This is a genomic window from Janthinobacterium sp. BHSEK (assembly GCF_056174685.1).
In genome coordinates this window covers 57,058-114,728 of sequence record NZ_JBWBYV010000034.1, presented here as the reverse complement: position 1 = coordinate 114,728, position 57,671 = coordinate 57,058, and the positions used below count along the sequence as shown (strand labels likewise).

Here is a 57,671-nt window from a genome sequence, read left to right as displayed (position 1 = left end):
CCCAGCTTGCCATCGGCCTGCATGCCCGCAGCGATCAGGCTGCTTGCGCTGCTGTCAAGGCTGTTTGCCGTGATGCTGTTGTTGCCTTGCGCCGCGATGACGCCCGTGTTCACAATGGCGCCGCTGGCGTTCAAGGTCTGATTGCCAGCAGCGTACAGGCTGCCCGTATTGTTCAGGCTAGCCAGAGTCGCATGCAGGTTGCCGCCGGCAAACACGCTGCCTGCGGTGTTGTTCAGGTCAGCCACGTTCAAGGTGGCGTTGCCGGACACGGCTTGCAATTGCCCCTTGCTATTGTCGATGTCGCCACCGTTCAATGCCAAGTTGCGGCCTGCCGCGATCATGCCCTCGGTATTGTCCAGGCTGCCTATCTGCAGTTCGGCATCCTGCGCCGCCACGATGCGGCCGGTTTTGTTCAGCAACGTGCCCGCTTTCACCAGCGCATCGCCATTGCCCTCGATCTTGCCGCCCGTGTTGTCCAGCTGGCCGGTAGCGCTCACCGTCATCAGGCCGGCGCCCGTCTGCGCCAGGCTGCCGGCGCGGTTGTCCAGCGTGCCGGCGTTGACGGTCAGCTGATTTGCCACCGTCGTCGCATTGCGATGATCGAGGGTGGCTGCCGTGATGTCGAGCTTGCCATTGCCCGTGATCTTACCGAACTGGTTGTTGAACTGGCCCGCGTGGATGGCCAGGATGCCCGCACCTGCATGCTCCAGCCTGCCATTGAGGTTCGTCAAGACGGTCGCGTTCAAGGCCAGGTTCGCGCTGTTGACGGCGATGCGCCCCGCCGTGTTGTCGAGTTTTCCCGTGGTGATGACGGTGTCGCCCGTGCCCGTCTGCACGACATCGCCGCTGGCGTTGTTCAGGTTGGCCACGTTCAGCTGCAACTGCCCCGCCACCAGTTGGCCCTGGCTGTTCACCAACGACTGGGTGTTGTTTGCATTCGCCGTGATAGCCAGCAGATTGCTGGCGGAAATCACTGCTTTGTTGGTGATGACATCGCCGCTGTGCGCGGCGATGGCGATATTCGTTGCACCTGTCTGGCTACCCGACAGATCCACGCTGGAACCCGTCAGCGTCGCATTGCCTGCCGCCAGGTTCTGTCCGCTCGCCTGCAAGACGCCATCAGCGTTGATGGTCAGATCGCCCGCCGTGCCCAGGCTGCCATCCGCTTTCACGCCGGCGCCCAGCAAGCCGCTGCTGGTGACTTTGCCCGCCGCAATATGAGTATTGTTGACGGAAGCAATCGACCCCGTGTTGTTCAGCAAGCCACCCACCGCCAGTTGCTGGTTGCGGCCCGCATACAGCAGACCGGCGTTGTTCAGGTCACCGCTCACTTTCGCCGTCAGGTCCGTGCCCGCGCTGACCGTACCTTGCTGGTTCAGCAAGGTTGCCGCATCCAGACGCAAAGTATCCGCCTGCAATACGCCGCGCGTGTTGTCGATATTTACGCCGCCCACATGCAAATCGGCAGTCGCGGCAATCACGCCATCAGTATTGTTCAGCGCGCCCTTGCTGACGATATCCGCCGAGGTAGCCGACGTAATCCGGCCCTTGCTGTTGTCCAGCACGCCCGCCTGCATCGCCAGGATGCCCGTGCCCGCATGCTCGATCTTGCCATCCTGGTTCGTGACGCCGATGGCGTCGATGTTCAGGTTCTTGCTGTTGACGGCAATACGGCCCGCCGTATTGTCCAGATTGCCGGTGACGATGGTCGTGTCACCCGTGCCCGTCTGCAAGATGGTACCTTTTGCGTTGTCCACATTGCCTGCATGCAGGTCGAGCTGACCCGCCTGCACCGTGCCTTCCGTGTTGTGCAGGGAGGCGCTCGTCGTCACATTCAGCGTGCCTGGCGTCGTAACCACCGCCTTGTTCGTGCTGACGTCACCCTGGGTTGCCGTCAGGCCGATGTTGGCGGCGCTGGTCTGGCTGCCGCCGATATCGAGCGTGCCGCCAGTCAGTTTGGCATTGCCTGCCGCCAGGTTCTGGCCATGCGCAGCCAGCGTTTGTGTTGTGCTGATCGTCAGGTCGCCAGCCGTGCCCAGCTTGCCATCAGCCTGCATGCCAGCACCGATCAAGCTGCTTGCGCTGCTGTCGAGGGTATTTGCCGTGAGGCTGTTGTTGCCCTGCGCCGCGATGACACCCGTGTTCACAATGGCGCCGCTGGCGTTCAAGGTCTGGTTGCCGGCCGCATACAGGCTGCCCGTGTTGCTCAAGGTATCGAGTGCGGTGTTCAGGTTACCGCCAGCAAACACGCTGCCGGTGGCATTGTTTAATTTACCGACTGTCAAAGCAGCATTGCCGGCCACGGCTTGCAACTGGCCCTTGGTATTGTCGATGTCGCCACCATTCAATGCCAGGTTGCGGCCGGCGGCCACCGTGCCTTCCGTGTTGTCCAGGCTGCCGACTTTCAGTTCGGCATCCTGCGCCGCCACGATGCGGCCCGTGTTGTTCAGCAACCTGTCCGCTTTCACCAGCGCGTCGCCATTACCCTCGACCTTGCCGCCCGTGTTGTCCAACTGGCCCGTGGCGTTCACCGTCATGAGGCCTGTTCCCGTCTGCGCCAGGCTGCCGCTGCGGTTATCCAACGTACCGGTGTTGATGGTCAGCTGGTTCGCCACCGTCGTCGCATTGCGGTGGTCCAGGCTGGCTGTCGTGATGTCGAGCTTGCCATTGCCCGTGATCTTGCCGTAGTGGCTGTTGAATTGCCCTGCGTTAATCGCCAGGATGCCGGCGCCTGCATGCTCCAGCTTGCCATTGACGTTCGTCAACACCGTCGCGTTCAAGGCAAGATTGTTACTGTTGACGGCGATGCGGCCCGCCGTGTTGTCCAGCTTGCCCGTGGTGATGACGATATCGCCCGTGCCCGTCTGCACGATGTCGCCGCTGGCGTTGTTCAGATTCGCCACGTTCAGCTGCAGCTGACCGCCCACCAGCTGGCCCTGGCTGTTCACCAGCGACTGGGCATTGTTTGCATTGGCCGTGATGGCCAGCACATTGCCGGCCGAGATGACGGCTTTATTCGTCACGACATCGCCAGTATTCGCCGTGATGGCGATATTCGCTGCGCCTGTCTGGCTGCCCGACAGGTCCACGCTGGAACCTGTCAGCGTCGCATTGCCCGCCGCCAGATTCTGCCCGCTCGCTTGCAACACGCCTTCAGCGTTGATGCTCAGGTCGCCCGCCGTGCCCAGGCTGCCGTCCGCCTTGACGCCGGCGCCCAGCAAGCCGCTGCTGGTCACCTTGCCAGCAGATATAGTGGTATTACCAACGGAGGCGATGGACCCGCTGTTGTTCAGCACGCCGCCCACCGTCAGCAGCTGGTTGCGCCCCGCGTACAGCAGGCCGGCGCTGTTCAGGTCACCGCTCACTTTCGCCGTCAGGTCCGTGCCGGCGCTGACCGTCCCCTGCTGGTTTTGCAAGGCCGCCGCGTCCAGACGTAAATTGTCTGCCTGCAATACGCCTCGGGTGTTGTCGATATTTACGCCGCCGACATGCAAGTCGCTTGTCGCAGCGATGACGCCGTCAACATTCTTCAGCGTGCCCTTGCTGACGATATCCGCCGAGGCAGCCGACGTAATGCGGCCCTTGCTGTTGTCCAGCACGCCCGCCTGCACTTGCAGGCTGCCATTGCCGGCGATGTTGCCACGCGTATTGTTCAGGGTCTGCGCCACATCCACGCGCATCTGTCCTGCCCCCGTCTGCTGCAGGGTGCCGTCGCTGTTGTCCAGCTGGCTGGCCTGCACGGCTACCTGCTGCCCCGACGTGACGGCATGACGGTGATCGAGCGTGTCCGCCTGGATATCAACTACACCATTGCCCGTCAGCTTGCCCCGCTCGTCATCGAAGCGCGTTGCTTCAATGTGCAAGCTGCCCGTGCCCGCGTGTTCGATGCTGCCGTCGCGGTTAGTCAGCTGTTCCGCCGTCAATGACAGGTTGGCGCTGTTGACGGCGATGCGTCCACCCGTATTGTCCAGGGTGCTGCCTTGCAAGGTGGTGTCGCCCGTACCCGTCTGTATCAACGTGCCGCCGCGGTTGTCGAGCGATCCCGTTTGGAGATCCAACTGGCCGGCGCTCAGGGTGCCGCGCACGTTCGACAAGGCCTGGCCGCTGCCGGCCGCCGTCACGGACAGCAAGCCGGTGGTGGTCACCAGCGCGTTGTCGGTGACGACGTTGCCGACGCCGGCGTCCAGGGAAATGGCCGCGCCGCCCGTCTGGCTGCCGCTCAGGTCGATGGCGGCAGCGTGCATGCTGGTTTTGCCTGTCGCCAAATTCTGGCCGTGGGCACCGATCGCTTGCGTGGCCGTCAACGCCAACTGGCCGTTGCCGGCCAGACTGCCGTCGGCGCGGACGCCCGCGCCCAGCAAGCTGCCGGCCGCGCTGTCGATGCGGCTGGCATCGATGCGGTTGTCGCCTTGCGCGGCGATCACGCCGCTGTTGCTGACGGCGCCGCTCACTTGCAGCGCCTGGCTGCCGGCCGCGTACACATTGCCGCTATTGATCACTTCGTTGGCCCGGGTGGCAAGATTGCCACCGGCAAACACGCTGCCGGCCGTATTGTTCAGCTTTGCCACGGACAGGCTGGCATCGCCCGCCAGCGCCTGGATCTGGCCACGCGTATTGTCGACGTCGCCACTGTCCAGGCGCAGCTTGCCACCGGCGGCCAGGGTCGCCTCAGTGTTATCCAGCGCGCCGGTCGACAGCGCCAGATCCTTGCTTGAGACGATGCGGCCCTTCTGGTTTTGCACGCCGGCCGCCTGCACGGTCAGCGCACCATTGCTTTCCAGCGTGCCGCCGCGATTGTCCAGCCCTCCGCGCACCTGCACGCCGGTAGTCCCCTGGCCGCTCTGCGCCAAGCTGCCGCCCCGGTTATCCAGGCTGCCGGCATCGATATTCAGTTGTCCTGCCACCGTACGGGCATCGCGGTGGTCGACCTGCTCTCCCGTCAGCGCCATGGCGCCGTTGCTGATGATGCTGCCGCGCTGCAAGTTGACCTGCCCCGCACTGATGGCCAGCGCGCCCGTGCCCGCATGCTGGATCTGTCCATCCTGGTTGCTCAAGCTGGCGGCCTGCAGGCGCAAGGCCTGGCTGTTCGTGGCGATGACGCCGTGCGTGTTGTCCAGGCTCCCCGGCAGTTGAATCGCCAGGTCGCCCGCGCCCAGTTGCGTGAGCTGACCGCCCACGTTCGACAGGTCGTGCGCGTTCACGCCCAGTTGCTGTCCCGTCAGCTGCGCCGCATCGCTGCGCACGGTCCGCGCCGCGTCCAGCTGCAAACGTTCGCGGGCCGTCACCTGCGCACGGCTGGCATCGAGGTCGCCGCTGCTGGCGCCCAGGTTGACGTTCCCGCCCGACACTTGCGCCCCAGTAATGTCCAGCTGGCGCGCCGCCAAGCTGCTGTCGCCGCCGGCCACAGCCGTGCCGTGCACGGCAATGGTGTCGCCAGCTGAAACGCGCAGCTTGCCGCTCGCGGCCAAGGTATTGTCCAGATTCATGCCTGCCGCCAATACCGAGCCAGCTGAGGCGTCGATGCGCGAGGCGGCGCCCGTGGCTTGCACGCTGACATTGTTCTGGGCGCCGATCACGCCGCTGTTGGCAATATTGCCCTGCGCCTGCAGCTGGCTGTCGCCGCCCGCATACACGGTGCCGCTGTTGGCCACGTCGCCCGTGACGGCGATGCTGGTCTGGCTGCCCGCGCCGGCGGACTGGATGTTGCCGCTGTTGCTCAGCCAGCCATTCGATTGCAGCACCAGGTTGCCGGCCGTGGCCGCCATCACGCCCGCGTTGCGCACGCCCAGGCCCGCTTCCGTGCCGATCAGGGTGATTTTTCCGGCGTACATGCCGCCCAGTTGCGCCACGTCCAGCGCGAACGCTGGCGCCGGGCCCGCGCCAAGTGCCACGCCAGCCACGCCATGCGCCGCATCGATCTGGTTGCTGCCCGTGACCACTTTCAGTTCCTGCGCCCAGATGCCGCCATTGATCTGCGCGGCGCGTGCCAGGATGGCCGTGTAGTCGCTCAGCGACGTATCGAGGCCACGGCCGTTGATGGTCACCACGCCGCGCTGCACCATGTAGCCTTCCAGGCTGCCATCGTTGAGCATCGGCGTGCCCGTCGTCAGCACCACCCGGCTGGCGTTAATAAAACCGCCGCCATCGATAGCCACGCCGGCCGGATTGGCGATGACGACCTCGGCCCGCTGGCCCGCCACTTCCACATAGCCGCGCAGTTGGCTCGGGTTGGCCGAGTTGACTTCGTTGAGGATCACGCGCGCGCTGCCGCCCGCCAGCCACGGATTGCCCTGCACCCAGCCGCCCGTCTGCGTCTGCACGTTGCCGCGGCTGTTGTTGAGGATGGCGCCATTCGCCGTCACGTCGAACTGGCTGTAGGTATTGCGCGACACCCCCGCCGCGCTCGGCGTCTGGATGTTTACTTGCGTCACGCCATTCGCGCTCTGCACCACGGTCGGACGCTGACGGCCCGGCGCGTTCGGATCGGCCACGATCTGCCCCATCGCCGGCCCGGCGACAAAACTCACCATGCCCAGCGCGCCAAATATGGCCAAGGCCAGCGGCCGCAACTTGCCATTCACACTGAAACTTAGCCCGCCACCGCCATCGCCTTCAAACACGCCATCCGTCAAGCTGCCCTCGCCCTTGGCCGCCTTGCCTTGCGAGGAAGCATTTTCGGCGACGACCATCAGCTGGCCACGGCGTTTATTAAAAATGATGCGGTACAGGTTCTTGTTCATGACATGTCCTAATGACAATCAATTAAAAGGGGGAGGAGAACGGCTGGCGGGTGGCGGCGTCTCACATCGTTAATTTTTAATAGCTGGCGTTCAGGCTGAAGCCGGCCGTATGGCTGGCCGTACGGAACAGCTCGGGCTTGTGCACGGGCCAGCCGACAAAGGCGTCGTACTGCACCCCCAGCCACTGGCCGCGCAAGCCGACGAAGCCGCCCGTCAGCCGGCGCGCGATCAGCCATTCGGCGGACGGTCCCGATACTTCGCCGTGGTCCAGGCCGGCATACGCTTCCTGGCCGCTGCTGCCCAGCGGCACGCCGACTTCGTTGCGCAGCAGCCAGCCGCGCTCGGCCGACAGGCTGCTTTCTCCGTCATAACCGCGCACCGTGTAGCGCCCGCCGATGGCGAAGCGGTCCTGCGGCACCAGCGGCGTGCGGTTGTGCTGCATGCGCCAGCTGCCCGCGTAGCGCAGCGGCTGGCCGGCCAGCGTGAACGGCGCCGACAGGGCCGCGTCGGCCAGGATGAGCTTGAAGCGCGACGTGCCTTCGCCGAACGCTTCCTCGGGCGCTGTCAGCGCATGCATCGCGCCCGTGCCGCGCCGGTATTGCAGGTTCAGGTCCAGGGTGGCCTGTCCCATGAATTCGCGGTGGCCGATGCCCAGTTCCCAGCCGGCCATGCGGCGGCGCTGCACTTCTACTTCCGTGTCGTCGATGAAATTTTGCGCGGCACGCTGCCAGCCGCGCAGGGACAGCGTCGTCTTGCGCGAGGCGTCGCGGTACACCAGGCGCGACAACTTGACTTCCTTGTTCTGACTGGCGCCGCTGTAGTTGTAGTCCTGGCTGATGCCGGCCACGGACTGGTGATAGCGGCTGTCGCTGGCCGTGAAGGCCAGCAGCCAGTAGGCGTAGGGAATCGAATAGTGGGCCACCATGCCGCCCGTGCCGCGCGGGCCATTGCGGTCGCCGTCGACGTTCTGGTTCAAGCTCAGGTAAAACAGGTCGTTCAGGGTCAGCCAGTGGTCATACGACAGGGTCACGCTGCCCTGCAGCTTGCCCGTCGAGCGCGAGCCGCCGTCGTCGAGGCCCAGCGCCAGGCGGAACGGCAAGCCCTGTTTCCACTGGATCTGCAGGTCGCTCTCGCCCGGCTTCGCATTGCCACCCTCGGCCGGCATGATCTGGATATCGGCTTCGGCCGTCGGCACGCGCTTGAAGTTTTCCAGCGCCTGTTCCGTATCGCGCACATTGAGCAAGTCGCCCGGCCGCGCCGGCACGGCGTTCCACCAGGTGGCGCGGGGATTGGTGCCGGGTGCAAAGCCGATCTGGCGGATGCGCCCCGGTATCAGGCTCAAGGCCAGGGTGCCACGGCTCAAATCCTGCGGCTCGGCCAGCACGCGCGTGGTGACGTAGCCGCGCGCGATGATGGCGTTCTGCAGCCGCCCCATCAGCACATTGATGGCCTGCGTGCCCAGGCAGCGCCCCAGCGCAGAATCCGGCGCGCCCAGGTCGTCGCGGCTGGCGGCATCCAATGCCCACTGGAACCGGGCGGCATCCTCACCCCGCAATTGCAGGTGGTTGATCGTAAAACACGGCGACTCGCCTGCCGGCAAGCGGTTGGCGGAGGCGGCCGCGGGCGCATCGAGCAGGCGCACGTCGGGCTGGCGCTCCTGCTGCTGGCGCAGGAGGCGCTCGCGTTCTTGCTGGCGTATCAGTTCTTGGCTGGCATCGTCGCGCTGGCCGAGGCCAGGCGGAGTGGGAAGGGGCGGCGCGATTTCGGGACGGGTCTGCGCGGACACGGCGGCACACAAGGTGCCGCTGAACAAAAATACACCGCACCATGGCGTCAAGCGCAGGTGCATATGTTGCCTTACGTAATTATTTTCTTAAGTAGATTATAAAATAATTATTTCCGTGTGGCAATTTTATTTATTTCTTGAGAACTTTAGCTGTTTAGTAACTGCATTTCAACTATCACATTACCACTAGTAAACAGGTGCGCAGCTTGCGGCAGGAGAACCGGCAACGACAGGCGGCATGGACCGATGAACTGCTGCCCCTCCAAATATTCTCACCGGATGTATCCATCGTGGTAAAACTTGCCTGGCTTCACTCTGGCTTCAAGCAAGGTAATCATGCAAGATGATCAGCACCCGACGTCAGCCATCCCTGAGCATCCAAGCAGGGCCACCTACGATGAAGCGACCACCTGTGTCTATCAGGCGTATCCGGATGTGATCGCGGATGGCGCATTGACGAACGTTGTATATTGAAAGGCAATACATATGTCCGACAACACCCATGTTTCTGAGCGGCTCAAAAGCTGCCGCGAGGATCTTCGTCTCTCACAAGTACTGCTTGCCGAACTGGCAGGCATCAATCCCACGCAGCTGTATCGCTATGAATCAGGCAAAGCCAGTCTTCGGATGGACGCGGCAGAGAAGATTGCCGCAGCCCTCGGCGTCAGCACCGCCTGGCTTGTGCACGGGACCTTGCCCATCGCCAGAGGGACGCACATCGCCCCGCCAGTGCCAGCGGGAGGGGGACTGATCCTGAACTCTCTGGAACTGCCCCCCGCGCTTGCCGGCGCCGTGAAGCGCCTGGCCATGCAAAATGGCAGCAGTGTCGAAATAGCGCTGCTGGACCTCGCGCATCAGGGCCTCGACGCCATGCACAAAAAAGCCTTGGCTTGCGCCGAGTCCGCAGGCCAGAGCGAAAAATAAGCGCTGATAGAGACTTTCGCGGCAACTGGGTGGTGCAGTTCACGGGGAAAATATGCGCAACGCGATCCATGCGCCAGCCTGCGAAGCCAAAAACGGCTGATCGCTGGATGGTGTCATTCACCTGGGCTCGCGCTGCAGGGGGCAACGCAGGCATTTCCCTGGCGCGACGGCTTAAGCGCACGCACATCAAAAAAATGGCCGTTGATCATTCTGTTGGAATGATCAACGGCCATATATTTCACTTTAAAATCAATTAGTTAAAGCGAACTTATCACTCCTACTCGATGCTCAACGATAGCGATATATCCTTGGATTGACGAGGAATATACGGATACCAGCACGACCATACCACCAGAAATACCATCATCGTCTCATGCTCGACGGCCAGGATCACAAGGCGCCGGCGAAGGCCCGCCGCAAACCGACGGCTGCCTCCCAGCGTGCACCCACGGCTTGGGCCAGCGCATCGCGTGCCTGCAAGTGAGTCCGGCGCGCGTCGAGCACCGCGCCCATGTCCGCCATGCCAGCTTCATACAGCTGAGCAGCATTGCCCGCCGCCGCGCTGCCTGCCGCGTCCACCCGCCGCCACTCCTCCAGGGCACTGCCGGAGGACGTCCATTGGCTCAGCCTCGACTCCACATCGACCAGCGCGCCCAGCATGGCTTTCTCGTACTTGGCCATCGCCTCCTTCGCACGCGCGTCCAGCACCGCGATATTGGCGCGAATGTGGCCACCGTCCAGGATCGGCATGCTGAGCGACACGCCATAGCCAACCGCCAGTTGCGGCACCGCCGATGCCCCATGCTCAGCCAGGCGCTCGCACGAGCCGGACCAGGCAAGCTGCAAACTCGGATATCAAATCCGGTCAGCATGCAGCTACTGCAGATTAGGACGATGTACCAAAGACCAATTGACTTGACCTTGTTGTCGAACAATGATTATCCCCTGCATGGCAGGATATTTTCATCGAAGCGAGTTATCCTTCGTCAAATATCGACATAACGAGGCAGCAAGTCCTGATCGACCAGACGAATTTCAATGGCATTGGCGATCTTGACGTGCTCAGGATTCTCATCATTGAAAGGCTCGTCGGTGACACTCACGATGATGGTGCCGATCTGCTTGTCTTTACCTTGCTCGCCCGTCGCCATGACGGGCACTAAAGCGCGTGCCTCTGGCACCTGTTGGACCGTGAGTATGCGCGGCAGGTACAACATCCAGCCAACACCGGGACGATCCTTGAAGACCTGTTTTTTAAAATACTGATTACGTGCAACCGTGATAAAGACCGGCCGCAGGGACCTCGCGATAATGGACAGCAGCTCTTTCACGCCATCAATGCCGAGTCGTCTCGTGCCTTGACCGTGATCGCTGATCCTAAAAGTCCGTGCGGGCCAGTCACTGTCGCTGAACCCAAGCGCCATGGTCGCGCCTTCACCGTCACCGAGTTCGCCATTCCAGGCACTGAGAAATCGGGATGTCTCACCCTTGAACTCGGCTTCAAGTACGGCTTCAGCGGCTGTGGTGAGTTCCCCCGAGGCATCGAAGACCGGATACAGAAACGACTTCGCTTCCGTATCCTGCGATAGAAACCAGTTTTTCCCAAATGCCGCAGTTTTATTCAAAAACTGGATAGTGATCGCGATTTCTTGGACGTTAGGTCGGAAAGCGAGAGAGGTACGCGTTGCATCGCGCTTATAAGAAACATTGATTATTGTCATATTTTTATGGAAGGTAGTAGGCGGTAATTCCCAAGGCAGCTAATTTGGGCTCCATATATTCGTAAGCGAGTGGCGTTTGAAAGTACCATTTCAGCGAGGCCGGCGGATTACCCATGACAATCTTTGACTGGTCTGTGGCCTGCTTTAATTCCATCCTCATGAAAATATTTTCTTGGAAATCGTACCTGAATTCGCCGTTTGCCTTGAAAAATTGATCATAATCCGCTTTTGCTTCCTGCAACAAGCACAGGCGGGATTGGAAGCCGTCAAAGTCCTTTCCTTCGAACAACCATTCCATACCAATCAGAAAACCGGTGATACGGGCTTGATAATCGCGCGCGGCTGGCGACATGCTGTGTGGAACAGCCATAAGCGTACCCTTGTCTGGCGGGCACCGACATCTTTCTTTGGTATCGCTTCGCGTCTCGGCACGCGCGAGGGGGGTGACGCGGGCGTCTTTTGCCTCTTCTGCCTCTTTTTTGCGTTTGCGCAATGCCTCGTCCGTGATCACGGCACCTGCGGCGGCGACACCCAAGGCTAACAAAATTTTCTCCACGACTGCTGGTATCACCAATATCGGTAGCGCGCCCATTATTACTCACCTTCCAGTTTTTTATCCATTACAGCGATCAGTTCGTCGAACCGCTGCTCCGGCGTGGCGCCGGGCTTGCGCAGGTAGGCATCGACTAGCGGGTCGTCATGGATCCCGGGTGCGTCGGCTGACAGGTACATCAGATGTACCATATGCGGCGTGGACCTAAAACCGATTCGAATGGCGTAGGTGTAGGCCGCCAGCATGCGCTCGATCACGGTCGCCCGGCCTGGCTGGCTTGCCATGTCGGCACGCTTGGACAAAAATTGGTCCGCCACTGCGATGACGAAATCGCTCATGTCGCCCGTCTGGACGGCACGCCATTGCTCCTCACTAAACGTCAGCATCGCGCCTCCCTATGATTGCCCGCTTGCCGTCGAGCAGCAAGTGCCATTCATGAATGTGGCCAAACATCGCCTCCCGCTGTGCCGGCTCAAGTATTTTTGCCAGCTTCACCAACACGCGCGGATCCCAAAAGCGCAGCAGCGCTGCGCGGCCATCCGGTAGCCGTGTTTCCAAGTGTAGTTGCAGCAACTGCGCCAGGCCACCAAGGTCCTGCACGGCGAACAGCCAGGTAACGGAAGGTGTTTCTTGCTCCAGTGCGGCCAGGTCTCCAAGAAACGAAGGCGCTGCTCCCGCCACGTCGACCAACCAGGGGCCTGCATGCGCGAGCGCAGCGTCGGGTGTGCCGGTAAATAGCGGGTAGCGCGTCCCATCTTCCGTCATGCGCGTTTGGCGGTGTGTCTCATATTGAACACCGTCGACCAGTGCGTATAGGCACAGCGCCGAGTGATGTTGCTGAAGTTGCTTCAGGCGTTCCAGGACGTCAATCAATATTGTCACTCCCTGATAACGGTGGTCGCGCCAGCGGCGGCAGCGGACAGCAAGCATTCGAGGCAAATGCCGGAGTCGGTATTTGCGGCGATGTTGCCGGCGGTTTCCATCACGTCATTGTCGTCGACATCAGCCGGGTCGCCCACGCTGGACTGGTCCAACCAGATCGTCGTGATTTGGCCGGAAATCAGTTTTGCACCGCAAGCGGTCGAATCCATGTGACGCGCATAACCGTTGCCACTGCCGTCTACCAGGTCGCTCGGCCCGGACGTGATGGGGAACGTGCCCTTGCATTTGGGGCATACCGTCATGTCGCCGACGCGCGCTATATTCTTGCCATTGATGTCACAAGTGAAATCGGCGCTGATAACCGTGCCACCATGACTGGTCTTGTCGCCCATGACAATGAGAGGTCTGCTCAAATGATGCTCCTGAATAGGTGCTGCAACGCAATAAGTTGCATTTATGGCATATTTTCCAGACACGTCAGGTAAGCACGATTCAAAATGAATAATAATGCGGTTGGATCGGAGCGCAATGAGCTTTTCTTTGTTCTAAATGCGAATTGGGACATTGATGCCGATGTAAAAGGTAGACTTGAACCTTCCCCGGCATAACGGATGGTAAATGGTATTATTTTCGATCGAGCAACCACGGCAGAATGCCTGCTTCTGAGCGGTATAACGGCACAGTTGGCTTCGACAGCCTACCCCTCATTTACTTGAGGCGCGAAATAGGATCGACGATCTTGCATGCTGGCGGTAGAGTTGCCATCGCGGCTGACGCGACATGGCACCTGACGGTATCACGCCAAAACAGAAGCTTGCGATGGCCGCTTAACCTCTACTTTTAGTGCAATCTAAAATGGGGGGATTACCCTGCTATGGGTTGCTTGGGTTTGTCAGACAAAATAAAAAAAGCCCCTGAAAAATCAGGGGCTTAGCTGTTGCATTGACCCGGCGTTACCTTACGGTGCCGGACGGGAGATTATTCCCACTCAATGGTCGCCGGCGGCTTGCCCGAAATATCGTAGACGACGCGGTTGATGCCGCGCACTTCATTGATGATGCGGTTCGACACCTTGCCCAGCAGGCTGTGCGGCAGGTGCGCCCAATGCGCCGTCATGAAGTCCTGCGTCTGCACGGCGCGCAGGGCCACCACGTATTCGTAGGTGCGGCCGTCGCCCATCACGCCCACCGATTTGACGGGCAGGAAGACGGCAAAAGCCTGGCTCGTCGCTTCGTACCAGTTGGTCGGCACGCTATCCTGGTCGAAGCCAGGCACCACCACCGGTTCATACGGCGTATTGCGCAGTTCTTCGATGAAGATGGCGTCGGCGCGGCGCAGCAGGTCGGCGTAGTCTTTCTTGACTTCGCCGAGGATGCGCACGCCCAGGCCCGGGCCCGGGAACGGGTGGCGGTAGACCATGTCATGCGGCAAGCCCAGGGCCACGCCCAGTTTGCGCACTTCGTCCTTGAACAGTTCGCGCAACGGTTCGAGCAGCTTGAGCTTCATGGTGTCCGGCAAGCCGCCCACGTTGTGGTGGCTCTTGATGGTCTGGCCCTTCTTGCCCTTGCCGGCCGATTCGATGACGTCCGGGTAGATCGTGCCTTGCGCCAGCCATTTGGCGTTGACCAGCTTGCCGGATTCCACCTGAAAGACTTCGACGAATTCGCGACCGATGATCTTGCGCTTCTGCTCGGGGTCGGTGACGCCGGCCAAGTGGCCCATGAACTGCTCTTCCGCATCGACGCGGATGACTTTCACGCCCAGGTTCTTGGCGAACATGTCCATCACCATCTTGCCTTCGTCCAGGCGCAGCAGGCCATGGTCGACGAAGACGCAGGTCAGCTGGTCGCCGATGGCGCGGTGGATCAGCGCAGCGGCCACGGACGAATCGACGCCGCCGGACAAGCCCAGGATGACATCATCGGTACCGACTTGCGCGCGGATCTTTTCCACCGCTTCGCTGATGTAGTCAGGCATGTTCCAGTCCGACTTGCAACCACAGATCTCATGCACGAAACGGCCGATCATGGCCTTGCCCTGCACCGTGTGCGTCACTTCCGGATGGAATTGCACGCCGTAGAACTGGCGCTCTTCATCGGCCATGGCGGCGATCGGGCAGCTTGGGGTGTTGCCCATCAGTTTGAAGCCTGGTGGCATTTCCAGCACCTTGTCGCCATGGCTCATCCACACTTTCAGCATGCCGTGGCCTTCGTCGGTGACGAAGTCGGCAATACCGTTGAGCAATTTGGTGTGGCTGCGGGCGCGCACTTCGGCGTAGCCGAATTCGCGTACCAGGCCGTTTTCCACCTTGCCGCCCAGCTGGGCCGCCATGGTTTGCATGCCGTAGCAGATGCCCAGCACGGGCACGCCCAGCTCGAACACGGCTTGCGGCGCGCGCGGCGAATCGCCGTCCAGCGTGGAGTTGTGGCTGCCCGACAGGATCACGCCGGCGGCGCCATAGTTGCGCACGAATTCGTCGCTGACGTCATACGGAAAGACTTCGGAAAACACGCCGGAATCGCGCACGCGGCGGGCGATCAACTGGGTGACTTGGGAACCGAAATCGAGAATGAGGATTTTAGAATGCATGATGGGGACTTTATCTGAGGTCATTACAAAACCGGCGCACTAGGCGCCGGTCTGGTCTGTCGCTACCACAATAGCGTAGCTGGAAAACTGTTCAGGGCAAGGCGCAGTGCCGAAGACAGTACGAATAGTACGGCGAGGCACTGGAACGCAGTCATGGACAGTTTCTCCAGTACGCTTACTCTGAACGGTAGTTAGGGGCTTCTTTGGTAATCTGCACATCATGGACATGCGACTCGCGCATGCCGGCCGAGGTGATTTCCACGAATTCCGCCTTTTCGCGCAGTTCGTCGATGGTGGCGCAACCGCAGTAACCCATCGATTGACGCACGCCGCCCACCAGCTGGAAGATGATCGCCAGCACGCTGCCCTTGTAGGCCACGCGGCCTTCGATACCTTCAGGCACAAACTTGTCGGCCTTCATGGTGGCGTCCTGGAAATAGCGGTCGGCCGAACCATCGGACATCGCGCCCAGCGAACCCATGCCGCGGTACGATTTGTAGCTGCGGCCCTGGTACAGGATCACTTCGCCCGGTGCTTCTTCCGTACCGGCAAACATGGAACCCATCATGACGGTCGAGGCGCCGGCGGCCAGCGCTTTCGAGATATCGCCCGAGAAGCGGATGCCGCCGTCGGCGATACATGGCACGCCCGTGCCGGCCAAAGCTTCGGCCACGTTCGAGATGGCGGTGATTTGCGGCACGCCCACACCGGCGACGATACGCGTGGTGCAGATCGAACCAGGACCGATGCCGACCTTGACCGCATCGGCGCCGTATTCCACCAGCGCCTTGGCGGCGGCGGCGGTAGCGATGTTGCCGCCAATCACTTCCACTTGCGGGTACTTGGTCTTGATCCAGCGTACGCGATCGAGAATGCCTTGCGAGTGGCCGTGGGCCGTGTCGACCACCAGCACGTCGACGCCGGCGGCGACCAGCAGGTCGATGCGCTCTTCATCCTTGGCGCCCACGCCGACGGCAGCGCCGACCAACAGTTTGCCCTGGCTGTCTTTCGACGCGAACGGGTGGGAAGTCGACTTCTGGATATCCTTGACGGTGATCAGGCCGCGCAGTTCAAACGCGTCGTTGACGACCAGCACGCGCTCGAGGCGGTGCTTGTTCATCAGGCGCTTGGCTTCGGCCGTATCGGCGTCTTCCTTGACGACCACCAGCTTTTCGCGCGGGGTCATCTTGGCGGAAGCTTCCGCGTCGAGTTCCTGCTCAAAGCGCAAATCGCGGTTGGTGATGATGCCGACGACTTCCTTGCCTTTGACGACAGGGAAACCGCTGATGCCGTATTGTTCCGTCAGGGCGATCACGTCGCGGATTTTCATGTCCGGCGGAATCGTGATCGGATCGCGCAGCACGCCAGCTTCGAAACGTTTTACGCGGGCCACTTCACGTGCCTGGTCCTTCGGATTCAAATTCTTGTGGATGATGCCGATGCCGCCTTCCTGGGCCATCGCGATCGCCAGACGGGCTTCCGTCACCGTATCCATGGCTGCGGACAGCAAGGGAATATTCAGGGTGATATTGCGGGTCAGGCGAGTTTTGAGGGACGTATCGGCGGGCAGAACGTTGGAGTAGGCTGGGACGAGCAGCACGTCATCGAATGTGAGTGCTTTTTGAAGTAGACGCATAGCATTTCCTATTGGCGCAAAAGCAGATTATACAGAAAAAAGCGCCCTCCGTCCTTGCAGCATAGAAAAGATATTTAAAAATGGCAAAAAAATGACCCTCGCCATGTAGCGGCCAGGCAAGCACCGCCCTCAGGCCTTGGCGGGCTTGCTGCCAGCGCGGCGCCGGCGCGCTTCTTTCGGGTCCGCCTGCAGGGGACGATACACCTCCACCCGGTCATGCTCGTGCAATACGGTATCCAAAGGCTTCTTCTTGCCATAGATGCCCACCATATTGATGGCCAGGTCGATGCCGGGGATGGCCTGCAGCAAGCCGCTCTGCGTCACCGCCTGTTCGATGGTGGTGCCGGCGGGCACCGTCAAGGTACGCAGGAAACTGCTATCCGGCAAGGCGTAACAGACTTGCACCTGAATGCTGGCCTCAGCCATACACGGTCTCCGCGCGCTTGCAAAAGGAATCGACCATGCTGTTGGCGATCATGCCGAAGACGGGGCCGATGATCTGCTCCAGCACGCGGCTGGAAAATTCGTAGTGCAGGTCCAGTTCGATCTTGCAGGCATCTTCGCGCAGAGCCTTGAAGGTCCACACGCCGTCGAGGGTCTTGAAAGGACCGTCCACCAGCTTCATCTTGATGGAAGTCGGCGGCACGTTCTCGTTGGATGTGGTGAAGCTTTGACGCACGCCGTGGTAATGTATGCCCACGCTGGCGACAACCGTGTTCTCGCCCCGCTCGCGAATCTCGACCGCACCGCACCAGGGCAGGAATTTGGGATAATCCTCCACCGCCGCCACCAGCGCGAACATTTGTTCGGCGCTATAGCCGAGAAAAACTGATTTATGTACTACTGCCATTGAAGAACCATTTGCTATGATGTTGGATACATTTGATTTTATCGCGCTTGCGCGAGACAGTAGTTTAACCGACCCGCGCACATTTACCATCTCATGACCATAGCAGACAACAGAAAAGCCTTCCACGACTACTTTATCGAGGATCGCTACGAAGCGGGCATCGTACTGGAAGGCTGGGAAGTCAAAGCCATCCGCGACGCCCGCGTACAAATCAAGGAAGCCTACGTCGTCGTCCGCGGCGATGAACTCTTCCTGTTCGGCGCGCATATCAGCGCCCTGCCGACCGCCTCCACCCACATCCACCCGGAAGCGGTGCGCACGCGCAAGCTGCTGCTGCACCGCGCGGAAATGGATAAGCTGATCGGCAAGGTGGAACGCTCGGGCTACACCCTGGTGCCGCTCAACCTGCACTACAAAGGCGGCCGAGTGAAATGCGAAATCGGTCTGGCCAAAGGCAAGAAACAGCACGACAAGCGGGCGGCGGAACGCGACCGCGATGGCGCGCGCGAAGTACAGGCGGCAATGAAGTCGCACCGCCGCTGATCCGGCACTGCGCGCAGCATGCTGCGCCGATACCAGCAAGCCCGGCTATATGCCGGGTTTTATTTTGCCGATTGCCTGCGCCCAGCGGAAAAACTCAGCGCGACGGGAATAAAACAGGGAAAGAAAGAGATAAAGCGGGAGAAAGACTGGTATTGGCGAAAATACCGTGGAGATACGGCGATATGCATCAGCTTGGCCTGTCTGGCCCAAGACAACAGTAAAGTTCCGGATGCTTGCGTGCTGCCTGGTATTACCCCTGCACGACTCCACAGGACAAGCATCCGAATGAACGGTTTTTTACGCCTTCAGAATCAAACCTTCAGCAGATCACGCGACTTGCCCGAATCGGTCCACTCCTTGACCCATTTCGGTTGACGGCCACGGCCAGTCCATTGCTGCGTCGCGTCGTCCGGATTGCGATAGCGTACGGCAACCGTGCCGGTTTTAGCGCGGATGCCCGTACCAACCAGGTCTTTTACGGAAACGCCGACGCTCTGGGCAATCGCCAGGATTTGTTCGCGCGCCTTGGACAGATCGTCCTGTTCGCGTTTCTTCATTTGCTTCTTGATGTCGTCCTGCAAGGTGCGCAGTTCGGACAGGGATAAGCTGGACAGATCCATGATATTTCCTTGTGTGAGTTGAAAAATATAACTGAACAGTTAAATTCTATCCAATTGTAACGCGACTGAGGTGATTTTTTCTAAAGATTTGATTGTTTTTTACAATTCTTTTACCAAAAAACCGACTTCCCCGGCTTTCAAGCGATGTAAATCATCAATCAAGGAGGGAACAGCGCACATGAACCGTCTGCGCAAGTACCTCTACCCCTGCCTGGTGCGGTGGCGATGCAATACAGCGCCATCGGCCGCATTTATTCTGCAGTAATTTTTGTTTCATTGCAATTTATAGTAATTCTAAATAACAATTCAAAAATAGACATGGGCCAATACTATCGCCCATCGCCCATCGCATCAAACCCGATCCCGACATCTGCACCGGACATCGGCGCAATCATCACCATGCATGCGCGGCAGATTTTACGCCATTCAAAGAAATCAGCGCCGCACGACAGCACATAATCCCGAAAGTGCGCACAGCATAGCATGAAGAAAATATTTTCAGCGTTACGCATTCACCTGCAGATACTCCTTCCCGGCTGCTGCCAGATAATCATGGCGGCGCAAATGCAAACTGCCCGCTATACAGCGGGCAGTTTGGACAACAAACATGCTACGGATTTGCTATTCACCCAAGCGGCAGGCAATCAAGGAATGGCCACGCCGCTTTTCGGTTTCTGCGTTTTTACCACCTGCATCGCCGTGGCGATCAAACCGCTCATATCGCCCAGATTGGCCGGTACGATAATCGAGTTATTCGTTTTCGCCAATTGCGCGAAGGCGCCCACATACTGCTCGGCCACTTTCAGGTTGACGGCATCTTCACCACCCGGCTCGCGGATGGCGGCGCCCACCTGGCGCAACGCTTCGGCGCTGGCCTGCGCCAGCGCGACGATGGCCGTGGCCTGGCCCTCGGCGCGGTTGATCGATGCCTGCTTCTCGCCTTCCGAACGGGCAATATTCGCTTCCCGCTCGCCGCTGGCGATATTGATCTGCTCCTGCTTGCGCCCTTCCGAGGCGGCAATCAGCGCGCGCTTTTCGCGCTCGGCCGTAATCTGCGCCTGCATCGCATGCAAAATTTCCTTGGGCGGCGTCAAATCCTTGATTTCATAGCGCAATACCTTGACGCCCCAATTCGCCGCCGATTCATCGATGGCATTCACAATGGCCGTATTGATATGGTCGCGCTCTTCAAATGTCTTGTCGAGTTCCATTTTACCGATCACCGAACGCAAGGTCGTTTGCGCCAGTTGCGTAATGGCGGCAATATAATTCGACGAGCCGTATGAAGCACGCATCGCATCGGTAATCTGGAAATACAGAATACCATCCACCTGCAATTGCGTATTGTCACGCGTAATGCACACCTGCGGCGGCACGTCGAGTGGAATTTCCTTAAGCACGTGCTTGTAAGCGATACGATCAACAAAAGGCACGACAATATTCAGGCCAGGCCCCAATACCGCATGGAACTTACCCAAACGTTCCACCACCCACGCATGCTGCTGCGGCACCACATTGACCGTCTTGAAGACAAATACCAACGCCAGCAATAACAAGATCAGCGACATGCTTCCGATACTTACTTCCATAATCTATTCTCCAGGTTATCCAACAATCAAACGGCTTCCACGCACGGCACGTATCGTGTAATGACCGGCCTGCGTATCGCTGCCGGGAATCAGTTCCACATCCCACAAGGCGCCGCGATACATGACGCGCGCCACGCCATCGACCCAATGCGCGACCGCCACGCTTTGGCCGATATCCAGATTCACATTCGGATCCTGCGCCGCATCGCGCCGCCCCGCCCTGCCAAAACGGCTGCGCCGCAATAACAGCGTAGCCGCCACGCCGACCACGGCGGCCGTCAAGGCCTGCCAACTGCCATTTCCGCCGGCCAGCGCCACCAATCCTCCGGCACTGATGCCGATGGCGATCATCAGCAGATAAAACGTGCCCGTGAACAGCTCCAGGATCAATACCGCGCCAGCCGCTACAAACCAGCCTACCCATTCAGCCATGATGCCTCCATCTTTGTGAATCCAAAATAAAAAACCCCGCAGCCTATATAAGCGACGGGGTTTAATGCGCTGTACTGCCTGATATTATTCTTGCCAAACACCTATATACAAGCAGTCTAACGCAATTCCAGATGACGTCAATAGCCGGGGGCGAATTAGCGCCGCCAGACCAGCCAATTATTCCTCGAGCAGGCTGCGCAGCATCCACGCCGTCTTTTCATGCAGATCGAGGCGCTGCGTGATCAGGTCGGCCGTCGGCTGGTCATTGGCTTTTTCCAGCAGCGGGAACAGGCGGCGCGCCGTGCGCGCGGTCGCTTCCTGCGCCGCCACCAGGTGGCTGACCATGTCCAGGGCCGGCGGCACGCCGTCGATTTCCTTGATCGAAGCAAGCTTGACGAATTCCTTGTAGGTGCCGGGCGCCGGATAGCCGAGAGCGCGGATACGCTCGGCGATCAGGTCCAGCGCGGCCCACTGCTCCGTGTATTGCGTCATGAACATCAGGTGCAGGGTGTTGAACATCGGTCCCTTGACGTTCCAGTGAAAATTATGCGTCATCAGGTACAAGGTGTAGCTGTCGGCCAGCAGGCCGGACAGGCCTTCCGCAATCTTCGCGCGGTCCGCCTCGGAAATGCCGATGTCGATCTTTGCCACCTTGCTCGGTTTCTTGCTTGCCATGTGAACTCCCGTTTCAATATATTGGTGGAATCATTTTAGCTGATCTGGCGCAAGCCCATCGGATACTCCCGTGCGCCCCATGGCAGGCATAAAAAAACCCGCTGCCGGGTCAGCGGCAGCGGGTTTTTCAGCGGACGGGAAAGACGCTTACGCTTTCAGCGCAGCCAGCTTTTGCCACGTATCGATCACCGAGTCGGGATTCAGGGACATCGACTCGATACCCTGCTCCATCAGCCAGACGGCGAAGTCCGGATGGTCGGAAGGCCCCTGGCCGCAGATGCCGATGTACTTGCCGCGTGCCAGGCAAGCCTTGATGGCCAGGGCCAGCAGGGCTTTCACGGCAGGATCGCGCTCGTCGAAGTCGGCGGCCAGCAATTCCATGCCGGAATCGCGGTCCAGGCCCAGGGTCAGCTGGGTCAGGTCGTTCGAGCCGATCGAGAAGCCGTCGAAATGGTCGAGGAACTGGTCGGCCAGGATGGCGTTCGACGGTACTTCGCACATCATGATGACGCGCAAGTCGTTCTCGCCGCGCTTCAGGCCATTTTTCGCCAGCAGGTCGATGACTTTCTCGGCCTGGCCCAGGGTACGCACGAATGGCACCATGATTTCCACGTTCGTCAGGCCCATGTCGTTGCGCACGCGCTTCATCGCTTCGCATTCCATGTTGAACGCTTCGGAGAAGTCTGCCGACAGGTAGCGCGCCGCGCCGCGGAAGCCCAGCATCGGGTTTTCCTCGTCCGGCTCGTAGCGCGAACCGCCGATCAGCTTCTTGTACTCGTTCGACTTGAAGTCGGACAGGCGCACGATGACTTTTTTCGGCCAGAACGCGGCGGCGATGGTGGCGATGCCTTCGGCCAGCTTGTCGATATAGAACGCCTTCGGCGAAGCGTGGCCGCGCGCCACCGATTCCACGGCCTTTTTCAGGTCGGCATCGATGTTCGGGTATTCGAGGATCGCGCGCGGATGCACACCAATATTGTTATTGATGATGAATTCCAGACGCGCCAGGCCCACGCCCGCATTCGGCACGGACTGGAAGTCGAACGCCAGCTGCGGATTGCCCACGTTGAGCATGATCTTGGTATCGAGCTTCGGCAATTCGCCGCGCGACACTTCCGATACTTCCGTTTCCAGCAAGCCATCGTAGATCTTGCCTTCGTCGCCTTCGGAGCACACCACGGTGACAAAGGTGCCGTCTTTCAGCACGTCGGTCGCGTCGCCGCAGCCGACGACGGCCGGCACGCCGAGTTCACGGGCGATAATTGCTGCGTGGCAAGTACGGCCGCCACGGTTGGTGACGATGGCCGACGCGCGCTTCATGACCGGTTCCCAGTTCGGGTCCGTCATGTCGGCAACGAGCACGTCGCCTGGTTGCACGCGTTCCATGTCGGCCGGGTCGTGAATCACGCGCACGGGGCCGGCGCCGATCTTCTGGCCGATGGCGCGGCCCGACGTCAGCACGGTGCCGGTGCTCTTCAGCTTGAAGCGTTCCTGCACGTCGGTCGCCTTTTGCTGCGACTTGACGGTTTCAGGGCGTGCCTGCAGGATATACAGCTTGCCGTCGCGGCCATCCTTGCCCCACTCGATGTCCATCGGACGGCCGTAGTGGTTCTCGATGATGACGGCGTACTTTGCCAGCTCCACCACTTCGCTGTCGTTCAGCGAGTAGCGGTTGCGCATTTCCACTGGCACGTCGACGGTTTTCACGGAACGGCCGGCTTTCGCTTCGTTCGTGAATTCCATCTTCAGCAGCTTCGAGCCGATATTGCGGCGGATCACAGGCGACTTGCCCTTTTCCAGCATCGGCTTGTGCACATAGAATTCGTCGGGATTGACGGCGCCCTGCACCACGGTCTCGCCCAGGCCATAGCTGGAAGTGACGAAGACCACGTCCTTGAAGCCCGATTCCGTGTCGATGGTGAACATCACGCCGGCCGCGCCCAGGTCGGAACGCACCATGCGCTGCACGCCCGCCGACAAGGCCACTTCAGCGTGCGTAAAGCCCTTGTGCACGCGGTACGAGATGGCGCGGTCGTTGTACAGCGACGCGAATACCTGTTTCATGGCTTCGAGCACGTTGTCGATGCCGACCACGTTCAGGAAGGTTTCTTGCTGGCCAGCAAAAGACGCGTCCGGCAAGTCTTCGGCCGTGGCCGAGGAGCGCACGGCAAACGACATTTCGGTGTCGGAATCGGCCACCAGCTTGGCGTAGAACTGATCGATTTCAGCGGCCAGGCGTGGCTGGAACGGGGTTTCGACGATCCATTGACGGATCTCGGCGCCGGCTTGCGCCAGCGCGCGCACGTCATCGATGTTCAGCCCTTCGAGGCGCTGGGCGATGCGTTCGGCCAGCGGCAAGCCGCCGTTGGCGCTATACGAGAGGAAATCGCGGAATGCCTGCGCCGTGGTGGCAAAGCCACCGGGCACGCGCACGCCGGCTTCCGCCAGCTGGCTGATCATTTCGCCCAGGGAGGCGTTCTTGCCGCCGACGGATTCAACATCCGTCATGCGCAAATGCTCGAACGAGGCAACATACACCGCGTCCTTGTCTTCCTGCTGTTGCGATACTGCGTTGGTCATAATGACACCCTTACTGATGATAGAAATCTTTACGCGCGGCGCACAGACAGTCTTCTTGTTATTCTTGGCGTCGTGCAGCACAATCATACCGTTACAGCCATTTTACCTTGTGCGGCGCAAATTGACGACGCACAATCTCGATCCAAAGACCCATGACACAAGAACCACGCCCTCCTCTGCCCGCCGCGGCCCGCACCGTCTTCTTCGTTTCGGACGGCACCGGCATCACCGCCGAGACCTTCGGCCATTCGGTGCTGACGCAGTTCGATCTGCGCTTCCGCCAGATCCGCCTGCCCTTCATCGACACCATGGACAAGGCCTACGAGGCGGCGCGCAAGATCAACGAAGCCTTCGCCGCCGATGGCCAGCGCCCCATCATTTTCTCCACCCTCGTGAAGAACGACCTGTCGGCCGTGATCCGCAAGTCCAGCGGCATGCACATGGACCTGATCCAGACCTTCGTCGCCCCGCTGGAGCAGGAACTGGGCGTGATGTCGACCCATACCATCGGGCGTTCGCACAACATCGTCGACAGCGAGGAATACAAGAACCGCATCGAGGCGATCAACTATTCGCTGGCGCACGACGATGGCCAGTCGCACAAGAACCTGTCCTCGGCCGATGTCATTCTGGTGGGTGTTTCGCGCTCTGGCAAGACCCCAACCAGCCTGTATCTGGCCATGCAATACGGTATCAAGGCGGCCAATTATCCGCTGATTCCCGACGATTTCGAGCGCGACAAGCTGCCATCGGCCCTGCTGGAATTTAAGAATAAAATTTTCGGATTAAGCATTACGCCCGAACGTTTGTCGGAAATACGCAACGAAAGACGCGCAGGAAGCAAGTATGCGGCGATTGAAAACTGCCGCTACGAGGTCAACGAGGCGGAAAAGATGATGAAACGCGAAGGCATCCGCTGGCTCTCGTCGACCACCAAGTCGATCGAGGAGATCTCCACGACGATCCTGCAAGAGATTAAGCCGAACCGCCGCGAGTACTAGAACGCCTGACCAAACCTGCTGCGCGTCGGTATAGGCGGCTTGCGATGCTCACCGTACTAGAAGTACGGTTGCGCTTCTCGGCCACCTCTCCCTTCCGCTCGCGACGGTTTTGTCAGGCGTTCGCCTCGCGGGACAGCACCTCCAGCGCCGCCACCAGCCGGTCCAGTTCACCGGTGGTGGTGGTGACGGCCACCGTGGCGCGCACGATGTCGGCATCGCCGACATTGCGCTGCACGGTGAATATGCCAAAGCGCTGCAGCAAGGCTTGCTGCAGATCGCGCGCGCTCATGCCGTCGACGGCGAAGGCGACCAGCGCCGTGCCACGCTTGGCATCGAGCGGCGACAATATGCGCACGCCAGGCAGCTGCGCGGCGCGGCTGACCCAGTAATTGCGCAGCCAGGCCAGGCGTTCCGTCTTGGCCGGCGTGCCGCCCAGGCGCGCATGGAAGTCCAAGGCGGCAGGCGCGGCCAGGATGGCGCCGATCGGCGGCATGCCCATGTGCAGGCGGCTGCGGATATCGTCAAGCGGATAATCGTCGTCGCCACAATGCGGCTCGATCTTGTGCAGCTGCGATGCACGGATATACACGACACCGAGTCCTGCCGGCGCCCCCAGCCATTTGTGCAGATTGAAACCGGCGAAATCGACACCCATGGCCTGCACGTCGACGTCGACCTGCCCCAGCGCATGGGCGCTGTCGAGCAGCACGTCGATACCGTGTTCGCGCGCCAGTGCCATGATGGCCTGCAGCGGCAGTTGCTGGCCATTGGCCGGCGCCACCTGCGACAGCAGCAGCAATTTCGGCTTGACGGCCTGGCGCATGGCTTGCGCGTAACGGGCGATGATCTCGTCATCGCCGATGGGCAAGCGCAAGGTGACTTGCGTGCTGGTGACGCCACGGCGCTGCGCCAGCCAGCGCATGGCCGTGCGCATGGCCGGATAGTCGAGATTACTCCACAGCACCGTATCGCCGGGCGCCAGGCCGTGGTATTGCGTGATCAGCACCTGCATCGACTCGGTGCCGCTGCGGGTCAGCAGGATCTCGTGCGGCTGCGCATGGATCAGCGCGGCGACGCGCTGGCGCAGAATATCCACATGCGTGCGCGTGAATTCTCCGCGCACGAAGGGACTTAGTTGCTCGTTGGTGTAGCGCACGGCCTGCTCAAAGGCCGCTTGCACGGGGGCCGCCATGGCGCCGAAATAGCCATGCTCAAGGTTGACGATGGCGTCCGGCGGCGCGGGATACAACGCGGCGACATGGCGCCACCAGGCCTCGTCGCGTGCGGCACCGTCGGCGAGCAAAGGGAAAACAGGATAATCAGGCATGGCTGGCCTCGGTGCGAAAGTGTCAGGACTGGCCCTGGCGCAGCTGTTCGAAGAAGCACACGGCGGCGCAGGCGGCCACGTTCAGTGATTCGATCTGCCCCAGGTGGGGAATGACCACCTGGTGCGTCGCCATCGACAGCAGGTCGTCGGCCACGCCCTGCCCTTCATGGCCGAACAGCCAGGCGACGGGCTGGCGCAGGTCGACGTCGTACAATCGCTGGGTGGCGTAGCCGCTGGTGGCCAGCGTCGCCACCTTGGCGTTCGATACGAGTGCCGCCAGGTCGACGTTTTCAAAGATGTCGAGCACGAAGTGCGCGCCCATCGCCGCGCGCAGCACCTTGGGCGACCAGCAGAACGCCGTGCCGGCACTGCAGTACACCTGCGTGATGCCGGCGGCGGCCGCGCTGCGCAGGATGGAGCCCACGTTACCCGGGTCTTGCAGGTTATCGAGCAGCACGGCCGACACGCTCAGGGGCTGCGTGACGGCCCGTTCCGGCGTCTCGATGAGGAACATCACGCCCACGCCGTGCTCGACCTGGCTCACCGCGTGGTACAGCGCGTCGGGCAAGCCCAGTACGTGCGCGCGCCGGCTTTCCAGCTGACCGACGATGTCCGCCACTTCGGGGTTCTGCAAGGCGCTTTCGCTGACGATGCACTGCTCCGGCATGCCGCGCAGCTGCAGGTACGACTGGCACAGGTGCACGCCGTCGAGCAGGGTGCGGCCCGACTTGCGGCGCGCCTGGGAACTGCCCGCCAGCTTCAATAAATCCTTGTATTGCGCATTGTCGCGCGAGGTGATCGTCTTCATGCGACCACCTCCTGCCCGCCAAACAGGGCGATCACGTTGCGCACGGGCGCGAACGAGCGGCGGTGCACGGGCGAGGCGCCGTGCAGGTGCAGGCGCTCCAGGTGCAATTTGGTGCCATAGCCCTTGTGCTGGTCGAAGCAGTACTCGGGATAGGCCGCATGCAGGCGCACCAGGGCCGCATCGCGCGCCGTCTTGGCCAGGATCGAGGCGGCGGAAATCGAATCGACCTTGTCGTCGCCGCCGACGATCGCCATGCCGCGCACCGGCATCACGGGGCAGCGGTTGCCGTCGATCAGGGCCAGGGTCGGCACGGTCGCCAGGGCTTCGACGGCGCGGCGCATGGCCAGCATCGACGCCTGCAAGATGTTCAGGCGGTCGATTTCCTCTTCCGACGCTTCGGCGATGGCCCAGGCCAAAGCCTTGGCCTTGATCTGCGGCGCCAGCAGCTCGCGCCTGGCTTCGGTTAGTTTTTTCGAGTCGCGCAAGCCGTCGATGGGCTGGTTCGGGTCGAGGATCACGGCGGCGGCGAAGACGGGGCCGGCCAGCGGACCGCGGCCTGCCTCGTCGACGCCGCAGATGATTTCATCGAGCGAGAATGGCAAGTCGTCAAACAGGCCGGGATAGATATTTTTCACGTTGAATCTTTGGTTGGTACTGCGGTTGAAGCGGTGATCGGGCGTTACTTGCGGTTGGCGGCGATGACCTGCATGACGGCGTTGGCGCTTTCGCGCGCGCTGTCGCGCAGCAGGCTGTGGTGCATGTCAGTGAAGCGCTGCACCAGGCGCAAGCGGCCCGGCACGTCGCTCAGTTGCTGCCACATGGCGTCCGCCAGCGCTTGCGGGCTGGCCGCGTTTTGCAGCAGCTCGGGCACCAGGTAATCACGCGCCAGGATGTTCGGCAAACCAATCCATGGCTGGTAGCCCATGTGGCGCATGATTTCCCACGAGGCGCGCATCATCTTGTAGGCGATGACCATGGGCTTCTTGTACAGCGCCACTTCCAGCGATGCCGTGCCGGAGGCCACCAGCACCGCATCGGCGGCGCAGATGGCCGTGTGCGAGCCGCCATCGGTGAGCAGGATCTCGACGTCCTGCAAGCCCGCCTCACGGATCAGCTGCAAAAAGTACTGGCGCTGCTTTTCGCCGGCCATGGGCGCGACGAAGCGCAGCGAACGGTCGCGCGCCAGCAGCAGCTTGCAGGCGGCCACGAACGCCACCGTATTGTATTTGAGTTCGCCCATGCGGCTGCCCGGCATCAGGGTCACGACATTCGCGTCTTGCGGCAAGCCCAGGACACGGCGCGCGGCCGCTTCATCGGGCTGCAGGGGGATCATCTCGGCCAGCGGATGGCCGACATAGGTGACGGGCACGCCTGCCTTGCGGTAGATCTCTTCCTCGAAGGGGAAGATCACCAGCATGTGCGAGACGGCCTTGATGATTTTCTTGATGCGTCCGCCGCGCCAGGCCCAGATCTGCGGCCCGATGTAGTGCACGGTGGGGATGCCGCCTTCCTTCAATTGCTGCTCGAGTCCCAGGTTAAAGCCAGGATAGTCGGCGCCGATGAAGACGGCGGGACGCTCCGCCAGCAGCTGGTCGCGCAGCGCATTCTGGATGCCCTTGATTTCGCGGTAGCGGGGAATGATCTCGAACAGGCCGCGCACGGTCAGCTTGTCGAGCGGCCAATCGGACACAAAGCCCTGCCTGGCCATGTGCTCGCCGCCGATGCCGTGGAAACGGGCACCGGGCAGCTGCGGCACGAGGCCCGACAGCAACCGGCTGGCCAGCAGGTCGCCCGACACCTCGCCGGCGACGATGGCGACATTGGCGACACCGAGGCCGCTGGACTGGTCAGCGGACGATGCCACGCGACGCCACGCCAAGGAATTCGCGCATGGCGCGAATGTGTTCCGCCACCTCGGGCGACGCTGCCGCTTCTTCTTCGAACAGGGCCGCCTTGGATTCTTCCAGGGTCAGTCCGGAGCGGTAGATGAGCTTGTACGCGGTGCGGATGCCATTGATCTGTTCGCGCGTAAAACCGCGGCGTTTCAAACCCTCGATATTGACGCCGTGGGCCTGCGCCGGATTGCCGTTCAGGAGCACGAAAGGCGGCACGTCCTGCGTCAGGCTGGTGCTCATGCCGACAAAGGCGTGCGCGCCGATCTTGCAGAACTGGTGCACATTGGCGAAACCGCTCATGATGACCCAGTCGCCGATCTCCACGTGGCCCGCCAGCTGGGCGTTGTTCGAAAAGATAGTGTTGTTGCCCACCAGGCAGTCGTGCGCCAGGTGCACATACGCCGAGATCCAGTTGTCGTTGCCCAGGCGCGTCACGCCGCCGCCCTGCACGGTGCCCGTGTTGAAGGTGCAGAATTCGCGGATGGTGTTGCGGTCGCCGATTTCCAGGCGCGTCGCCTCGCCCGCCCATTTTTTATCCTGCGGCTGCGCGCCGATGGAAGAAAACTGGAACAGGTGGTTGCCGCTGCCGATCGTCGTGTGGCCGTCGATGACCACATGCGGGCCCACCTTCGTGCCGGCACCGATGCGCACGTGCGGACCGATGATGGTGTACGGACCCACCTCGACCGAGCTGTCGAGCTCAGCCTTCGGATCGATGACCGCCGTGGAGTGGATGGCCGCCATTACTGCCCCGCTGGCTGGCTCATAGACTGACTCGCATCCTGCGCGCTGCGGATGGTGCACATCAGTTCGGCTTCCACCGCCAGCTTGCCGTCGACCGTACCGACGGCCTTGTATTTCCAGATGCCGCGCGAAACGCGCAGGATTTCCACGTCCATCTTCAGCTGGTCGCCCGGTTCGACAGGACGCTTGAAGCGCGCATTGTCGATGCCGACGAAGTACACCACCGAATTTTCGTCCGGTTTCACACCCATCGACAGGAACGACAGCAGGGCCGCAGTCTGCGCCAGCGCTTCGATCATCAGCACGCCGGGCATGACCGGCTTGTGCGGGAAATGGCCCTGGAAGAACTCTTCGTTGACCGTTACGTTCTTGATGGCGGTGATGGTTTTGTTCGCTTCCCAGTCCAGCACGCGGTCAACCAGCAGCAACGGGTAGCGGTGCGGCAGCAGCGATTTGATGGCGAGGATGTCGAGGGTCTTTTTTTCAGTAGTCATTTTTCGTCTTGCGTGGTCAGTGTTTTAATTGTTTTTTCAAGCGCGCGGATCTTCTCGCGCATGCTTGACAGGTTGCGCACGATGGCGGCGCTCTTTTCCCAGTCGGCGTTCTTGGCCAGCGGATAGAAACCCGTGTACTGGCCCGGCTCCGCGATCGAACGCGAGACCATGCTGCCCGAGCCCACGTGGACGCGGTCGGCAATGGTCAGGTGACCCAGCACCATGGCGGCGCCGCCGAAGGTGCAGTACTTGCCGATGATGGCGCTGCCGGCCACGCCGACGCAGCCGGCCATGGCCGTGTGCGCGCCGATATGGCAGTTGTGGCCGATCTGGATCTGGTTATCGAGCTTGACGCCATCTTCGATGATGGTGTCGGCCAGCGCGCCACGGTCGATGGTGGTGTTGGCGCCGATGTCGACATCGTCGCCGATCACCACCCTGCCCGTCTGCGGTATCTTGATATACACGCCGCCTTCGTTGGCAAAGCCGAATCCGTCGGTGCCGATCACGGCGCCCGAATGGACGATGCCGCGCTGGCCGATCACGCAGCGCGCGTGGAAGGTGACGTTGGCCAGCAATTGCGTGCCGGCGCCGATGACGGCGTCGCGCCCCACCACGCAGCCGGGGCCGATGACGCAGCCGGCGCCGATCACGGCGCCCGCTTCGATCACCGCGTGCACGCCGACGGAGGCGCTGGCGTCAACCTGCGCGCTGGCATCGACAAAGGCGCGCGGATGGATGCCGGCCGGCGCCTTGATCTCGTGCAGGGCGGCGAAATACTGCGCCGCGCGCGCGAAATACACATAGGGATTCGGGGTGACGATGCGCGCGCCGGCGTAGTCGCCGCCGATCAGCGCGTCGTCGGCCGGCGTGAGGATCAGCGCCGCGGCGCCGCTCTGGGCCGCCTGTGCGCGGAATTTGCTATTGCTCAGAAAGCTGATGTGCGAAGCGCCGGCGTCGGCCAGCGGCGCGATCCCTGAAACTTCCAGATTGGGATCGCCCGCCAATTGTCCGCCGAAGCGTTCGACCAAGTCTCCTAGTCGAGTGCCCATCTATTTACCTCTATTCTAATGTTACTTGTCCAGCGCCTTCAAGACCTTGTCGGTAATGTCGATGCGCGGGCTGGCCCACAGGGCTTCCTGCAGCACGATGTCATATCCTTCGATATGCGCCATCTGCTGGATGATGGTGTTGGCTTTTTCCGCGATGGCGCTGCGCTCTTCGTTCGTGCGCTGGCTCAGGTCTTCGCGGAACTCGCGCTGGCGGCGCTGCAGTTCCTTGTCCAGCTCGAAAAATTCGCGCTGGCGCTTGGCGCGCTCCGCTTCGCTCAGGGTCGGCATGTCCTTTTCCAGGGCTTCATTGGCCACCTTGAAACGGGCCGCCAGTTCCTGCACGGCTTTTTCGCGCGAGCGGAACTCTTCGGCCAGCTTGGCGCTGGCCAGCTTGGCCAGCCTCGATTCGTTATAAATACGTTCGCTGCTGATCCAGGCGATCTTCGACTCCTGAGCCTGCGCCTGCACCGGCAACAGCGAACTCCAGCACAATGCGATCACGGCAAGGGTCTTGGGCAGGGTAGCGGATGCGGTGTTCATGATACTCCATGGTCAAAAGGTAAAAGCTGTCGCCCCCGTTCAGATGGCCGGTTAGAAACCGGTGCCCATCTGGAACTGGAAGCGCTCCAGGCGGTCCGTCGGCTTGGCGTTCAGCGGTTTGGCATAGCTCAGCTTGAGCGGGCCCACCGGTGAAATCCAGCTGATGCCCAAGCCAGCAGAATAGCGCAATTGCGAGATCCGCATTTTTTCGCCTTCCTGGTAGACCTGGCCGCCGTCAAGGAAACCGAACCAGCGCAAGCTGCGGTCATTGCCCGAACCGGGGAATGGCATCTGCAGTTCCGCGTTACCGATCAGGCGCGACGCGCCGCCCAAGGCATCGTTGGTGCTCGGTTCGACCGCGCCCAGCGAGGAACTCAGGTAGCCGCGCACCGAACCGATACCGCCGCCGTAGAAGTTCTTGAAGACGGGGTAGACGTGCTTGCCGATGCCGTGGCCGTAATCGAGCTCGCCCTTCAGCGCCAGGGTGACCTTGCTGAACAGCGGACGGAAATACTGGTGCTCATAGATGGCACGGAAGTATTTCTGGTCGCCGATCAGGTCGGCCTCCAGGTTGACGCGCTGGTAGCGGCCGATCGATGGCGTCAGGGCGCTGTCGCGGCTGTCGCGCTGCCATGCCGCCGTCAGCGGGATGGAATTCGTGGTGGCCGAACCGATACCGTCGGACGGGCCGCCATTGTCGATCACGTACTGCTTGAAGCGGATTGGGCTGGTGATGTCCGTTTCGATGCGCGAGCGCTCGGCGCCGATGCCGAAGAAGACGGTGTCGACTTCCGAGAACGGCACGCCGAAACTGACGCGGCCACCGGTCTGCTTGATCTTGTAGCTGCCGATGTTGAGCGCCGGCGGTTCCGTCGTCCGCAGGTAGACTTCGAAGCTGCGCGAAATGCCATCGTCCGTGTAGTACGGATTGGTTTGCGAAAACGCGATCGTGCGGCTGTAGTGGCTGGTATTGAGTTCGATGCCGACCGTGTTGCCGCTACCGGCGAAGTTGGCTTGCGAAATCGAGGCCGACAGGGTGAATTTTTCCGATTGCGAGAACGCGCCGCCGATCAGGAAGTTACCCGTTGGTTTTTCCACCACCGTCACGTTGACGTCGACCTGGTCGGTCGTGCCCTGCGCTTCCGGCGTGTCGATGGTCACGTCCTTGAAGTAGCCGAGGCGGTCGACGCGGTCGCGCGACAGCTTGATCTTGTTGCTGTCGTACCAGGACGATTCAAACTGGCGGAATTCGCGGCGGATGACTTCATCGCGCGTGGTGGTGTTGCCGGCGATATTCATGTGGCGCACGTAGACGCGCTTGCCCGGATCGATGAAGAAGGTGAAACCGACTTCGTGCTTTTCGCGGTTGATCTCGGGATTGGCGTTGACGTTGGCAAACGCGTAGCCGAACGTGGCCAGGCGGTCCTGGATACGCTTGTTCGTCGCCGTCAGGCGCGCACCCGAGTAGATCTCGCCTTCGCGCATCAGGTTCAGCGCCTTGAGCTCTTCTTCGCGGCCGAACATCTCGCCTTCGAACTTGGTGCCGGCGATCTTGTACTTTTCACCTTCCGTGATGTTGATCGTCAGGTAGATGTCTTTTTTATCGGGCGTGATCGACACCTGCGTCGAATCGACCTGCATCTCGATATAGCCGCGGTCCAGGTAGAAGGACTTGAGCGACTCGATGTCGCCCGTCAGCTTGGTCTTCGAATACTGGTCGGCCTTGGTGTACCAGCTGAACCAGCCGCCCGTGTTCAGGGCCAGCTGCTCGCGCAGTTCCTTGTCCGTGAAGGCCTTGTTGCCGACGATGTTGATCTGCTTGATGCGGGCCACGTCGCCCTCGTCGACGGCGAACACCACGTTGACGCGGTTGCGCTCGATCGGCGTGACGGTGGTGGTGATCTTCACGCCGTACAGGCCATGCGACAGGTACTGGCGCTTGAGTTCCTGTTCCGCGCGGTCGACGGACGCCTTGTCGAAAATCTTGGCTTCACCGACGCCGATTTCCTTCAGGGCCTTGACCAGCACGTCCTTCTCAAATTCCTTGGTACCGGTAAATGCCACGCTGGCGATGGCCGGACGTTCCTCGACCAGCACCACCAGCACGTCGCCATCGGCTTCCAGACGCACATCCTTGAACATGCCCGTTGCATACAGGGCCTTGATGGCGGCAACGCTCTTCTCGTCGGAGAACGTTTCGCCGACCCGCACCGGCAGGTAGGCAAAGACGGTGCCCGCTTCAGTACGCTGGATCCCTTCGACCCGGATGTCCTTGACAGTAAATGGCTGGACGGCCAGCGCGTGGCCGGAACAGATGGCCATGACGGCGGCGCCGATCAGGCTGCGGCGAAAGGAAGGCAAGGCAAAACGAGCAGAATGTAATTTCATTGGGGTTATTCAATGGGTAAATCAATGGACAACATACACAAAAGATTGCTTGTGCGACTCACGCAATGGCATCAACCACCGCCCTAATTCAGCAATCGCAACACGTCATTAAAGACGGCAAGCACCATCAAGGTCAGCAACAAACCGATCCCCAAGCGCTGGGCAATCTCGCCTACGCGCTCCGGCAAGGGGCGTCCGGTCAAAACTTCCAGCGAATAATACAGCAAATGCCCGCCATCCAGAACAGGAATGGGTAGCAAATTCATCACGCCCAGACTGATACTGATGAAGGCGATGAAGCTCAGGTAGCTTACCAGGCCGATGCGCGCCGTCTGACCCGCGTAATCGGCGATGGTAATGGGTCCCGTCACATTCTTCAGCGACACCTGGCCCGTGATCATTTTGCCCAGCATTTTCAGGCTCATGACACTGGTATCCCAGACCTTGGCGGACGCCTTGCCAACGGCAGAGAACGGTCCCGATGCCACGGTGATCATATCCGGCACCTGTCCCAGCTTTGCCTGTATCTTACCAACTGTTACAGCTCCCTCTGCCCCGGCGCCCGGCACGGCGTCCGGCGTAATCGACAGGGTCAGGTCCTGGCCCTGACGCAAGAGCTGCAATTGCAGGGTTCGGCCAGGCGCCTGGCTCAGGGTGGCGATGACGGCCGCCACGTCGTGCACGGGCTGTTCGTCGATGGCCAGGATCTGGTCGTTTTTCTGCAGGCCGGCGCGCGCGGCGGCGCCACCGGGCATGATTTCCATCAAGGTGGGCGCGGAACGGGCCATGGTCAGGCCCAGCTTGCCCAGCACGTCGCCTTCCAGGTCCGTTTCCGTCAGGCTGGCCGTCGGCAAGGCCGCTTCCTGCTGGCCACGGTCGGGGCGGCGCACTTCGATGCGCGCCGGCAGCTTGTCGAGGGTGGCCTGGATCAGTTCCCAGCGCAGTTCGGACCAGCTGGCCACGGCCTTGCCATTCACCGACTCGACCGTATCGCCGCTGCGCAAGCCGGCCGCAAAGGCGGCCGTCTGTTCGGCCACGGGACCGAGCTTGCTCGACGGCTCTTCGATGCCATGCATGAACAGGCCCGCGTACAGCACGATGGCGACGAGGAAATTGGCCAGCGGGCCGGCGGCCACGATGGCGATGCGGCGCCACACGCTCTGGCGCGTGAATTCGCGGCGCAATTCGCTTTCCGGCAAGTCGCTGAGGTCTTGCGCACGGCTGTCGAGCATGCTGACATAACCGCCCAGCGGCAGCGCGGAAATCGCCCATTCCGTCTGGTCCTTGCCAAACTTGCGCGAATACACCACTTTTCCCATGCCGATCGAGAAACGCAGCACTTTCACGCCGCACCAGCGCGCCACCAAATAGTGGCCCAGCTCGTGCAGGGTGATCAGTGAACCGAGCGCGACGATAAAGGCCAGCAAGGTGGTGATGAGCGTCATGCAGCCAGCCTTTGCGCGATGTACGCGTGCGCGGCCGCTCTGGCCAGGCGGTCCTGCTCCATCACGGCTTCGATGCTCGAAGCGGCGCCGTGCGGCACCGTCTCGATCACGTGGGCGATGACGCGGTCGATCTGGCGGAAGCCGATCTGTTCGTCAAGAAACGCTTGCACGGCCACTTCATTGGCCGCGTTGAGCAGGGCCGGCGCCGTGCCGCCCGCGCGCAAGGCGTCGAAGGCCAGCGCCAGGCAAGGGAAACGGCGGAAATCGGGACGTTCGAACTGCAGGGTGGCCACTTGCGCCAGGTCCAGCTGCGCCACGCCGGAAGCGATGCGCTGCGGATACGCCAGCGCATGGGCGATCGGCGTGCGCATGTCCGGATTGCCCAGCTGTGCCAGCACGGAACCGTCGATGTACGAGACCATCGAATGGATCACGCTTTGCGGATGGATCAGCACCTCGATCTGGTCGGCCGGGGCGCCGAACAGCCAGTGCGCCTCGATCACCTCCAGGCCCTTGTTCATCATGGTGGCCGAATCGACGGAAATCTTGCGTCCCATGGCCCAGGTCGGATGCTTGCACGCCTGGTCCGGCGTCACGCTATCCAGCGTCTCGACGTCGCGCGTGAGGAAGGGGCCGCCGGAAGCCGTCAGCACGATTTTTGCCACGCCGGCGGCGCCAGGCGCGCGGCCATGGGCGTGCGGCATGCATTGGAAGATGGCGTTATGTTCGCTGTCGATCGGCAGCAGCACGGCGCCGTTATCGTGCACGGCGTCGATGAACAGCTGGCCGGACATGACCAGCGCTTCTTTATTGGCCAGCAATACTTTTTTGCCGGCACGCGCTGCGGCCAGGGTGGGCGCCAGGCCGGCGGCGCCGACGATGGCCGCCATCACGCCCGTCACTTGCGGTGCGCTGGCGATGGCGCACAGGGCGTCCTCGCCATACTCGACCTGCGTATCGACGCCCTGCCCGCGCAGCAAGCGCGTCAGTTCAAGGGCGGCATCCGCCGTGCCGACGACGGCGCGCCGGGGGCGGAATTGCAGACACTGGGCGGCCAGTTCGGCCACACGGCTGTGGGCGCTCAGCGCATACACGCTGTATTGCTCCGGATGACGCGCGAGCACGTCCAGGGTGGACACGCCGATCGAGCCGGTCGCGCCTAGAATGGTGATGTATTGCATGAGTTTCCTTAAAGCCAGCTGGCCACGAGGGCGGCAAATGGCAGGACCGGGATCAACGCGTCGATACGGTCGAGTACGCCGCCATGGCCAGGCAGCAGCTTGCTGCTGTCCTTGATGCCCGCGCGGCGCTTCAATTGGGATTCGAACAGGTCGCCGACGATGCTGGCGGCGACGAGCAATAGCAGCACCAGCAAGGCCAGCGGCCAGCCGCGGCGCAATTGCAGCTGCACGGCGAAGGTGTCTTGCAGCACCGGCAGCGATGGCGCGGCCACGATGGTGATGGCGGCGATGGCCAGCACGGCGATGCCGCCGCCGATGGCGCCTTCCCAGGATTTGCCTGGGGAAATACTCGGCGCCAGCTTGCGCTTGCCGAAAGCCTTGCCCGAGAAATAGGCGCCGATATCGGCGATCCACACGAGGGCCATGACGGAGAGCAGGTACAAGGGGCTATGCAGGAACAAGGCGATGATGGCGACGAAGCAGCCGACGATGGTCACCGGGTACACCAGGCTGAGCAAGGTATTGCCCAGGCCTTCGGTGGGCGGCAAGCCTGTCGCCAGCGAGGGCACGAAGCGGATCAGCCAGATGGCCACGCACAGGGCGAACCAGAAATTGAGCTGCGCCATGCCGTTACCGACAAAAAACGTATAGGCGAAGGCGGCGGTCCAGACGGCGGCGATCGGCAGCGCCTGGCGATTTTTGAAGATGCGGAAGCTTTCCCAGACGGCGGCGCCGAAGAACGCCGTGGCGATCACGGCGAAGGCGGGGAAATAATTCAGATACAGAACCGGCAGCAAGACCGCCAGAAGGACCAGGGCGGTGATTATCCGTGTTTTCAGCATCAGTTTGTCTTTTCAGTTAGTTGCGCGCTGGTACGGCCAAAGCGCCGTTCGCGCTGCTGGTAAGACGCGATTGCCGCGTCGAGGCACTCGTCATTGAAGTCAGGCCAGAAAGTCTCGGTAAAAAACAACTCAGTGTACGCCAGTTGCCACAGGAGGAAATTGGAAATGCGCTGCTCGCCGCCCGTGCGGATGAACAGGTCGGGCTCGGGCGCATAGGCCATGGCCAGGTGCGGCGCCAGTTGCTCTTCCGTGTAAGCGTGCCCGTCAGGCTGGCCCTTGACGGCAGCCTCGGCCGTCATTTTGTTGACTGCCTGCATGATGTCCCAGCGGCCGCCATAGTTGGCGCAAATCGTCACGGTCAGGCGCGTATTGCCCGCCGTCTTGCGCTCGGCGTCCGCCACCAGTTGCTGCAACTGGGCATTGAAGCGCGACATGTCGCCTACGACCTTCAGGCGGATATCGTTGGCGTGCATGCGTACGACCTCGCGTTCCAGCATCGTGACGAACAGGCGCATCAGCATCGACACCTCTTCTTCCGGGCGGCGCCAGTTTTCCGAGCTGAAGGCAAACAGCGTCAGATATTCGACGCCCCGGTCGAGGCAGGTCTCGACGACACGGCGCACGGTGTCCGCGCCCTTGACGTGGCCAGCCACGCGCGGCAGGAAGCGCTTGGTTGCCCAGCGACCATTGCCATCCATAATGATTGCCACATGGCGCGGCACCGTGCCCACCTCAGGTACTGCCGTTGTCGAACTCGAATAGATCATGAAAACACGAATACCAAAAATAAAAGATAACTATTATGCGCCAAATAGCACTGCCCGGAAAAGCCATGCTTTCCCGGGCAGCGTCAAAAGAACTGAAAACTAGACCGTCAGCACTTCTTTTTCTTTGTCGACAACCATCTTGTCGATGTCCGCAATAAACTTGTCCGTCAGCTTCTGCACTTCTTCCGACGAGCGGCGCTCATCGTCCTCGGAGCAGGCTTTTTCCTTGACCAGTTTCTTCAGCGACTCGTTCGCATCGCGGCGAATGTTACGCACGGCAATCTTCGCGTCTTCCGCTTCGCTCTTGACCAGCTTGACCATTTCCTTGCGGCGCTCTTCCGTCAGCGGCGGCGTCGGCACGCGGATCAGGTCGCCCTGTGCCGACGGGTTCAGACCCAGGTCGGCGTCACGGATGGCTTTTTCGATGGTGCTGGCCATCTTCTTTTCATACGGCTGCACGCCGATGGTGCGCGCGTCGATCAGGGTCACGTTGGCCACCTGGGTCAGCGCCGTCGGCGAACCGTAGTACTCGACCATCACGTGGTCCAGGATACCCGTATGGGCGCGGCCGGTACGCACTTTGGCCAGATCGGCCCGCAGTGTTTCCAGCGATTTCGTCATGCGTTCCTGGGCATTCTTTTTAACGTCAGCTAAGGACATTGCTGTACTCCTTGTCTTGATAATAATGAATATTGCTACTTCGCTTGCGATGAAAACACCAGCGCAGTCGGGAGTGCCGAAAACCGTTCAGGGCAAGGCGCGGCGCCGAAGACGCTACGAATGTACATAACGTGGCTCAGGCACTGCAACGCAGCCATGGACGGTTTCTCGGCGCTCCGCTTCCCTTATACGTGCACCAAGGTGCCTTCGTCTTCGCCCATGATGACACGCATCAGCGCACCTGGCTTGGTGATCGAAAACACTTTAATGGGCAGCTTCTGGTCGCGGCACAGGGCGAATGCGGTGGCATCCATCACTTGCAGGTGCTTGGCGATGGCGTCGTCGAACGTAATCGTGTGGAACAGGGTGGCGTTCGGATCCTTCTTCGGATCGGCCGTGTAGACGCCGTCGACCTTGGTGGCCTTCAGGACGATCTCGGCGCTGATCTCGGAACCGCGCAGGGCGGCTGCCGTGTCGGTGGTGAAGAACGGATTGCCGGTACCGGCGGCGAAGACGACCACTTTGCCTTCTTCCAGGTATTGCAGGGCTTTCGGGCGGACGTACGGCTCGACCACTTGTTCGATGCCGATGGCCGACATGACGCGCGCGGTGATACCGACATGGCGCATGGCATCGGCCAGGGCCAGTGCGTTCATCACGGTGGCGAGCATGCCCATGTAGTCGGCGGTGGCACGGTCCATGCCTTGCGCGCCAGGCGCGACGCCGCGGAAGATATTGCCGCCGCCAATCACGATTGCCAGTTCCACACCCAACTTCGCCACCTCGGCCACATCGGCCACCATGCGCTCGATCGTGGCGCGGTTGATGCCGTAGGGATCATCGCCCATCAGGGCTTCGCCGGACAACTTGAGGAGGACGCGCTTGTAGGCTGGTTTTGACATGAGCTGGGGCTCCATAAATGAGGTTATTCGAGTATGACATGGCGCAGCGCCTTGCAGCGCCGGATAGGCGGGAGGAAGCTGCCCATGCCGCCGCCCGGCACGACAGGTGCGGGCGGGCCAAAAAAACGGGCCTCTCGGCCCGCTTTACTTACGCTCCCTGGGAGGCAGCCATCTGTGCTGCGACTTCTGCTGCGAAGTCGTCTTGCTTCTTCTCGATGCCCTCGCCTACCACGTACATGGCAAAACCTTTGACGCTGGTGTTAGCCGCCTTCAGCATTTGCTCAACCGACAGCTTGTCGTTTTTCACGAAAGCCTGGTTCAGCAGCGAAACTTCTTTCAGGAACTTCTGTACGGAACCTTCCAGGCGCTTGGCCAGGATTTCCGGCGATTGCGCTGGCTTGCCTTCGGCGGCCGCTTTGGCTGCGTCTTCTTCGGCTTTCAGTTGGGCAACCGAACGCTCTTTTTCGATCAGTTCCGCTGGCACTTCGTTCGACGACAGCGATACTGGCTTCATGGCAGCGATGTGCATGGCCACGTCTTTGCCCACTTGCTCATCGGCACCGTCGAATTCGACGATCACGCCAATGCGCGAACCGTGCAGGTACGAAGCCAGCTTGGCGCTGGTTTCGAAACGCTGGAAGCGGCGGATGGTCATGTTTTCGCCGATCTTGCCGATCAGGGCAGCGCGCACTTCGTCCAGGGTCTTGCCGTCGAGCGGCAGGGCCAGCAGGGCAGCGACGTCAGCCGGGTTGTGTTCCGCTACCAGACGGGCAGCGTTGTTGGCCAGTGCCAGGAAATCGTCGTTTTTCGCAACGAAGTCGGTTTCCGAGTTGACTTCGACCAGGGCGCCTACGCCGTTGGCGATGTAGGTTGCCACGACGCCTTCAGCGGTGATGCGCGCCGATGCTTTCGATGCCTTGCCGCCCAGCTTGACGCGCAGGATCTCTTCCGCACGCGCCATGTCGCCTTCGGCTTCGGTCAGTGCTTTTTTGCATTCCATCATTGGTGCGTCGGTTTTGCCGCGCAATTCGCCTACCATCGCTGCTGTAATCGCTGCCATGTGTTTCTCCTGATTCGGTGAGTCGATAGTCGCGGCCGGGCATGCATGCCTCGCCAGCGGTCACTATCGTTTTTTTGTTAAAAAAAAGGGGGAGCTGCTGCCACCCCTTTTCCCTTACTGCTGTGCTTACAAACGGCTATCCTGCGATAGCCTGGCCATTAAGCCTGTTCGTTTACTTCGACGAATTCGTCGCCAGCGGCTGCTTTAACCATTTCAACAACTTCGTTACCGGCAGCTGCACGGCCTTCGATGATTGCATCAGCAACACCGCGAGCGTACAACATGATGGCTTTCGAGGAGTCATCGTTACCTGGGATCACGAAGTTCACGCCTTCTGGGGAGTGGTTGGTATCGACAACGCCGATGACCGGGATACCCAGCTTAGCTGCTTCGGTGATCGCACCTTTGTGGTAGCCGACGTCGACGACGAAGATTGCGTCAGGAACGCCGCCCATGTCCTTGATGCCGCCGATCGATTTTTGCAGCTTGATCATTTCGCGGGAGAACATCAGCGCTTCTTTTTTCGACAGCTTCTCGATCGAACCGTCTTCGATCATCACTTCCATGTCCTTCAGACGCTTGATCGAGGTTTTGATCGTCTTGAAGTTGGTCAGCATGCCGCCCAACCAACGTTGATCAACGAAAGGCACGCCAGCGCGTTGTGCTTCAGCAGCGATGATTTCGCGAGCTTGACGCTTGGTGCCAACCATCAGGATGGTGCCACGGTTTGCAGCCAGTTGACGCACGTGCTTCATTGCGTCCTGGTACATCGCCATGGTTTTTTCCAGGTTGATGATGTGGATCTTGTTGCGATGGCCGAAGATGAACGGTGCCATTTTTGGATTCCAAAAACGGGTTTGGTGACCAAAGTGGACACCGGCTTCCAGCATTTCGCGCATTGTTACGGACATTATTAACTCCAGGGTTGGGTCTGGAATCCGATCAGTCACCATACAGGCACCCTTGTCGACCGGATTCGCGTGTTTATATAAATTAAAGACACTGTTTTGCTGCATTGCTTAAAAGAGAATTCAAGCAACCCGGGATTCTACACTGAAATGCCCGCAGCATCAAGTCCACGCCGCAAATCGCGCGCCCGATGGACACAGCCAATGCACCACGATGGTGCAAGGCGTGGCGGCACCGCCTTTTCATCCATTTTCCACACATAATTCCCTTCCCGGCCATAGGAAGGAGGCGGCGGATTCAGGGCGCCTCGTTTATAATTTCGGCATATTTGCAGACTTTTCCCCCTACAGCAGGAATCGTCTGTGCTTTTCACCTGAATTCTTGCAGATTGCGAATCACACCATGTCCACCATCCGTATCAATACCGCCGCCGACATCGAAGGCATGCGCGTTGCAGGCAAGCTCGGCGCCGAAGTACTCGACTACATCACGCCCTTCGTCAAGGTCGGCGTCACGACGGGCGAACTGGACCGCCTGTGCCATGAATACATGGTCAACGTGCAGGGCACCATCCCTGCCCCGCTGAACTACTGCCCGCCCGGCTACACGCCCTACCCGAAGGCCATCTGCACCTCCGTCAACGACGTCATCTGCCATGGCATTCCAGGCGACAAGGTCCTCAAGAGCGGCGACTCCGTCAACCTCGACATCACCGTCATCAAGGATGGCTACCACGGCGACAACAGCCGCATGTTCCTCGTCGGCACGCCGACTATCCTGGCCAAGCGCCTGTCGGAAATCACCTATGAGTGCATGTGGCTGGGAATCGACCAGATCAAGCCGGGCGCCCACCTGGGCGATATCGGCCACGCCATCCAGCAGCATGCGGAAAAGGCCGGCTACAGCGTGGTGCGCGAATTCTGCGGCCACGGCATCGGCAAGGTCTTCCATGAAGAACCGCAAGTATTGCATTACGGCAAACCTGGCACCCTCGAGCGCCTGGAAGCGGGCATGATTTTCACCGTCGAGCCGATGATCAATTCGGGCCGCCGCGAAATCCGCGAAATGAACGATGGCTGGACCATCAAGACCAAGGACCGCAGCCTGTCGGCGCAATGGGAACACACGGTGCTGGTGACGGAAACGGGCTACGAAGTGCTGACCGTCTCGCCCGGCATGCCGCCGCCGCCCGCCTTTATCGTCAATAAAGCCTGATCGATCAAACCCGACCCACCGCCACCCAGGGCCCAGATGAAAAAGCAAGTTCGGGAACAGCTGAAACAGCAACTGAAAGCCGACCGCCAGGTCGTCATCGCGGCCTTCCAGGCCGACGGCAAGCCTGAAAAACTGCTGCGCAGCCTGCGCCACAGCGTCGACGGCGTGCTGGCGCGCGCCTGGCAGGAAGCGGGCTTGCCGCCCGGCACGGCCCTGGTGGGCGTGGGCGGCTATGGCCGCGGCGAACTGTTTCCGTATTCCGACGTCGACCTGCTGATCCTGCTGCAACAGGCGCCCGATGCCGCCACGCAGGAAAAGCTCGAGGAACTGGTGCAGCTGCTGTGGGACCTGGGCCTGGAAATCGGCCACAGCATCCGCACGGTCGAGGAGTGCATGGTCGAATCGAAGGCCGACATCACCGTGCAGACGAGCCTGCTCGAAGCGCGCCTCGTGTGCGGCAACGCGGACCTGTTCGCGCAATTGCAGCAGCGCTATGACGCGGCCATGGACCCGCAGGCGTTTTTCCAGGCAAAAACGGCGGAAATGCGCCAGCGCCATGCCAAGTACGAGGACACGGCCTTCAGCCTGGAACCGAATTGCAAGGAAAGCCCGGGCGGCTTGCGCGACCTGCAGGTCATCCTCTGGGTCGCCAAGGCGGCCGGCCTGGCGAACTCGTGGCGCACCCTGGCCACGGGCGGCCTGATCACCCTGACGGAAGCGCGCCAGCTGATGGAAAAGGAGCGCGCCTTCAAGGATATCCGCGTGCGCCTGCACCTGCATGCGGGACGGCGCGAAGACCGCCTCGTGTTCGACGTGCAGACGGCGATCGCGGAATCGCTGGGCCTGCAGGCGACGGGCAGCGGGCCGCACATGCGCCGCGCCAGCGAATTCCTCATGCAGCGCTATTACTGGGCCGCCAAGACGGTGACCCAGCTCAACACGATTTTGCTGCAAAACATCGAAGCGCGGCTGTTTCCGCAAGACGACGTGGCCGTGCCCATCAACGAACGTTTCAATGAAGTCAACAGCCTGATCGACATCAGCGCTGACAATACCTTCGAGCAACACCCGTCGGCCATGCTGGAAATCTTCGTCCTGATGACGGAGCGCCCGGCCCTGAAGGGCATGACCTCGCGCGCCACGCGGGCCCTGTGGCACGCGCGCTTCAAGATCGACGCCGCCTTCCGCCAGGATCCCGTCAACCGCGCCCTCTTCCTGCGCATCATGCAAGCCCCGGTCGGCATCATCCATGCGCTGCGGCGCATGAACGAGATGAGCATCCTGGGGCGCTACCTGCCGAACTTCCGCCGCATCGTGGGCCAGATGCAGCACGACCTGTTCCACGTGTACACGGTCGACCAGCACATATTGATGGTGGTGCGCAACATGCGCCGCTTCACCATGAGCGAACACGCGCACGAATACCCGTTCTGCAGCCAGCTGATGGCCGATTTCTCGCAATCGTGGCTGCTGTACGTGGCAGCCCTGTTCCACGACATCGCCAAGGGGCGCGGCGGCGACCACTCGAAACTGGGCGTGGCCGACGCCACCCAGTTCTGCCAGGACCACGGCCTGTCTGCCGAGGACACGGAACTGGTCGCCTTCTTGGTGGAAAATCACCTGACCATGTCGCAAGTGGCGCAAAAGCAGGACTTGTCCGACCCGGACGTCATCGCCGCCTTTGCGAAAGTGGTCAAGGACGAGCGCCACCTGACGGGCCTGTACCTGCTGACGGTGGCCGACATCCGCGGCACCAGCCCGAAAGTGTGGAATGCCTGGAAGGGCAAGCTGCTGGAAGACCTGTACAAGATCACCCTGCGCGTGCTGGGCGGCGAGCCGCACACGGCCGACCGCGAGCTCAAGAACCGTCAGCAGGAGGCGCTGGCCACCCTGCGCCTGTACGGCTTGCCGCCCGATGCGCATGTAAAGCTGTGGCAGCAGCTGGACGTGGCGTATTTCCTGCGCCACGACGCGTCCGACATCGCCTGGCAGACGCGCTCGCTGTACGACAAGCTTGACAGCAAGTTGCCGGTGGTAAAATGCCGGCTGGCGCCCATCGGCGAAGGCTTGCAGGTGGCCGTATATATTCCCGACCAGCCCGACCTGTTCGCGCGCATCTGCAGCTATTTCGACCGCAAGAATTTCAGCATCCTCGACGCGAAGATCCACACGACGAAAAATGGCTATGCGCTCGACACCTTCCTCGTCACCGAGCAGAACTTCGCCAAGAGCTACCGCGACATCATCAGCCTGATCGAGCATGAGCTGGGCGAGCTGCTGCAGTCGCAGACGCCGCTGCCGCCGCCGGGCAAGGGACGGCTGTCGCGCCTGTCGCGCACCTTCCCCTTCCAGCCGACGGTGGACTTGCGGCCCGATGAAAAGGGCCAGTACTACCTGCTGTCGGTGGCCGCCAACGACCGCACGGGCTTGCTGTATGCGATCGCCAACGTGCTGACCAAGTACCGCATCAACTTGCACACGGCCAAGATCATGACCCTGGGCGAGCGGGTCGAAGATGTCTTCCTCGTCGACGGCCCCGCGCTCAACAATGCCCGCAACCAGATATTGCTGGAAACCGATTTACTCGATGCGCTGAAAGTGTAAGCTTTCCGCGCAGCGCCTACCCTTACTGAAACTGAAACAACATGACCGAAGAATTATTACGCTTGTCCAAACGCATGTCCGAACTGGGCCTGTGCTCGCGCCGCGAAGCCGATGAATGGATCGCCCGCGGCTGGGTCCGCGTGGATGGCAAGGTGGTGTCCGAGCTGGGCAGCAAGGTCTACCCGAGCCAGCGCGTCACCGTGGAACGCCAGGCGGCGGCCGAGCAGTCGAAGCGCGTCACCGTGCTGATCAACAAACCGGTAGGCTACGTCAGCGGCCAGGCCGAAGACGGCTACACGCCCGCCGTGGCCCTGATCAAGGCGGAAAACCGCTGGGCGGAAGACCGCAGCCCGGAACAGTTCCACCCGACCCAGCTGCGCAGCCTGGTGGCCGCCGGCCGCCTGGACATCGATTCCGTCGGCTTGCTGGTCCTGACGCAGGATGGACGCGTAGCCAAGCAGCTGATCGGCCACGATACCGACATCGACAAGGAATACCTGGTGCGCGTCAGCTACACCAAGGGCGGCACCCTGCCCGACAGCGAACTGAAAAGACTCAACCACGGCCTGTGGCTCGACGGCAAGCCGCTACTGCCGGCCAAGGTGCGCTGGCAAAATGAAGACCAGTTGAGCTTTACCTTACGCGAAGGCAAGAAACGCCAGATCCGCCGCATGTGCGAAGCCGTGGGCCTGAAAGTGCTGGGATTGAAACGCGTGCGCATCGGCAAGGTCAAGCTGGGCGACTTGCCGACGGGCCAATGGCGCTATCTGAGCGCGGACGAACAGTTTTAAGCGGCGACGTCAGGGCGGCATGCCAGGCCAGGCCAGGCCAGGCCAGGATATATATAAGCAACAGGAATATAGTGATATAAAATTAATTATTGTGATTTACTTAGTAAATATTGCCTTAAACCTATACACTATTCCCCATTAGAATAAAAGAGATACGCTGTCGTGAACGATCCCATCCCCAATCCCCTGCGCAAAGGCGCGCCCAGCCTGGCTGACGTGGCCGAGCCGATGGCGCCCGGCACCAAGCCGCACCATATGAGCGATCCGTGGGATATCGGCGAAACCCTGTGCAGCCTGGCTGATAACGGCGATGCCATTTCCATCTACCCGACGGGCGGCGAAGACGTCATCCTGGCGCGCATCCTGTCCGTCGACGATGACTTGCCGCAATTCGTACTGGAACTCAATGAAGGCGCGACCCTGCCGCCAGGTGGCGCCACGTTTGTGTCGTGGGTGCAAAGCGCCAAACTGCAATTCACCATCAATGGCGAATGGCAAGCGTATCCCGAGCGGCCGAACGTCTACCTGACGAACTTCCCCAGCCATTGCCTGGTGCTGGAACGGCGTGAATCGGCGCGCCTGGAAACGCCGCTGGGCGTGTACTACCTGGCCGCCTTCGTGCTCGAGGGCCGTCCGTATGAATTGCAGCTGTATGATTTCTCGGCCGGCGGCATCGGCATGCGCGCCCATCCGCGCGACACGGTGGGCCTGTACGTGGGCCGCAAGCTGTCGCGCGTGCGCCTGGAACTGGGGCCGGACAAGGTCATGATCGCCGACCTGGAAATCCGCCTGTCGCGCACCTTCCGCTCCTTCCTGCTGGGCGAGCAGGTGCAGATCGGCTGCCGCTTCCTGAACCTGACGGATGCCATGCAGGATGAGCTGAAAACCTTGCTCGACAACCTGGGCAGCAGCCGCAAGGTGCGTTAGGTTCGCAGGTTTGCCCCAGGCATAAAAAATGGCCGCGCAGCTAATGCTGCGCGGCCATTTTTATACTTGATGATCACAGTCATGAGGCAGGTGCCGATCAATCGTCGTCGTTCGGGTCCAAATCCGGGAACATGACGTCAGTAAATCCGAACTGCGTGAAGTCGACGATACGCATCGGATACAGGATGCCGTGCAGATGGTCCACTTCATGCTGCACCACGCGGGCATGGAAGCCGTCGCAGTCGCGGCTGATGGGCTGGCCGAACTGGTCGACGCCCTCATAGTGCAGCTCGCTCCAGCGCGGCACGCTGCCGCGCAGGCCGGGCACGGACAGGCAGCCCTCGAAACCCTCTTCCTTGCGCTCCGACAAAGGCGTCAGCACGGGGTTGATCAACACGGTTTCCGGCACTTGCGGCGCGTCGGGATAGCGCAGGTTCTGCTTGAAGCCATAGATCACCAGCTGCAGGTTGACGCCGATCTGCGGCGCCGCCAGGCCCGCGCCATTAGCCGCATGCATGGTGTCGAACATGTCGGCGATCAAGGCACGCAATTCGGGCGTATCGAATTCACGTACGGGCTCGGCCATCCGCAGCAGGCGCGGATCGCCCATCTTCAGAATTTCACGTATCGTCATTTTGCTTCCAGTGCCGCTTGCAGTTCTTGCAGATAGGTGCGGAAGGCCGCCCCCGTTTCCGGATGTTTCATGCCCATCGCCGTCGTTGCTTTCAGATAACCCAGCTTGGAGCCGCAGTCATAGCGCTGCCCCTGATAGCGGTAAGCCAGCACGCGCTCTTCGCGCATCAGGGCGGCGATGCCGTCCGTCAACTGGATTTCGCCACCGGCGCCCGTGCCGATATTTTCCAGGTGGTTAAAGATGCGGCTGGTCAGCACATAACGTCCCACCACGGCCAGGGTCGATGGCGCCTCTTCGGGCGCGGGTTTTTCCACGATGGCCGAAACCAGTTCCAGATCGGGCTGATAATTCTTTGCCGACACGATACCGTACTGCTTGGTTTCCGCGCGCGGCACATCCTGCACCGCCAGCAGCGAGCAATTTTCATACTGGAAGACATCGGTCATCTGCGCCAGCACGGGGCGCACGCCCTCTTCCACATCCATGAAATCGTCGGCCAGCAAGACGGCAAACGGCTCGTCGCCGATCACGGGACGGGCGCACAGCACGGCATGCCCCAGGCCCAGCGGCGCCGACTGGCGGATGTAAATGCAATTGATGTGCTTGGGAATGACGTTTTGCACCATTTCCAGCAACTGGCGCTTGCCGGCCGCTTCCAGTTCCGACTCGAGCTCATAGGCCGTATCGAAATGGTCTTCGATGGCGCGCTTGTTGCGGCCCGTGATGAAAATCATTTCCGTGATGCCCGCCGCCACCGCTTCTTCCACTGCGTACTGGATCAAGGGCTTGTCGACGATGGGCAGCATTTCCTTCGGTTGCGCCTTGGTCGCAGGCAAGAAACGGCTGCCCAGGCCGGCGACGGGAAAGACTGCTTTTCTGATTTTTTTCATGGGTCTTCTGTAATGTTTTGAATAATTAGTCTTGCGCCAACAGGTTCAGCAAGCCAGCCTCGTCGAGTATGGCCACACCCAGTTCCTGTGCCTTGGCCAGCTTGCTGCCGGCGTCCGAGCCGGCCACGACGTAACTGGTCTTCTTCGACACTGAGCCGCTGACCTTGCCACCGGCCGCCTCGATCAGCTCTGCTGCCTCGTCGCGGCTCATGTTGGGCAAGGTGCCCGTCAAAACGAAGGTCTTGCCGTCCAGCTTGCCGCCAGCGGCTGGCATTTCAGGCAATTGTGACAGTAATTCATTTCGCAGGGCGTCCAGTTGACCAAGCAGCTTGACATTACCCTCATCGGCCAGCCATTGCGCCAGCGCTTCGGCCACGGCGGCGGGCAAGCCCGCGTGGAAGCTGGCGCCCTGCGCCGCCAGACTGGCCAGGGTCACGCCCCGCTCGACCAATTGCCTGCTGCGCGGCTCCGTCAGCTTCGGGATGCCGATGGCGGCCAGCAAGGTGGTTTGTTCGAGCTGCGTGCGCAGCTTGGCGCTGGGCGCGTGTTCGCCCTGCGGCGTGACGCCCGCGTCCAGCAAAGCCTGCAACGCCTGCTGATTCTTTTCTTCGGCAAAGAAATCGGCAATCGATTCAGCCACGGTGCCGCCGATGTCGGGCAGCACGCGCAGCAAGGCGGCCGGCGCCTGCCGCACATAGGCCAGACTGCCCAGCCACTCGGCCAGGGTCTTCGCCGTCGATTCGCCCACGTGGCGGATGCCCAGGGCGAACAGGAAACGTTCGAGCGGCGGGCGCTTGCTGGCCTCGATGCCGGCCAGCAGGTTTTCCGCCCACTTGGTGGGAATCTTGCCTTGTTGCACTGTTTCCGGCGTGGAACCATCGCGTTCGTCGGCGCGCAGCTTCATTTCCAGCAGTTTTTCCAGCGTCAGGCTGTACAGGTCAGCCAGGCCATGCACGTATTCGAGTTCGACCAGGGTATCGATATAACGTTCCCCCAGCCCCTCGATATCCATCATGCGGCGGCCCGCGAAGTGACGGAACGCCTCCTTGCGCTGCGCCGAGCAGAACAGGCCGCCCGAGCAGCGGGCAATCGCCTCGCCCTCTTCGCGTACCACGTGCGAGCCGCAGACGGGACACGCTTCCAGCATCTTGAACGGCAGCGGCGCCGGTTCCGGACGCTTCTCCAGCACCACGGACAGCACTTCGGGAATCACGTCGCCGGCGCGCCGCACGACGACGGTATCGCCCACGCGCACATCCTTGCGCAGCACCTCGTCTTCATTGTGCAAGGTGGCGTTGGTCACCGTCACGCCGCCCACGGAGACGGGCGCCAGGCGCGCCACGGGCGTCATCGCGCCCGTGCGGCCCACCTGGATGTCGATGCCCAGCACCTGCGTCATCGCTTCTTCGGCGGGAAACTTGTGCGCCAGCGCAAAACGCGGCGCGCGCGAGACAAAGCCCAGCTCCTGCTGGTCTTCCGTCGCGTTCACCTTGTAGACGACGCCGTCGATCTCATACGGCAATGCGGGGCGGCGCGCACCGATATCGGCGTAGTAGGCAAGCAATCCCCGCGCGCCCTGCACCACACGGCGCTCCTTCGACACGGGAATGCCCAAGGTCTCGTACCAGTCGAGCAAGGCAGAATGCGAGGCCGGCATGGCCGCGCCATCGAGGGCGCCGATGCCGTAGGCATAGAAACGCAGCTTGCGCTGCGCCGTGATGCGCGAATCGAGCTGGCGCAGGCTGCCGGCCGCCGCATTGCGGGGGTTGGCGAATTCCTTGTGTCCCGCTTCGCGCTGGCGTTCGTTCAGGCGGGCAAAATCGCCCTTGAACATCATCACTTCGCCGCGCACGTCGAGCAAGGCGGGAATCTTGTCGCCATGCAAGCGCAGCGGGATGCCGGAAATGGTGCGGATATTCGCCGTCACGTCTTCGCCCGTGGCGCCATCGCCGCGCGTGGCCGCCTGCACGAACAGGCCGTGCTCATAGCGCAGGTTGATGGCCAGGCCGTCGAATTTCACTTCGGCCGCATACGCGACGTCCTGCGCATCGAGGCCCAGGCCTTCGCGCACGCGGCGGTCGAAATTGACGATGTCGTCATCGGTGAAACCATTGTTCAGCGACAGCATCGGCACCGTGTGCGTGACTTGCTCGAATTGCGGCAAGGGCGCCGCGCCCACGCGCAGGGTGGGCGAATCAGGTTGCAGCAAGTCAGGATGGGCCGCTTCCAGCACCTGCAGTTCGACGAACAGCTTGTCGTACTCGGCGTCTGGGATGGTGGGATTGTCGAGCACGTGGTAGGCGTGCAGGTGCCGATTGAGTTCGGCCGTGAGTGCCAGGACCCGCGCTGCGGCGTCCTGGTTGATCGGATCAGTCATTGTTGCGGGATTCTTCAGCTAAATAAACGCAGGGCGCGGGTGGAACCGGCCGGAATGTCGGCCGCATCCATTTCCTGGTAAAACTCGTGCACCTGGCCAGCGATCTCGGCCAACGCCGCGTCCGACAGGGCCTGGTTGTAATCGTCGACGATGGTCGCATCGAGGCGGCCCACCAGCGCCTTGGCGCAGGCGACCATGGCGCCGAAACCGTCGCGCGCGGGCGCCACGCAGGGCACGTCCAGCAGCAGGGTCAGGCGGGACGTCGTTTCCTCGGCCAGGGTGACATTCGTCGACAGCGAGAACAGATAGCTGCCGTCGCCGTCGGGCATGACGAAACGGCCGTCCGGACGCACGTCGAAGCCCTGCTTTTCCAGCGCGAACAGCAAGGTGGAAATGGCCCATGGCGCGCCATTCGTATGCAGGTTGACGCCCAGCTGGGCGTCGTGGCCGGCCACGAAACGGTGCAGATTGCGCGCTTCGGCCATCACTTCCATCATGTCGGGCACTTCCGGCTCGGCGCCGATCTCGTCGGCGACGCCGCGCAGGCGCGTGACCAGTTCCGAGTATTCGAGTTCATTCAGGGCCGTGCTGCGGCTGGCCAACTGCACGCCGCCCTGCATCTTGGTGTAGACACCGCCATGCGTGATCGGTTCCCAGTCGCCATTCACGTGCAAACCGATGAAGTGGACGGGCTTGTTGCCCACCAGGCGCAGGGTTTGCAGCACGGGCAGGATCTTGTCGCCGCGCACGGGCGCTTCCAGCGACAGGGGCAGCAGGCAATCGATCAGCGGGTCGACCAGGCTGGTCGCCTGCTCGCTGGCGGCGCTGACTTCCTGCTGCAGCGGCGCGGCAGCGGCGGGAGGCGCTTCCACGCCGGCATCGCCGAGCGACGGTTCCGTATGGACGGGCGCGTCCGGCACGGCGCTAGCCGGCGGTGCGCCGAACGATGGTTCCGCCTTGGCGGCGGGCGCGGCATCAAAACGCGGTTCCTGGCGCAGGACGGGTTCCTGGGCCTCCACTGCCGGCGCATCGCCGTCGCGCATCAGCACGTCGTCGTGGTCGGTGGAAAAAGCCCGCTCCACGCTTTTCTTGGCCTTGTATTCCTGCCATTTGTTGTACGAGAAAACGCCGACGATAAAGACGCCGCCGGCGCCGAACAAGGTAATTTGAAGGTCTGTCATGCTGCTTGTGCCTCGGTTGCAAAATTTGCGGCGGACTCCATGTCCACCGCCACGATGCGCGATACGCCCTGCTCCTGCATCGTCACACCGATCAATTGATGGGCCATTTCCATCGCAATCTTGTTATGCGAAATGAAAAGGAATTGGGTCTGGTCGGACATGCGCTTGACCATGCGGCAAAAGCGTTCCGTGTTCGAATCGTCCAGCGGTGCATCGACTTCGTCGAGCAGGCAGAACGGCGCCGGATTCAGGCGGAACATGGAAAACACCAATGCGGTCGCGGTCAGCGCCTTCTCTCCACCGGACAACAGGTGGATGGTGGCATTTTTCTTGCCGGGAGGCTGCGCCATGACTTGTACACCGGAATCGAGAATCTCGTCGCCCGTCATGGTCAGCCTGGCCTGTCCCCCGCCGAACAGGATGGGGAACAGCTCGGAAAAGTGGTGGTTGACCTTGTCGAACGTGTCTTGCAGCAAGTCGCGCGTTTCCTTGTCGATCTTGTGGATCGCGTCTTCCAGCGTGTTGATCGCTTCCGTCAGATCGGCATTCTGGGCGTCGAGGAAATTCTTGCGCTCGGATGCCTGCGCCAGTTCATCGAGCGCGGCCAGGTTGACGGCGCCCAGGGACGTGATGGCGTTGGTCAGGCGCGTCACTTCGCCCTGCAGATACGATGGACGCATGTCCGGATGCAGTTTTTCCGTCAAGGCGGCCTCGTCGGCGCCCGACTCCAGCAATTGCTGGGCGAATTGCTCCTGATTCAGGCGCGCGGCCTGTTCCTTGAGCTGCATTTCCATGATCTTGTCGCGCTGCGGCTGCAGACTGCGTTCCGATTGCGTGCGCGCATCTTCGGACAGGCGCAGCTGCTGCGTAATCTGATCGAGTTCATGGCGCGCGTCGGCCAGCGCCTTCTCCTGCGTCGTGCGGCGCTCGAGCAAGTCCTGCAAGCCGTCGGCGGCCGCGCCGCTTTCCAGGTTGGCCAGTTCCAGTTCGCCCGCCTGCAAGCTGACCGTCACTTGCTGGGCCTGCGTACTGGCCGTGGCGATATTGCGGCGCAATTCCTCGATCTTCGCGCGATGGGCTTTTTCCGCGTATTCCGTATCCTTGGCGGCCCGCTCCAGGTCGCGCAAGGCTTCGCGCGCCTCGGCCAGGCGCTGTTCCTTTTGCAGGAAGTCCGTATGGCCGTCTTCGTGCGCTTCCTGCAAGTTGCCCAGCTCCATGTCCAGCTGTTCGAACTTCTCTTCCGATTCGGCCTTGATCTGCTGCTGCTCCGCTTCCTGCGCGGCGATCTCGGCCAGGTCGGCGCCGATCTGCGTGCTGCGCTGGTTGAAGCGCGCTTCCACTTCCGACAGTTTCACCACGTCCAGTTGCAGGGTATGCACGGAGGAAGTGAGCTGCTGTATGCGCAAGCGCAAGTCGGACAGGTTGCGCGTCAGGGTGGCGACGGCCGCGTCGGCCCGCACGGAACGGGCGCGCGCCTCTTCGGCCAGTAGTTGCTGGGCGCGCAACTGCTTGCCGATATTGTCGATTTCCTGCTGGCGGCCCAACATGCCTTCCTGCTCCGAATCGGCCGCATAGAAGCGCACGCTGGTGGCCGTGACCACGTGGCCCGCGCGCGTGACGAAATAGCCGCCCGGCGGCAATTTCGCCCGTTCGGCCAGCGCCTCGGCCGCGTCTTCCACGGCGTAGGCGTTGTACAGCCAATCCTGCAGCAAGCCGCGCAAGCCGGGATCGTTGAGTTTCAGCAAGTTCAAAAACGGCTTCAGGCCTGGCACGTCCGGCAGCGGCAACGGCGCCACCGTCGATGGCGCATACAGGGCCAGCTTGGCCGGCGGCGCGTCCGCAAAGAAGGCCTTGGCCCAATCGATATTCGACAGTTGCAGGGCCGACGTACGCTCGCGCAAGATCGACTCCATGGCCGCTTCCCAGCCCGCTTCGATCTGCAGCTTTTGCCACAGACGGGGCAAGGTATCGAGTTCGTGCTTTTTCAGCCACGGCTGGACCTTGCCCTGCGTCTGCACCCGTTCCTGCAATTGTTTTAATGCGGAAAGACGCGCTTCCAGCTGGGCGTTGGCCGCCGTCTCGGCATTGACCTGCGCCTGGGCCTCGGCCCGTTCCTGTTCCAGTTTGGGCTGCTGCTCCAGCGCTTCTTCCAGGTAGAAGCCCTGCTCTTCCAGGGTTTGCTGTTTTTCTTCCAGCTGCAGTTTCAGGTTTTCCAGGTGGCTGCTGTCGGGCAAACTCAGGCTGTTCTTTTCCTGCTGCAGGCGCTCGCGGCGGCTCAAGAGGCTGGCCAGGATGTTCGAGGCGTTGCGCTGATGCGCCGATTCCAGTTCCAGCTGCTGCTGGGCCTGCATGATCCGCGCGCGCGATTCCGTGCTCTTGTTCTGGGCGGCGCGCCAGGCGGCATCCAGCTCGGGCAATTGCTCGCCCTTCTGCTCGGCCATCATTTGCGACTGTTCCACCTTCGCGGCCAGTTCCTCGAGATGGAATTCCGCCTCTTCGATCTGTTCCTGGTATTCGCCGCCCTGCTGCGTCCACTGGTCGCGCTGGGCCGTCAAGGTGGCCAGCTGGGCCTGCAGGCGGGCGCGCGATTCGATGACGAACTTGATCTGCGCTTCCAGGCTGCCGATTTCCGCATTCGTCTGGTACAGATGGCCTTGCGCCGTATGCAGGCGGTCGCCCACGGCAAAGTGCGCCTGGCGCATCTGCTCCAGGGTCAGCTCGACATTGCGCAGCTTGGCCGTCTGCTCTTCCAGGTCCGTCTGCGCCTGTTCCACTTCGCGGAAATAGCGCGTCTGCTCGTTTTGCGCCTCGTTCTTGCGCAGCAGCCACAACAGTTTCTGTTTTTCTTCCTGGTCCGCCTGCAAGGCGTGGAAACGCGTAGCCACGGCCGCCTGCGCTTCCAGCTTTTCCAGGTTGGCATTGAGTTCGCGCAAGATGTCTTCCACGCGCAGCAGGTTTTCGCGCGTGTCCTGCAAGCGGTTTTCCGTCTCGCGGCGGCGCTCCTTGTATTTGGAGACACCGGCCGCTTCCTCGAGGAAGACGCGCAATTCTTCGGGGCGCGATTCGATGATGCGCGAAATCATGCCCTGGCCGATGATGGCGTAGGCGCGCGGACCGAGACCCGTGCCGAGGAAGATGTCCTGGATGTCGCGCCGGCGCACGGGCTGGCCATTGATGTAATAGGTGGACGTGCCGTCGCGCGTCAAGGTGCGCTTGACGGCGATCTCGGCGTACTGGCCCCACTGGCCGGACGCCTTGCCGTCGTTATTGTCGAACACCAGTTCCACTGAAGCGCGGCCGGCCGGCTTGCGGTGGGTCGAGCCGTTGAAGATGACGTCCTGCATCGATTCGCCGCGCAATTCCGACGCTTTCGACTCGCCCAGCACCCAGCGCACGGCGTCGATGATGTTCGACTTGCCGCAGCCATTCGGCCCGACCACGCCCACGAGCTGGCCTGGCACCTGAAAATTGGTGGGATCGACGAAAGACTTAAATCCCGACAACTTGATGGAAGAGAGACGCACGTGTTTTAGAGTTCCTGGCCTATGCTGGCGGTTGAATTATCGGCGAACCCGGTTCATATTCAGTTCAGATGCACCATTGCGACGGCAGCCTGGCCGCTCGCCGCAAAAAAAAGTGGTTCATCATACCATTTCCTGATGCTTTTCTGGCCAAAAAACCGTAGCGCCAGGCGCCTGCTGGCAGCGGATCAGGGGGCCGGGCGGCCATCCTGCGCCAGTTTCCAGTCCGCGCGGGAAAAAACGCGCTCATGGCCGGACAGCACCATGGCCAGTTTTTGCAGCCATTGCTCGGTCGGCATGGGTTCGGCCTTGAAGCTCAGCACCACCATCAGCGCCAGGCTGGCCAGGGCCAGCGCATGGCTGACGGCGAAATTGACGGCGCCACGGGCATTCCACATGAAGCCCAGCGCCAACGCCAGGCCCAGCACGCAACCGCTGACGGCTTCCGACACGCTGTGCGCATGCACGGCCACGCGGGAAATGGCCACCAGCACGGCAAAGGCCACGCCGACGAGCACGCCGGCATGGCGCCAGCGCGGTTCGGCCCGCTGCAGCAGCACGTACATAAGGACGGGAAACACGGCGCCGGCGCGCATGGCGTGGCCGCTGAAACCCGTAAAGTCGAGCGTGCTGCTGCCCACGCCCCAGCTCATGAAGGCCAGCTTCGACAGCACCACGAGGGCCAGACCGCCGCCGTACCACAGGCTCCAGCTGAGTACCAGACGCCACTGCCGCGACACGAGCAGCCACAGGGCGATCGCCACGCCAGCCGGCCCCATCACGGACATGTCGGCCGCAAAAGAAATCCCATTCCACCAAGTCATCGTGCCTACGCTTATTTCATGATCAGCGTGCACTATGCCACGACTGACCCTGCTTGCACCCGGGTTTTCATCAACTACGGGCAAGAATTACATTCCATTACAATTTCCACCTCGAAAATTGCCATAAGAAAATATTTTCGCGGATGCCCCACCGGCGGCGCCTCAGATATTCGTCAGGCGCTTGCCCTTGGACGGCGCAAAGTCGCGGATCGATTCGACCATGCCCACTTCCAGCGCCTGGTCGGCCGTCAGGTGCAGGTCGGAATACGCATGCACCTGCCACTGCTCGTCCGTCAGGTTGACGTGGCCGCGCAGGATGCGCTCGGTGCGCATGTCGTCGGCGCGCAAGCCCTCGACGATGATGCTCAGCGCATCGGGGCGCGAACCAGGCGAGGCTGTCGCATGCGATTTGTGCACCATGAAGCGGGCCGTGTCGCTGGCATGGCGGTGCCGTCCCGACAAGAACAGGGTGACGGCGATGGACGCCACGGCGCCCGCGTTGTAGGTAATGATGTCGAGCGGCAACTTGCTGAGGAAGTTGTACAGACAGATGCCATCGCTGACGTAGCCGC

Annotated in this window: 49 protein-coding genes (2 of these 49 only partly in view); 7 read left to right on the top strand and 42 right to left on the bottom strand. The window is 61.4% G+C overall.

The window, feature by feature from the left end; all coding sequences use genetic code 11:
• Both AC0V2Y_RS14100 and AC0V2Y_RS14095 read right to left on the bottom strand, forming a co-directional pair.
• Positions 1 to 6,740 carry part of the coding region annotated (locus tag AC0V2Y_RS14100; RefSeq protein ID WP_475418343.1) for a two-partner secretion domain-containing protein on the bottom strand (this coding region is incomplete at its 3' end). Its footprint begins 16,746 nt before the window's first position, so 6,740 of the 23,486 annotated nt are shown.
• 76 nt (positions 6,741 to 6,816) lie between these two features.
• Entirely contained in the window at positions 6,817 to 8,589 is a 1,773-nt protein-coding gene (locus AC0V2Y_RS14095; protein WP_475414218.1) for a ShlB/FhaC/HecB family hemolysin secretion/activation protein, read from the bottom strand.
• A 423-nt stretch (positions 8,590 to 9,012) separates the two neighbouring features.
• Here AC0V2Y_RS14095 and AC0V2Y_RS14090 point away from each other — a divergent pair, with 423 nt between their 5' ends.
• A complete protein-coding gene (locus tag AC0V2Y_RS14090) occupies positions 9,013 to 9,450 on the top strand; it encodes a helix-turn-helix domain-containing protein (RefSeq protein ID WP_475414219.1) in 438 nt (145 codons plus the stop codon).
• Positions 9,451 to 9,840: 390 nt separating this feature from the next.
• Here AC0V2Y_RS14090 and AC0V2Y_RS14085 read toward each other — a convergent pair whose 3' ends face one another.
• The 10 genes from AC0V2Y_RS14085 to AC0V2Y_RS14040 all read right to left on the bottom strand — a co-directional run bounded on the left by AC0V2Y_RS14085 (position 9,841) and on the right by AC0V2Y_RS14040 (position 17,681).
• A complete protein-coding gene (locus AC0V2Y_RS14085; protein WP_475414220.1) occupies positions 9,841 to 10,296 on the bottom strand; it encodes a TolC family protein in 456 nt (151 codons plus the stop codon).
• 140 nt (positions 10,297 to 10,436) lie between these two features.
• Positions 10,437 to 11,171 (bottom strand): immunity 52 family protein, encoded by a 735-nt coding sequence (locus tag AC0V2Y_RS14080; RefSeq protein WP_475414221.1) that lies wholly within the window; start codon positions 11,169 to 11,171, stop codon positions 10,437 to 10,439.
• Between the two features lie 4 nt (positions 11,172 to 11,175).
• Positions 11,176 to 11,727, bottom strand: a complete 552-nt coding sequence (locus tag AC0V2Y_RS14075; RefSeq protein WP_475414222.1) for a Tox-REase-5 domain-containing protein — start codon at positions 11,725 to 11,727, stop codon at positions 11,176 to 11,178.
• 38 nt (positions 11,728 to 11,765) lie between these two features.
• Positions 11,766 to 12,062: a hypothetical protein gene (locus AC0V2Y_RS14070; RefSeq protein ID WP_475414223.1), complete on the bottom strand. Its 297-nt coding sequence runs from the start codon at positions 12,060 to 12,062 to the stop codon at positions 11,766 to 11,768.
• Positions 12,063 to 12,096: 34 nt separating this feature from the next.
• Positions 12,097 to 12,606: a DUF4123 domain-containing protein gene (locus AC0V2Y_RS14065; RefSeq protein WP_475414224.1), complete on the bottom strand. Its 510-nt coding sequence runs from the start codon at positions 12,604 to 12,606 to the stop codon at positions 12,097 to 12,099.
• Positions 12,603 to 12,998: a PAAR domain-containing protein gene (locus AC0V2Y_RS14060; RefSeq protein ID WP_475414225.1), complete on the bottom strand. Its 396-nt coding sequence runs from the start codon at positions 12,996 to 12,998 to the stop codon at positions 12,603 to 12,605. The genes AC0V2Y_RS14065 and AC0V2Y_RS14060 overlap by 4 nt, the downstream gene beginning before the upstream one ends.
• 586 nt (positions 12,999 to 13,584) lie before the next feature.
• Positions 13,585 to 15,195, bottom strand: a complete 1,611-nt coding sequence (gene guaA / locus AC0V2Y_RS14055; protein ID WP_071077664.1) for a glutamine-hydrolyzing GMP synthase — start codon at positions 15,193 to 15,195, stop codon at positions 13,585 to 13,587.
• A 175-nt stretch (positions 15,196 to 15,370) separates the two neighbouring features.
• Positions 15,371 to 16,831, bottom strand: a complete 1,461-nt coding sequence (guaB, locus tag AC0V2Y_RS14050; RefSeq protein ID WP_475414226.1) for an IMP dehydrogenase — start codon at positions 16,829 to 16,831, stop codon at positions 15,371 to 15,373.
• Between the two features lie 129 nt (positions 16,832 to 16,960).
• Complete coding sequence (locus AC0V2Y_RS14045) at positions 16,961 to 17,257, bottom strand: RnfH family protein (RefSeq protein WP_475414227.1); 297 nt, start codon at positions 17,255 to 17,257, stop codon at positions 16,961 to 16,963.
• Positions 17,250 to 17,681, bottom strand: coding sequence for a type II toxin-antitoxin system RatA family toxin (locus AC0V2Y_RS14040; RefSeq protein WP_035818194.1), 432 nt, complete (start codon positions 17,679 to 17,681; stop codon positions 17,250 to 17,252). The genes AC0V2Y_RS14045 and AC0V2Y_RS14040 overlap by 8 nt, the downstream gene beginning before the upstream one ends.
• Before the next feature lie 93 nt (positions 17,682 to 17,774).
• On the opposite strand from AC0V2Y_RS14040, the gene smpB reads away from it, so the two are divergent.
• The gene (smpB, locus tag AC0V2Y_RS14035; protein ID WP_034784131.1) at positions 17,775 to 18,224 is read left to right on the top strand and encodes an SsrA-binding protein SmpB; all 450 of its coding nucleotides are present in this window, start codon (positions 17,775 to 17,777) and stop codon (positions 18,222 to 18,224) included.
• A 311-nt stretch (positions 18,225 to 18,535) separates the two neighbouring features.
• Here smpB and AC0V2Y_RS14030 read toward each other — a convergent pair whose 3' ends face one another.
• The 6 genes from AC0V2Y_RS14030 to ppsA form a co-directional block, all read right to left on the bottom strand.
• Positions 18,536 to 18,844: an H-NS histone family protein gene (locus AC0V2Y_RS14030; RefSeq protein WP_010397665.1), complete on the bottom strand. Its 309-nt coding sequence runs from the start codon at positions 18,842 to 18,844 to the stop codon at positions 18,536 to 18,538.
• 329 nt (positions 18,845 to 19,173) lie between these two features.
• Complete coding sequence (locus tag AC0V2Y_RS14025) at positions 19,174 to 19,356, bottom strand: hypothetical protein (RefSeq protein WP_475414228.1); 183 nt, start codon at positions 19,354 to 19,356, stop codon at positions 19,174 to 19,176.
• A 132-nt stretch (positions 19,357 to 19,488) separates the two neighbouring features.
• A complete protein-coding gene (locus AC0V2Y_RS14020) occupies positions 19,489 to 20,433 on the bottom strand; it encodes an SPFH domain-containing protein (protein ID WP_326458630.1) in 945 nt (314 codons plus the stop codon).
• A 15-nt stretch (positions 20,434 to 20,448) separates the two neighbouring features.
• Entirely contained in the window at positions 20,449 to 20,865 is a 417-nt protein-coding gene (locus AC0V2Y_RS14015; protein ID WP_475414229.1) for an NfeD family protein, read from the bottom strand.
• Positions 20,866 to 21,042: 177 nt separating this feature from the next.
• Positions 21,043 to 21,540 (bottom strand): Dps family protein, encoded by a 498-nt coding sequence (locus tag AC0V2Y_RS14010; protein ID WP_070304020.1) that lies wholly within the window; start codon positions 21,538 to 21,540, stop codon positions 21,043 to 21,045.
• Between the two features lie 147 nt (positions 21,541 to 21,687).
• The gene (gene ppsA / locus AC0V2Y_RS14005; protein ID WP_070221573.1) at positions 21,688 to 24,120 is read right to left on the bottom strand and encodes a phosphoenolpyruvate synthase; all 2,433 of its coding nucleotides are present in this window, start codon (positions 24,118 to 24,120) and stop codon (positions 21,688 to 21,690) included.
• 152 nt (positions 24,121 to 24,272) lie between these two features.
• Here ppsA and ppsR point away from each other — a divergent pair, with 152 nt between their 5' ends.
• Positions 24,273 to 25,121 carry a posphoenolpyruvate synthetase regulatory kinase/phosphorylase PpsR gene (gene ppsR, locus AC0V2Y_RS14000; protein WP_475414230.1) on the top strand — a complete coding sequence of 283 codons (849 nt, stop codon included), beginning with the start codon at positions 24,273 to 24,275 and terminating at the stop codon, positions 25,119 to 25,121.
• 112 nt (positions 25,122 to 25,233) lie between these two features.
• Here the strand turns inward: ppsR and AC0V2Y_RS13995 are convergent, their stop codons facing one another.
• The 17 genes from AC0V2Y_RS13995 to rpsB form a co-directional block, all read right to left on the bottom strand.
• Positions 25,234 to 26,448: an aminotransferase class V-fold PLP-dependent enzyme gene (locus tag AC0V2Y_RS13995; RefSeq protein WP_475414231.1), complete on the bottom strand. Its 1,215-nt coding sequence runs from the start codon at positions 26,446 to 26,448 to the stop codon at positions 25,234 to 25,236.
• 22 nt (positions 26,449 to 26,470) lie between these two features.
• The gene (locus AC0V2Y_RS13990) at positions 26,471 to 27,256 is read right to left on the bottom strand and encodes a TrmH family RNA methyltransferase (protein ID WP_475414232.1); all 786 of its coding nucleotides are present in this window, start codon (positions 27,254 to 27,256) and stop codon (positions 26,471 to 26,473) included.
• The gene (rnhB, locus tag AC0V2Y_RS13985; protein ID WP_475414233.1) at positions 27,253 to 27,891 is read right to left on the bottom strand and encodes a ribonuclease HII; all 639 of its coding nucleotides are present in this window, start codon (positions 27,889 to 27,891) and stop codon (positions 27,253 to 27,255) included. Before rnhB ends, AC0V2Y_RS13990 begins: the two co-directional genes overlap by 4 nt.
• A 44-nt stretch (positions 27,892 to 27,935) precedes the next feature.
• A complete protein-coding gene (gene lpxB / locus AC0V2Y_RS13980; protein ID WP_475414234.1) occupies positions 27,936 to 29,120 on the bottom strand; it encodes a lipid-A-disaccharide synthase in 1,185 nt (394 codons plus the stop codon).
• On the bottom strand, positions 29,104 to 29,895 hold the full coding sequence (gene lpxA / locus AC0V2Y_RS13975; RefSeq protein WP_475414235.1) for an acyl-ACP--UDP-N-acetylglucosamine O-acyltransferase: 792 nt from the start codon (positions 29,893 to 29,895) through the stop codon (positions 29,104 to 29,106). Before lpxA ends, lpxB begins: the two co-directional genes overlap by 17 nt.
• Entirely contained in the window at positions 29,895 to 30,389 is a 495-nt protein-coding gene (gene fabZ, locus AC0V2Y_RS13970; protein WP_475414236.1) for a 3-hydroxyacyl-ACP dehydratase FabZ, read from the bottom strand. The genes lpxA and fabZ overlap by 1 nt, the downstream gene beginning before the upstream one ends.
• Positions 30,386 to 31,441, bottom strand: a complete 1,056-nt coding sequence (gene lpxD / locus AC0V2Y_RS13965) for a UDP-3-O-(3-hydroxymyristoyl)glucosamine N-acyltransferase (RefSeq protein WP_475414237.1) — start codon at positions 31,439 to 31,441, stop codon at positions 30,386 to 30,388. Before lpxD ends, fabZ begins: the two co-directional genes overlap by 4 nt.
• Positions 31,442 to 31,462: 21 nt before the next feature.
• The gene (locus tag AC0V2Y_RS13960) at positions 31,463 to 31,981 is read right to left on the bottom strand and encodes an OmpH/Skp family outer membrane protein (protein WP_046684967.1); all 519 of its coding nucleotides are present in this window, start codon (positions 31,979 to 31,981) and stop codon (positions 31,463 to 31,465) included.
• A 51-nt stretch (positions 31,982 to 32,032) separates the two neighbouring features.
• Positions 32,033 to 34,369, bottom strand: a complete 2,337-nt coding sequence (gene bamA / locus AC0V2Y_RS13955; protein WP_475414238.1) for an outer membrane protein assembly factor BamA — start codon at positions 34,367 to 34,369, stop codon at positions 32,033 to 32,035.
• Positions 34,370 to 34,452: 83 nt separating this feature from the next.
• Positions 34,453 to 35,814 carry an RIP metalloprotease RseP gene (gene rseP, locus AC0V2Y_RS13950; RefSeq protein WP_475414239.1) on the bottom strand — a complete coding sequence of 454 codons (1,362 nt, stop codon included), beginning with the start codon at positions 35,812 to 35,814 and terminating at the stop codon, positions 34,453 to 34,455.
• A complete protein-coding gene (gene ispC / locus AC0V2Y_RS13945; RefSeq protein ID WP_475414240.1) occupies positions 35,811 to 36,995 on the bottom strand; it encodes a 1-deoxy-D-xylulose-5-phosphate reductoisomerase in 1,185 nt (394 codons plus the stop codon). The genes rseP and ispC overlap by 4 nt, the downstream gene beginning before the upstream one ends.
• 8 nt (positions 36,996 to 37,003) lie before the next feature.
• Positions 37,004 to 37,837, bottom strand: coding sequence for a phosphatidate cytidylyltransferase (locus AC0V2Y_RS13940; RefSeq protein WP_475414241.1), 834 nt, complete (start codon positions 37,835 to 37,837; stop codon positions 37,004 to 37,006).
• Positions 37,837 to 38,604, bottom strand: coding sequence for a polyprenyl diphosphate synthase (gene uppS / locus AC0V2Y_RS13935; RefSeq protein WP_475414242.1), 768 nt, complete (start codon positions 38,602 to 38,604; stop codon positions 37,837 to 37,839). Before uppS ends, AC0V2Y_RS13940 begins: the two co-directional genes overlap by 1 nt.
• A gap of 99 nt (positions 38,605 to 38,703) precedes the next feature.
• Positions 38,704 to 39,264 (bottom strand): ribosome recycling factor, encoded by a 561-nt coding sequence (gene frr / locus AC0V2Y_RS13930; protein WP_092715571.1) that lies wholly within the window; start codon positions 39,262 to 39,264, stop codon positions 38,704 to 38,706.
• Positions 39,265 to 39,449: 185 nt separating this feature from the next.
• Positions 39,450 to 40,166, bottom strand: a complete 717-nt coding sequence (pyrH, locus tag AC0V2Y_RS13925) for a UMP kinase (protein ID WP_034752258.1) — start codon at positions 40,164 to 40,166, stop codon at positions 39,450 to 39,452.
• Between the two features lie 148 nt (positions 40,167 to 40,314).
• Positions 40,315 to 41,226 carry a translation elongation factor Ts gene (tsf, locus tag AC0V2Y_RS13920; RefSeq protein WP_086137734.1) on the bottom strand — a complete coding sequence of 304 codons (912 nt, stop codon included), beginning with the start codon at positions 41,224 to 41,226 and terminating at the stop codon, positions 40,315 to 40,317.
• A gap of 158 nt (positions 41,227 to 41,384) precedes the next feature.
• Positions 41,385 to 42,137: a 30S ribosomal protein S2 gene (gene rpsB / locus AC0V2Y_RS13915; protein ID WP_086137733.1), complete on the bottom strand. Its 753-nt coding sequence runs from the start codon at positions 42,135 to 42,137 to the stop codon at positions 41,385 to 41,387.
• Between the two features lie 400 nt (positions 42,138 to 42,537).
• On the opposite strand from rpsB, the gene map reads away from it, so the two are divergent.
• The 4 genes from map (at position 42,538) to AC0V2Y_RS13895 (ending at position 47,672) form a co-directional block, all read left to right on the top strand.
• Positions 42,538 to 43,350, top strand: coding sequence for a type I methionyl aminopeptidase (map, locus tag AC0V2Y_RS13910; protein WP_326459945.1), 813 nt, complete (start codon positions 42,538 to 42,540; stop codon positions 43,348 to 43,350).
• Between the two features lie 36 nt (positions 43,351 to 43,386).
• The gene (locus AC0V2Y_RS13905) at positions 43,387 to 45,954 is read left to right on the top strand and encodes a [protein-PII] uridylyltransferase (RefSeq protein ID WP_475414243.1); all 2,568 of its coding nucleotides are present in this window, start codon (positions 43,387 to 43,389) and stop codon (positions 45,952 to 45,954) included.
• 41 nt (positions 45,955 to 45,995) lie between these two features.
• Entirely contained in the window at positions 45,996 to 46,745 is a 750-nt protein-coding gene (locus AC0V2Y_RS13900) for a pseudouridine synthase (protein WP_289915539.1), read from the top strand.
• A gap of 162 nt (positions 46,746 to 46,907) precedes the next feature.
• Entirely contained in the window at positions 46,908 to 47,672 is a 765-nt protein-coding gene (locus AC0V2Y_RS13895; protein WP_475414244.1) for a flagellar brake protein, read from the top strand.
• 97 nt (positions 47,673 to 47,769) lie between these two features.
• Here the strand turns inward: AC0V2Y_RS13895 and def are convergent, their stop codons facing one another.
• From def to AC0V2Y_RS13860, 7 genes are all read right to left on the bottom strand, one after another.
• Entirely contained in the window at positions 47,770 to 48,306 is a 537-nt protein-coding gene (gene def, locus AC0V2Y_RS13890) for a peptide deformylase (RefSeq protein WP_475414245.1), read from the bottom strand.
• The gene (gene galU / locus AC0V2Y_RS13885; protein ID WP_475414246.1) at positions 48,303 to 49,196 is read right to left on the bottom strand and encodes a UTP--glucose-1-phosphate uridylyltransferase GalU; all 894 of its coding nucleotides are present in this window, start codon (positions 49,194 to 49,196) and stop codon (positions 48,303 to 48,305) included. The genes def and galU overlap by 4 nt, the downstream gene beginning before the upstream one ends.
• A gap of 25 nt (positions 49,197 to 49,221) precedes the next feature.
• Positions 49,222 to 51,573 (bottom strand): NAD-dependent DNA ligase LigA, encoded by a 2,352-nt coding sequence (gene ligA / locus AC0V2Y_RS13880; protein WP_475414247.1) that lies wholly within the window; start codon positions 51,571 to 51,573, stop codon positions 49,222 to 49,224.
• A 14-nt stretch (positions 51,574 to 51,587) separates the two neighbouring features.
• Entirely contained in the window at positions 51,588 to 52,754 is a 1,167-nt protein-coding gene (locus AC0V2Y_RS13875; RefSeq protein ID WP_475414248.1) for a cell division protein ZipA C-terminal FtsZ-binding domain-containing protein, read from the bottom strand.
• The gene (gene smc / locus AC0V2Y_RS13870; protein ID WP_475414249.1) at positions 52,751 to 56,278 is read right to left on the bottom strand and encodes a chromosome segregation protein SMC; all 3,528 of its coding nucleotides are present in this window, start codon (positions 56,276 to 56,278) and stop codon (positions 52,751 to 52,753) included. Before smc ends, AC0V2Y_RS13875 begins: the two co-directional genes overlap by 4 nt.
• Positions 56,279 to 56,463: 185 nt before the next feature.
• Positions 56,464 to 57,099 carry a phosphatase PAP2 family protein gene (locus AC0V2Y_RS13865; RefSeq protein WP_475414250.1) on the bottom strand — a complete coding sequence of 212 codons (636 nt, stop codon included), beginning with the start codon at positions 57,097 to 57,099 and terminating at the stop codon, positions 56,464 to 56,466.
• 162 nt (positions 57,100 to 57,261) lie between these two features.
• Positions 57,262 to 57,671: the 3' portion of an ATP-dependent Clp protease proteolytic subunit gene (locus tag AC0V2Y_RS13860; protein ID WP_475414251.1), read on the bottom strand. 163 nt of this gene lie beyond the right edge of the window; the window shows 410 of its 573 coding nt (coding positions 164-573); its start codon lies off the right edge, out of view — the gene reads right to left on this strand; the stop codon is at positions 57,262 to 57,264.

Excerpts from the sequence above, each read along its gene's own strand:
- AC0V2Y_RS14095 (WP_475414218.1), bottom strand. The coding sequence starts at position 8,589 with ATGCACCTGCGCTTGACGCCATGGTGCGGTGTATTTTTGTTCAGCGGC.
- AC0V2Y_RS14090 (WP_475414219.1), top strand. The coding sequence starts at position 9,013 with ATGTCCGACAACACCCATGTTTCTGAGCGGCTCAAAAGCTGCCGCGAG.
- AC0V2Y_RS14080 (WP_475414221.1), bottom strand. The coding sequence starts at position 11,171 with ATGACAATAATCAATGTTTCTTATAAGCGCGATGCAACGCGTACCTCT.
- AC0V2Y_RS14070 (WP_475414223.1), bottom strand. The coding sequence starts at position 12,062 with ATGAGCGATTTCGTCATCGCAGTGGCGGACCAATTTTTGTCCAAGCGT.
- AC0V2Y_RS14060 (WP_475414225.1), bottom strand. The coding sequence starts at position 12,998 with ATGGGCGACAAGACCAGTCATGGTGGCACGGTTATCAGCGCCGATTTC.
- guaA (WP_071077664.1), bottom strand. The coding sequence starts at position 15,195 with ATGCATTCTAAAATCCTCATTCTCGATTTCGGTTCCCAAGTCACCCAG.
- guaB (WP_475414226.1), bottom strand. The coding sequence starts at position 16,831 with ATGCGTCTACTTCAAAAAGCACTCACATTCGATGACGTGCTGCTCGTC.
- AC0V2Y_RS14045 (WP_475414227.1), bottom strand. The coding sequence starts at position 17,257 with ATGGCTGAGGCCAGCATTCAGGTGCAAGTCTGTTACGCCTTGCCGGAT.
- AC0V2Y_RS14040 (WP_035818194.1), bottom strand. The coding sequence starts at position 17,681 with ATGGCAGTAGTACATAAATCAGTTTTTCTCGGCTATAGCGCCGAACAA.
- smpB (WP_034784131.1), top strand. The coding sequence starts at position 17,775 with ATGACCATAGCAGACAACAGAAAAGCCTTCCACGACTACTTTATCGAG.
- AC0V2Y_RS14030 (WP_010397665.1), bottom strand. The coding sequence starts at position 18,844 with ATGGATCTGTCCAGCTTATCCCTGTCCGAACTGCGCACCTTGCAGGAC.
- AC0V2Y_RS14025 (WP_475414228.1), bottom strand. The coding sequence starts at position 19,356 with ATGCGTAACGCTGAAAATATTTTCTTCATGCTATGCTGTGCGCACTTT.
- AC0V2Y_RS14020 (WP_326458630.1), bottom strand. The coding sequence starts at position 20,433 with ATGGAAGTAAGTATCGGAAGCATGTCGCTGATCTTGTTATTGCTGGCG.
- AC0V2Y_RS14015 (WP_475414229.1), bottom strand. The coding sequence starts at position 20,865 with ATGGCTGAATGGGTAGGCTGGTTTGTAGCGGCTGGCGCGGTATTGATC.
- AC0V2Y_RS14010 (WP_070304020.1), bottom strand. The coding sequence starts at position 21,540 with ATGGCAAGCAAGAAACCGAGCAAGGTGGCAAAGATCGACATCGGCATT.
- ppsA (WP_070221573.1), bottom strand. The coding sequence starts at position 24,120 with ATGACCAACGCAGTATCGCAACAGCAGGAAGACAAGGACGCGGTGTAT.
- ppsR (WP_475414230.1), top strand. The coding sequence starts at position 24,273 with ATGACACAAGAACCACGCCCTCCTCTGCCCGCCGCGGCCCGCACCGTC.
- AC0V2Y_RS13995 (WP_475414231.1), bottom strand. The coding sequence starts at position 26,448 with ATGCCTGATTATCCTGTTTTCCCTTTGCTCGCCGACGGTGCCGCACGC.
- AC0V2Y_RS13990 (WP_475414232.1), bottom strand. The coding sequence starts at position 27,256 with ATGAAGACGATCACCTCGCGCGACAATGCGCAATACAAGGATTTATTG.
- lpxA (WP_475414235.1), bottom strand. The coding sequence starts at position 29,895 with ATGGCGGCCATCCACTCCACGGCGGTCATCGATCCGAAGGCTGAGCTC.
- fabZ (WP_475414236.1), bottom strand. The coding sequence starts at position 30,389 with ATGACTACTGAAAAAAAGACCCTCGACATCCTCGCCATCAAATCGCTG.
- lpxD (WP_475414237.1), bottom strand. The coding sequence starts at position 31,441 with ATGGGCACTCGACTAGGAGACTTGGTCGAACGCTTCGGCGGACAATTG.
- AC0V2Y_RS13960 (WP_046684967.1), bottom strand. The coding sequence starts at position 31,981 with ATGAACACCGCATCCGCTACCCTGCCCAAGACCCTTGCCGTGATCGCA.
- bamA (WP_475414238.1), bottom strand. The coding sequence starts at position 34,369 with ATGAAATTACATTCTGCTCGTTTTGCCTTGCCTTCCTTTCGCCGCAGC.
- rseP (WP_475414239.1), bottom strand. The coding sequence starts at position 35,814 with ATGACGCTCATCACCACCTTGCTGGCCTTTATCGTCGCGCTCGGTTCA.
- ispC (WP_475414240.1), bottom strand. The coding sequence starts at position 36,995 with ATGCAATACATCACCATTCTAGGCGCGACCGGCTCGATCGGCGTGTCC.
- AC0V2Y_RS13940 (WP_475414241.1), bottom strand. The coding sequence starts at position 37,837 with ATGCTGAAAACACGGATAATCACCGCCCTGGTCCTTCTGGCGGTCTTG.
- uppS (WP_475414242.1), bottom strand. The coding sequence starts at position 38,604 with ATGATCTATTCGAGTTCGACAACGGCAGTACCTGAGGTGGGCACGGTG.
- frr (WP_092715571.1), bottom strand. The coding sequence starts at position 39,264 with ATGTCCTTAGCTGACGTTAAAAAGAATGCCCAGGAACGCATGACGAAA.
- pyrH (WP_034752258.1), bottom strand. The coding sequence starts at position 40,166 with ATGTCAAAACCAGCCTACAAGCGCGTCCTCCTCAAGTTGTCCGGCGAA.
- tsf (WP_086137734.1), bottom strand. The coding sequence starts at position 41,226 with ATGGCAGCGATTACAGCAGCGATGGTAGGCGAATTGCGCGGCAAAACC.
- rpsB (WP_086137733.1), bottom strand. The coding sequence starts at position 42,137 with ATGTCCGTAACAATGCGCGAAATGCTGGAAGCCGGTGTCCACTTTGGT.
- map (WP_326459945.1), top strand. The coding sequence starts at position 42,538 with ATGTCCACCATCCGTATCAATACCGCCGCCGACATCGAAGGCATGCGC.
- AC0V2Y_RS13905 (WP_475414243.1), top strand. The coding sequence starts at position 43,387 with ATGAAAAAGCAAGTTCGGGAACAGCTGAAACAGCAACTGAAAGCCGAC.
- AC0V2Y_RS13900 (WP_289915539.1), top strand. The coding sequence starts at position 45,996 with ATGACCGAAGAATTATTACGCTTGTCCAAACGCATGTCCGAACTGGGC.
- def (WP_475414245.1), bottom strand. The coding sequence starts at position 48,306 with ATGACGATACGTGAAATTCTGAAGATGGGCGATCCGCGCCTGCTGCGG.
- galU (WP_475414246.1), bottom strand. The coding sequence starts at position 49,196 with ATGAAAAAAATCAGAAAAGCAGTCTTTCCCGTCGCCGGCCTGGGCAGC.
- ligA (WP_475414247.1), bottom strand. The coding sequence starts at position 51,573 with ATGACTGATCCGATCAACCAGGACGCCGCAGCGCGGGTCCTGGCACTC.
- AC0V2Y_RS13875 (WP_475414248.1), bottom strand. The coding sequence starts at position 52,754 with ATGACAGACCTTCAAATTACCTTGTTCGGCGCCGGCGGCGTCTTTATC.
- AC0V2Y_RS13865 (WP_475414250.1), bottom strand. The coding sequence starts at position 57,099 with ATGACTTGGTGGAATGGGATTTCTTTTGCGGCCGACATGTCCGTGATG.